This window comes from Roseiarcus fermentans (assembly GCF_003315135.1).
Lineage (GTDB): Bacteria > Pseudomonadota > Alphaproteobacteria > Rhizobiales > Beijerinckiaceae > Roseiarcus > Roseiarcus fermentans.
The window spans coordinates 172,310-220,710 of record NZ_QNRK01000006.1 but is presented as its reverse complement, the minus strand read 5'-3'; the positions used below and the strand labels follow the sequence as shown (position 1 = coordinate 220,710).

Annotated in this window: 42 protein-coding genes and 1 tRNA gene; 24 read left to right on the top strand and 19 right to left on the bottom strand. The window is 68.6% G+C overall.

Annotated features, from left to right (window positions below):
* Window positions 1–119 precede the first annotated feature (119 nt).
* Window positions 120–788, bottom strand: a complete 669-nt coding sequence (locus DFR50_RS07385) for a hypothetical protein (RefSeq protein WP_147262677.1) — start codon at window positions 786–788, stop codon at window positions 120–122.
* Between the two features lie 606 nt (window positions 789–1,394).
* Between DFR50_RS07385 and DFR50_RS31950 the strand changes: the two genes are divergently transcribed.
* From DFR50_RS31950 to DFR50_RS07375, 4 genes are all read left to right on the top strand, one after another.
* A complete protein-coding gene (locus tag DFR50_RS31950) occupies window positions 1,395–1,532 on the top strand; it encodes a hypothetical protein (RefSeq protein WP_170153093.1) in 138 nt (45 codons plus the stop codon).
* Between the two features lie 82 nt (window positions 1,533–1,614).
* On the top strand, window positions 1,615–3,249 hold the full coding sequence (locus DFR50_RS07380) for a thiamine pyrophosphate-binding protein (protein WP_113888551.1): 1,635 nt from the start codon (window positions 1,615–1,617) through the stop codon (window positions 3,247–3,249).
* 150 nt (window positions 3,250–3,399) lie between these two features.
* Window positions 3,400–3,609, top strand: coding sequence for a hypothetical protein (locus tag DFR50_RS31240; RefSeq protein ID WP_147262676.1), 210 nt, complete (start codon window positions 3,400–3,402; stop codon window positions 3,607–3,609).
* A 207-nt stretch (window positions 3,610–3,816) separates the two neighbouring features.
* Window positions 3,817–5,019 (top strand): arabinose transporter, encoded by a 1,203-nt coding sequence (locus tag DFR50_RS07375; RefSeq protein ID WP_113888550.1) that lies wholly within the window; start codon window positions 3,817–3,819, stop codon window positions 5,017–5,019.
* A gap of 34 nt (window positions 5,020–5,053) precedes the next feature.
* Here DFR50_RS07375 and DFR50_RS07370 read toward each other — a convergent pair whose 3' ends face one another.
* The 7 genes from DFR50_RS07370 to DFR50_RS07340 form a co-directional block, all read right to left on the bottom strand.
* The gene (locus tag DFR50_RS07370) at window positions 5,054–6,892 is read right to left on the bottom strand and encodes a tannase/feruloyl esterase family alpha/beta hydrolase (RefSeq protein ID WP_113888549.1); all 1,839 of its coding nucleotides are present in this window, start codon (window positions 6,890–6,892) and stop codon (window positions 5,054–5,056) included.
* A 123-nt stretch (window positions 6,893–7,015) separates the two neighbouring features.
* On the bottom strand, window positions 7,016–8,926 hold the full coding sequence (locus DFR50_RS07365) for a glycoside hydrolase family 127 protein (protein ID WP_113888548.1): 1,911 nt from the start codon (window positions 8,924–8,926) through the stop codon (window positions 7,016–7,018).
* A gap of 92 nt (window positions 8,927–9,018) precedes the next feature.
* A complete protein-coding gene (locus DFR50_RS07360; RefSeq protein ID WP_113888547.1) occupies window positions 9,019–10,080 on the bottom strand; it encodes a LacI family DNA-binding transcriptional regulator in 1,062 nt (353 codons plus the stop codon).
* Window positions 10,077–10,961, bottom strand: a complete 885-nt coding sequence (locus DFR50_RS07355; protein WP_113888546.1) for a carbohydrate ABC transporter permease — start codon at window positions 10,959–10,961, stop codon at window positions 10,077–10,079. Before DFR50_RS07355 ends, DFR50_RS07360 begins: the two co-directional genes overlap by 4 nt.
* Window positions 10,958–11,839: a carbohydrate ABC transporter permease gene (locus DFR50_RS07350; RefSeq protein ID WP_113888545.1), complete on the bottom strand. Its 882-nt coding sequence runs from the start codon at window positions 11,837–11,839 to the stop codon at window positions 10,958–10,960. The genes DFR50_RS07355 and DFR50_RS07350 overlap by 4 nt, the downstream gene beginning before the upstream one ends.
* Window positions 11,840–11,860: 21 nt before the next feature.
* On the bottom strand, window positions 11,861–13,108 hold the full coding sequence (locus tag DFR50_RS07345) for an ABC transporter substrate-binding protein (RefSeq protein ID WP_113888544.1): 1,248 nt from the start codon (window positions 13,106–13,108) through the stop codon (window positions 11,861–11,863).
* A gap of 175 nt (window positions 13,109–13,283) precedes the next feature.
* Window positions 13,284–13,793, bottom strand: coding sequence for an OsmC family protein (locus DFR50_RS07340; RefSeq protein WP_113888543.1), 510 nt, complete (start codon window positions 13,791–13,793; stop codon window positions 13,284–13,286).
* A gap of 119 nt (window positions 13,794–13,912) precedes the next feature.
* On the opposite strand from DFR50_RS07340, the gene coaD reads away from it, so the two are divergent.
* From coaD to DFR50_RS07315, 4 genes are all read left to right on the top strand, one after another.
* The gene (gene coaD, locus DFR50_RS07335; RefSeq protein ID WP_113888542.1) at window positions 13,913–14,419 is read left to right on the top strand and encodes a pantetheine-phosphate adenylyltransferase; all 507 of its coding nucleotides are present in this window, start codon (window positions 13,913–13,915) and stop codon (window positions 14,417–14,419) included.
* Between the two features lie 119 nt (window positions 14,420–14,538).
* The gene (locus DFR50_RS07330) at window positions 14,539–14,886 is read left to right on the top strand and encodes an ArsR/SmtB family transcription factor (RefSeq protein WP_113888541.1); all 348 of its coding nucleotides are present in this window, start codon (window positions 14,539–14,541) and stop codon (window positions 14,884–14,886) included.
* Window positions 14,879–15,808, top strand: a complete 930-nt coding sequence (locus DFR50_RS07325) for an SRPBCC family protein (RefSeq protein WP_113888540.1) — start codon at window positions 14,879–14,881, stop codon at window positions 15,806–15,808. Before DFR50_RS07330 ends, DFR50_RS07325 begins: the two co-directional genes overlap by 8 nt.
* 243 nt (window positions 15,809–16,051) lie before the next feature.
* A tRNA-Leu gene (locus tag DFR50_RS07315) sits at window positions 16,052–16,138 on the top strand.
* 124 nt (window positions 16,139–16,262) lie between these two features.
* On the opposite strand, the gene DFR50_RS07310 is transcribed toward DFR50_RS07315, so the two are convergent.
* Entirely contained in the window at window positions 16,263–16,478 is a 216-nt protein-coding gene (locus DFR50_RS07310) for a hypothetical protein (protein WP_113888538.1), read from the bottom strand.
* Window positions 16,479–16,841: 363 nt separating this feature from the next.
* Between DFR50_RS07310 and DFR50_RS07305 the strand changes: the two genes are divergently transcribed.
* From DFR50_RS07305 to DFR50_RS07295, 3 genes are all read left to right on the top strand, one after another.
* Window positions 16,842–17,645, top strand: coding sequence for a hypothetical protein (locus DFR50_RS07305; protein WP_147262675.1), 804 nt, complete (start codon window positions 16,842–16,844; stop codon window positions 17,643–17,645).
* Between the two features lie 150 nt (window positions 17,646–17,795).
* Window positions 17,796–18,650 (top strand): hypothetical protein, encoded by an 855-nt coding sequence (locus DFR50_RS07300; protein ID WP_113888536.1) that lies wholly within the window; start codon window positions 17,796–17,798, stop codon window positions 18,648–18,650.
* Between the two features lie 378 nt (window positions 18,651–19,028).
* Complete coding sequence (locus DFR50_RS07295) at window positions 19,029–19,535, top strand: GcrA family cell cycle regulator (protein WP_170153092.1); 507 nt, start codon at window positions 19,029–19,031, stop codon at window positions 19,533–19,535.
* A gap of 20 nt (window positions 19,536–19,555) precedes the next feature.
* Here the strand turns inward: DFR50_RS07295 and DFR50_RS07290 are convergent, their stop codons facing one another.
* Window positions 19,556–19,816, bottom strand: a complete 261-nt coding sequence (locus tag DFR50_RS07290; protein ID WP_113888534.1) for a hypothetical protein — start codon at window positions 19,814–19,816, stop codon at window positions 19,556–19,558.
* 340 nt (window positions 19,817–20,156) lie between these two features.
* On the opposite strand from DFR50_RS07290, the gene DFR50_RS07285 reads away from it, so the two are divergent.
* Window positions 20,157–21,227: an AraC family transcriptional regulator gene (locus tag DFR50_RS07285; RefSeq protein WP_113888533.1), complete on the top strand. Its 1,071-nt coding sequence runs from the start codon at window positions 20,157–20,159 to the stop codon at window positions 21,225–21,227.
* A 29-nt stretch (window positions 21,228–21,256) separates the two neighbouring features.
* Here the strand turns inward: DFR50_RS07285 and DFR50_RS07280 are convergent, their stop codons facing one another.
* Window positions 21,257–22,195 carry a polysaccharide deacetylase family protein gene (locus DFR50_RS07280; protein ID WP_113888532.1) on the bottom strand — a complete coding sequence of 313 codons (939 nt, stop codon included), beginning with the start codon at window positions 22,193–22,195 and terminating at the stop codon, window positions 21,257–21,259.
* Between the two features lie 182 nt (window positions 22,196–22,377).
* On the opposite strand from DFR50_RS07280, the gene DFR50_RS07275 reads away from it, so the two are divergent.
* Complete coding sequence (locus tag DFR50_RS07275; protein WP_210208829.1) at window positions 22,378–23,319, top strand: glycoside hydrolase family 25 protein; 942 nt, start codon at window positions 22,378–22,380, stop codon at window positions 23,317–23,319.
* On the opposite strand, the gene DFR50_RS32475 is transcribed toward DFR50_RS07275, so the two are convergent.
* Window positions 23,223–25,919 (bottom strand): hypothetical protein, encoded by a 2,697-nt coding sequence (locus DFR50_RS32475; RefSeq protein ID WP_210208828.1) that lies wholly within the window; start codon window positions 25,917–25,919, stop codon window positions 23,223–23,225. The two genes, DFR50_RS07275 and DFR50_RS32475, sit on opposite strands and share 97 nt — an antisense overlap.
* Before the next feature lie 542 nt (window positions 25,920–26,461).
* Between DFR50_RS32475 and DFR50_RS07255 the strand changes: the two genes are divergently transcribed.
* The 3 genes from DFR50_RS07255 to DFR50_RS07245 all read left to right on the top strand — a co-directional run bounded on the left by DFR50_RS07255 (window position 26,462) and on the right by DFR50_RS07245 (window position 28,776).
* On the top strand, window positions 26,462–27,013 hold the full coding sequence (locus DFR50_RS07255) for a hypothetical protein (RefSeq protein WP_113888530.1): 552 nt from the start codon (window positions 26,462–26,464) through the stop codon (window positions 27,011–27,013).
* 693 nt (window positions 27,014–27,706) lie between these two features.
* Window positions 27,707–28,150 (top strand): globin domain-containing protein, encoded by a 444-nt coding sequence (locus DFR50_RS07250; RefSeq protein WP_170153091.1) that lies wholly within the window; start codon window positions 27,707–27,709, stop codon window positions 28,148–28,150.
* A gap of 74 nt (window positions 28,151–28,224) precedes the next feature.
* Entirely contained in the window at window positions 28,225–28,776 is a 552-nt protein-coding gene (locus DFR50_RS07245; RefSeq protein ID WP_113888528.1) for a hypothetical protein, read from the top strand.
* Between the two features lie 290 nt (window positions 28,777–29,066).
* On the opposite strand, the gene nifA is transcribed toward DFR50_RS07245, so the two are convergent.
* Window positions 29,067–30,851: a nif-specific transcriptional activator NifA gene (gene nifA / locus DFR50_RS07240; protein ID WP_113888527.1), complete on the bottom strand. Its 1,785-nt coding sequence runs from the start codon at window positions 30,849–30,851 to the stop codon at window positions 29,067–29,069.
* A 491-nt stretch (window positions 30,852–31,342) separates the two neighbouring features.
* On the opposite strand from nifA, the gene DFR50_RS07235 reads away from it, so the two are divergent.
* The 7 genes from DFR50_RS07235 (at window position 31,343) to DFR50_RS07200 (ending at window position 40,153) form a co-directional block, all read left to right on the top strand.
* Window positions 31,343–33,316 (top strand): AMP-binding protein, encoded by a 1,974-nt coding sequence (locus DFR50_RS07235; protein WP_245427411.1) that lies wholly within the window; start codon window positions 31,343–31,345, stop codon window positions 33,314–33,316.
* The gene (locus DFR50_RS07230) at window positions 33,313–34,095 is read left to right on the top strand and encodes an ABC transporter ATP-binding protein (protein ID WP_113888525.1); all 783 of its coding nucleotides are present in this window, start codon (window positions 33,313–33,315) and stop codon (window positions 34,093–34,095) included. The genes DFR50_RS07235 and DFR50_RS07230 overlap by 4 nt, the downstream gene beginning before the upstream one ends.
* A gap of 301 nt (window positions 34,096–34,396) precedes the next feature.
* Entirely contained in the window at window positions 34,397–35,353 is a 957-nt protein-coding gene (locus DFR50_RS07225) for a branched-chain amino acid ABC transporter permease (protein ID WP_113888524.1), read from the top strand.
* A gap of 110 nt (window positions 35,354–35,463) precedes the next feature.
* The gene (locus tag DFR50_RS07220) at window positions 35,464–36,540 is read left to right on the top strand and encodes a branched-chain amino acid ABC transporter permease (protein ID WP_113888523.1); all 1,077 of its coding nucleotides are present in this window, start codon (window positions 35,464–35,466) and stop codon (window positions 36,538–36,540) included.
* 40 nt (window positions 36,541–36,580) lie between these two features.
* Complete coding sequence (locus tag DFR50_RS07215; protein ID WP_113888522.1) at window positions 36,581–37,894, top strand: ABC transporter substrate-binding protein; 1,314 nt, start codon at window positions 36,581–36,583, stop codon at window positions 37,892–37,894.
* A gap of 232 nt (window positions 37,895–38,126) precedes the next feature.
* Complete coding sequence (locus tag DFR50_RS07205) at window positions 38,127–38,957, top strand: ABC transporter ATP-binding protein (RefSeq protein ID WP_113888520.1); 831 nt, start codon at window positions 38,127–38,129, stop codon at window positions 38,955–38,957.
* Between the two features lie 11 nt (window positions 38,958–38,968).
* A complete protein-coding gene (locus DFR50_RS07200; RefSeq protein WP_113888519.1) occupies window positions 38,969–40,153 on the top strand; it encodes a phenylacetate--CoA ligase family protein in 1,185 nt (394 codons plus the stop codon).
* Between the two features lie 81 nt (window positions 40,154–40,234).
* On the opposite strand, the gene DFR50_RS07195 is transcribed toward DFR50_RS07200, so the two are convergent.
* The 6 genes from DFR50_RS07195 to DFR50_RS07170 all read right to left on the bottom strand — a co-directional run bounded on the left by DFR50_RS07195 (window position 40,235) and on the right by DFR50_RS07170 (window position 47,576).
* On the bottom strand, window positions 40,235–41,944 hold the full coding sequence (locus DFR50_RS07195; RefSeq protein ID WP_113888518.1) for a thiamine pyrophosphate-dependent enzyme: 1,710 nt from the start codon (window positions 41,942–41,944) through the stop codon (window positions 40,235–40,237).
* Window positions 41,857–43,515, bottom strand: coding sequence for a fatty acyl-CoA synthetase (locus DFR50_RS07190; protein WP_113888517.1), 1,659 nt, complete (start codon window positions 43,513–43,515; stop codon window positions 41,857–41,859). The genes DFR50_RS07195 and DFR50_RS07190 overlap by 88 nt, the downstream gene beginning before the upstream one ends.
* 104 nt (window positions 43,516–43,619) lie before the next feature.
* Window positions 43,620–44,243, bottom strand: coding sequence for an alpha/beta hydrolase (locus DFR50_RS07185; RefSeq protein ID WP_113888516.1), 624 nt, complete (start codon window positions 44,241–44,243; stop codon window positions 43,620–43,622).
* A gap of 49 nt (window positions 44,244–44,292) precedes the next feature.
* A complete protein-coding gene (cydB, locus tag DFR50_RS07180) occupies window positions 44,293–45,306 on the bottom strand; it encodes a cytochrome d ubiquinol oxidase subunit II (RefSeq protein WP_113888515.1) in 1,014 nt (337 codons plus the stop codon).
* A 4-nt stretch (window positions 45,307–45,310) separates the two neighbouring features.
* Window positions 45,311–46,702: a cytochrome ubiquinol oxidase subunit I gene (locus DFR50_RS07175; RefSeq protein ID WP_113888514.1), complete on the bottom strand. Its 1,392-nt coding sequence runs from the start codon at window positions 46,700–46,702 to the stop codon at window positions 45,311–45,313.
* A 295-nt stretch (window positions 46,703–46,997) separates the two neighbouring features.
* Complete coding sequence (locus DFR50_RS07170) at window positions 46,998–47,576, bottom strand: hypothetical protein (protein ID WP_113888513.1); 579 nt, start codon at window positions 47,574–47,576, stop codon at window positions 46,998–47,000.
* A 406-nt stretch (window positions 47,577–47,982) separates the two neighbouring features.
* On the opposite strand from DFR50_RS07170, the gene DFR50_RS07165 reads away from it, so the two are divergent.
* On the top strand, window positions 47,983–48,369 hold the full coding sequence (locus DFR50_RS07165) for a hypothetical protein (protein WP_113888512.1): 387 nt from the start codon (window positions 47,983–47,985) through the stop codon (window positions 48,367–48,369).
* Window positions 48,370–48,401 lie beyond the last annotated feature (32 nt).

Here is a 48,401-nt window from a genome sequence, read left to right as displayed (position 1 = left end):
AAAGTCGTGCAGCGCCGCATTGCCAGTGCGCGGGTCGTCCAGACCGTCCCAGCATTCGATAAAGCGATCCAACACATTCTCCCGAGCCGCGTATCATCCGCCACCCGGTAGAATCCATCTCACTCAAAACGCAAAATCCGGCTCACAAGGGCCGCCGAATTCCAAGTGCGATTCCCCTGCTGCGTGACCACGCCCCCGGAGCTGGTCCCCATGTTGGTTCCCGTTCGCGTACTGCCCGAAGACGGCGTGTCGCTCCACGGTCCGCCCCAATTGCTTGTCTTGCTCTGAGTGATCGAAGCGACATAATTCACGTCGACAAACCAATTCCTGTCGAGAAAATAGGTTGCGCCGACTGTCGCGCTGACGCCCCAAAGCCATTGGCTGAACGAATAGTTGCTGCCCTGGCCGATTCCCGTGATGCTCGTCGGCACGCCGACCACATCGGCAAATCCCGTTATCCGTTCGATTTGGGTCCGCGTCTGCGCCAGCGTCGGGCCTGCTCCAAGATAGACAAAGCTCTTCTCGAACGAATGACCAAGGAACGGAATCAGTGAAAACTGGCTGTTAACGGTCTGTCGATAGCTCTGGACGACATAATTTCCTGTAAAAGGCGTATACACACCGCCCTGCAAGAACCCTCCTGATTGCGGAATCAGCAAGTCATTGTTGGAGGAGCTGATTCCGAGATAAGTGTAGGACATCTTGACGCCGCCCATCCACGGGGTGTCATTGATGTGGGTGAAGTAGCCGCCCTGTATGACCGGCGCCAATGCCGAACTGTTGCTCAATGTGAGCCCCGTACCGCCGGCCGCCGTTCCGACGATTGGCGGCTGAAGGACTCCGAACGCATTGTAGTCAGCCGGGGTGTCCGAAGTTCCTCTACCATATACATTCTGATTGTTGAAGTTGACCGAGTTTGCACTGGCCCCGACACCGAGAAACAGACCGGAATGAGGGACGATGGATACGGCTGGAGGAGCATCAACAAATGTAATTGGTCTATCAGCCGCGAATGCCGGACTTACGCCGACAACGCTAACAAGTATAAGTATGTGTCTGGCGGCGTACATTCGCGGCATATCGGTTACTCCACTGTTTTTCGGCTTGTGAATGACATGACGAATTCTTTATTTCACTGCGACGACGGCGACGGATTGACAAGGAGGATTCGAAATCGTCGCCGATTGTGGTTGCCGATTGGTTGCGGGAGCGACGACGCGGCGATCGCGAACGGCGACTGTCGGGTCGATGAGGCGTCGACGACCGGACTCGGGAGGGCCGGTGATGGAGGTCTCGCCGGGATCCGGGCCACGATCACAAGACCCCCAGCCCGCGCGCGCCGGCGGTTGGTGTTCAGCGGCGGCCAGGTGTAGACTCCGGCCGCGGAGGCGAGCATGAACGGAACTCTGGAGCGTCCCCCGGCGCGGGCGTGGCGACGGCTCGACGTGGAAATCCTCGGCCGAATGTCCGAGGCCGGAATTCTGACCGACCCGCATCGCGTCGAGTTGCCCGCCGCGGCGCTGCCCGCGTGAAGGCGCGCCCGATCGCCCGGCCCGCCCGCGACGCCCGCCCCGCCTTCTCCCCCGTGATCCCTCTCCAGCCCGAGGTTGCACAATGGCTCGCCGCGCCCGCGACGTTCTGCTCGACATTCTTCGCGACGAAGGGATCACCCACGTGTTCGGCAATCCCGGCTCGACCGAGATGCCGCTGATGGACGCGCTGGTCGAGGCGCCCGACATCGTCTACGTCCTCGGCCTGCAGGAGGCGACCGCCGTCGCCATGGCGGACGGCTGGGCGCTGGCCTCGGGTCGGGCGGGCTTCGTCAACCTGCACGCCATGGGGGGCCTGGGCAACGCCATGGGCGTTCTCGTCGCCTCGAAGGCGAGCGAGACGCCGCTCGTGGTCACCGCGGGCCAGCAGGACACGCGGCACCTGATGACCGAGCCCTGGCTCTCCGGCGATCTCGTGGCGCTCGCGACGCCGGTGTGCAAATGGGCGAAGGAGGTGCGGCGCGGCGACGACGTCGGTCAGGCGCTGCGGCGCGCCTTCGCCATCGCCCGCACGCCGCCGCAAGGGCCGGTGTTCCTGTCGCTGCCGATGGACGTTCTCGACGAGCCGGTGAGCGGACGCACGCCGCCGGCCTCCGCGGCGCCGCGGCCCGGCCCTTCGCCCGAGGCGGCGCTGCTCGCCGAACGACTCGCCGGCCTCGACCCGGACCGCGTTCTGATCGTGCTCGGCGACGACCTCCCTGCTTCCGTCAGTCCGGGCCTCGTCGCCTTCGCCGCGGCGGGCGGATTTCCGGTCTGGGGCACGCAACTGACCTCGCGCGCCGCCTTTCCCTCGGACCATCCCTGCTGGGCCGGGGTGCTGAAACCCGACTTCGCGGTCATGCGCGAGCATTTCGAGGCCGCTGAGGCGATCGTGCTGGTCGGTGGCCGGGCGTTCGTCGCCTATCCCTATCGCGCCGCCGAACCGGTGCCGGAGGGCGTCGCGGTGCTGCACGTCGCCGACAACCCGGAAGCCTTCGGCCGCGAGCACGCCGCCGACATGGCCTTGCTCGGCGACATCGGCGCGACGCTGTTCGCCGCGGCGAAGCGGCTCGAGGCGCTCGTCGATCGGGGCGCGGTCGAAGCCAGGCTCGCGCGGAGGCGCGCGCGCATGCGCGCCGCGCACGAGGCGGCGCGTGAAGACATCCTCGCCGACCGCGGGACGCCGCTGACCCCGGACGCCGCGGTGCTGGCGGCGCTCGACGCCCTGCCTGCGGACACGCTGATTTCGAACGATTCGGCCGCCACCTTCGGCAAGGTGCAGGACCTGCTCAGCACCCGGCCCGGCCGCTATTTCTTCTCCCGCGGCGGCGTGCTCGGCTGCAACATGCCGGCCGCCGTCGGGGCCTCGCTCGCCGGCGCCGGCCTCGTCGCCTCGTTCGCCGGCGACGGCGGCGCGATGTACTCGCCCCAGGCGCTGTGGAGCGCCGCGCGCTACCGGGCGAAGGTGGTGTTCTTCGTGTTCAACAACCGCCGCTACGGCGTGCTGCAGAATGTGGCCAGGAGCCTCGGCTACGCCAATGCGGTCGCCGGCCGGTTCGTCGGCATGGACATCGCCGGCCCGGCGATCGACTTCCCCTCGCTCGCGGCCTCGATGGGCGTGCCGTCGGCGCGCGCCGACGACCGCGACGCGATCGCGGCGGCGGTGGCCGAAGCGGTCCGGCGCGAGGGTCCGTCGCTGATCGAGATCGCGATCCGGTGAAGGGGGAGCGCTGAAACTCAGCCCGCATCCCTGCGAAAGCGGGATGACGCCTGGAGGAAGATCCAAACCGCACGCGCTCCCCGTATCAAGTCTGGGCGGGCGTTTGCGAACGAGGACCACAATGACGAACGCGACCCGGCGCCGAATCGTTTGCGCGGTTTTGCTCGTGGGGCGGGCGTTCAGCCGGCGCACGCGATGGGCGGCGGCGGGCCGCCGGGCTGCATGATGCCGCTCACCTATTGCCGGGAGACCGTCTACAACAGAGGCGTCACCGACCCGACGCAATTCGAGGCGGAAGTCAAGAAACGCTTCGCCGACCCCGTCCATTATCCGACCGCTTACGACAAGCCCCGTTGGTAGGGAGCGCAAAAAAAACGGTTGCGGGGCTGATCCTCGCAAGATAGACGCACGAGCGCGTGGACTCGTCCGGTTGGCTCCGGATTGTTCGCCGTAAGCGTTTACGTCAACCAACGCACGCCCCTGTCGCGGGATCGACGGGTCGTGTTGCGGTTTGCAGCGCGATTCCTCCATTTTTGCCGGCAGGGCCTCCTTAGAAAGGGTTGCCCGTTGACGTGCTCTTCCACTCCGACCGCGCCTGTCCACGGGGACCGCGCCTTGCGCCTTGTTGTCTGGCTCACGCTGGCGCTTTTCCTCTCCTTTCTCTGCGTCGCGATGTCGCTTCCGGTGACGTCGGTCTTTGTCTCAACGCGACTTGGCTTCAGCAACGCGCTCGCGGGGCTGGCCGTCGGCGCGCCGTTTGCGTCCACCATTCTGACGCGCGGCCTGGCCGGGCGAATGTCCGATCATCGCGGCGGCAAATACTGCATGGTCCGGGGACTGGTCGTCTACGCGTTCGCAGCGCTTGTCTGCCTCGCAGCGAGTTGGCCGGGCGCGTCGGCCTCATTAGCGTACGGCGTTCTGATGGTCGGACGACTGCTGCTGGGACTTGGCGAAAGCCTGACGTTGGTCGGGCTGCTGTCGTGGGGCTTCGGCATCATGGGCCCGCAGGCCTCGGGCCGGGTGATCGCGCTGGTCGGCATCGGCATGTACGGCGCCTTCGCGGTCGGCGGCCCCGTCGGCCTCGCCCTCTTCGACCAGGCGGGTTTCGCCGGCGTCATGGGCGCAGCTGTGCTCGTCCCGCTGATCGGCCTCCTGATGGCGCTGCCGGTCCCGGCCGTCGTCCCCGCGGGCGGCGAGCGCCCGTCCTTCTGGCGCATCATCGGACGGATCTGGGATCCGGGTCTGGTTGTCGGCCTTCAGGGCGTCGGCTTCGCCGCGATCGGCGCCTTCATGCCGCTCCTGTTCCTGCACCGCGGCTGGTCCCACGCCGGTTTCGGCCTGACCTGCTTCGGCCTCGCCTTCGTGCTGATGCGCGTTGCGTTCGGTCATCTGCCCGACCGGATCGGCGGCGTCCCGGTGGCCCTTGCCTCGATGGCTATCGAGGCGGTCGGGCAATATCTTGTCTGGACAGCGAGCGCTCCGGTCGTCGCGTTTTCCGGCGCGTTTCTGACCGGGCTCGGCTGTTCCCTGATCTTTCCGGCGATGGGCGTGGAAGCGGTCCGGCGCGTCCCGCCGCACCTGCGCGGCACCGCGATCGGCGGCTTCGCCGCGTTCCAGGACCTGGCCTATGGGCTCACCGCGCCGGCGACAGGGCTGCTCGCCGACCGTTTCGGTTACGGCGTCGTGTTCCTGATCGGCGGACTGGCCGCGACCCTCGGATTTGCAACGGTGATCGCCATCGCCCGAAGGGATCGGGCGCAAATCGTCTGAACGCGCTCCCTCTCTTACGCCGGGCCGGCGATCCTCACGGCTTGGCGCAGGCGAAGGACGCCTCGCTCTCCGGATCGCCGCTGGCGTAGCGGGCGTAGGCCGGCCAGGGGCAGAGCGGGCGCGTGCGGCTCGGGCTCCAGGAGGCCGGCGTCTCCTTGTTCGCCGGATTGACGGAGGCGACGATCCGGTCGGGGGCCCTGCCTTTCTCGACCCAGTCGGTCAGCGCGGTCAGCGCGTCGAAATTGTCGAGCGCCACGCCGCCGTCGCAATGGGTCATGCCCGGCACGGCGAAGAGGCGCACGTTGTCGGCCGCCTTGCCGCCCGTGTTGGCGTCGAGCTTCTCCCACCAGCGGATCGTGTCGTTGATCGAGAACACCGGATCGGCCTGACCGTGGGTGACGACCATCTTGCGGTCGAGCGCGCGGAACTGTTCGAGCTTCGGATCGTCGACGCCCGGCGGGGTCATGAAGTCCATCGCCGAGTCCGGATAGGCGTCGGTCCTGGCGAAGATTTTTGGCGCGTCCTTGTCGAAGTCGAAGGCCAGGAGCCCCTTCATCAGCGCGTCGTTGGATCCGCCGATCTCGGTCGGCGGGGTGGTGAAGACATATTGCAGCGAGGCCGCGCCCATGGTGGCGATGATCGGGTAGAAGTTCCACGGCGGAATCGGGCTCTCGATCTTCCACATCCGCCAGTTGCCCGTGCCGACGCCGCCGTCGACCGGCCAGTCGCTGTAGAGCGCGTCGCCCTTGGTATTGTGCGGCCCGGCGAAGCTCATTGTCAGCGCCTCGACCTTGGCCTTGGGCAGGCAGCCGGCGCTCTCGCCGTCCTTGCACGCGAGACTGTCGAAGCGGAACGCCTTCTGGCAGGCCACGAGATTGGCGGTGATCCGGTCCTCGATCCCGTCGAGCTTGTCGCAGGCCGCGGTGATTGTTCGCGAGATCAGCGCCGCGTCGTCCTTGGTGATGGACTTGCGGATGTCGGGATCGGCCTTCACGAAAGCCTGCGCGTCCCAGGCGTGCTGGAGGGCGGCGCGCGGAAGGTCGAAGCCGGGATTGCCGACCAGGAACCCGTCATATTGCTCGGGCATCCGCGCCGCCGCGACCATGCCGTGGCGGCCGCCGTTGGAACAGCCGCCATAGTAGGAAAAGTCCGGCTTCCGGCCGTAATGCGCGGCGAGGATCGCCTTGGCGATCGGGGCGAGCGTCATATCCGCGGCATAGCCGTAATCGCGCCGCGCCTGGGGATCGAGACCGAAGGCGACGCCGGCGGCCAGCCCACGCGCAGCGTTCGCCGGATCGGCGCCGGAATGGCCGCCGTCCGAGGACAGCACCGCGAAGCCGCGCGCCAGCGCCGGAACGGCGCCCGCGGCGACGCCCTCAGCGGCGCCGCCGACCGCGGGCTTCACCTCGCCGTCGGCGCCGCCGTTGCCTTGATCGAGGAAGCGGCCGTTCCAGTCCGCCGGCAGGCGCAGCTCGAAGTCGATGGCGTAATGCCGGCCGTCGGCGCCGGTGCGGTCGTTGACCTTGCCCGTCAGGACGCAGGCGCGCGGCAGGCCGTCGCCGGCCTCCTGCATGGTCGCGCCGGTGATCGCGAGCCCGGGAATGGCGAGGTGTTCGGCGGTGACTTTCGAGCAGGGCTGGCCGTCCGCCGCCAGCGCAGCGCCGGTGAGAGCGAGCAAGGCGAGCGCGGCGACGGCGGGCGAAAGCGGATCGGCGGCGGAACGCTTGGCGGCGGGGCGGACCGCGAGCTCGTCCGGCCGGACCGTGTCCTGGGCGAGCGCCGCGCCTGCGCCCGCCAACGCCGCCGCAACCCCGGCGCCGCCAACCAGCGCCCGCCGGTCCAAACCGTTGGCGCCCGCGCAGGTCGCGCTCATGGCTATCCTCCCCTGTTTCTCGCTCGCGTCCGACGAATACGCGGCGCAGTCTGTTGAGAGGCCATCATGACGCGGACGCGCTGTCAACGGCTATGCGCGCGATGCAGAGGGTCGGCTCGAGCCTCACTCGAGATCTTCGCAGATCCAGACCTGCATCGATCCGGGAGCGCGGTTCGCCCAGAGGTAGTAGGGGATCGCCGTCAGGGTCGCGGGTTCTGCCCGCGGCGGCGTGGCCGTATAGAGCGCGCCTTCGGCATCGCCCGGCGTCAGCCTGCGGGCCGCGGCGGTCAGGGCGACCGCGCCGCCGATCAGGTCCGGGCGCCATTCCGCCGCGAGATCCGCGGCGCGCGGCAGGGTCAGGCTCTGGATCGCTCCGCCCGGGTTATCGGGCTCCTCGACGCAATAGATCAGCGGGCCGCGCCGAAGCGCCACGCGTCCGACGTCCATGCGGACGCTCGGGTGCGCGTAGAGCCGCTCGGGCGGCATCGGCAGTCGCAGGGCCACGACGTCGCCCGCGCTCCAGCGCCGGCGGACGGTCGCGTAGCCGCGCTCGACAAGAAGCGCGGCGTCATCGCCGTTGACCGTCGCCGTCGCCGCGCCCGCCCAGCCCGGCACGCGCAGCTTGAGGTCGAACGCGACCGGCTTTTCCGGGTCGATCGCGATCTCCACGTCGCCGGCCCACGGGTAGTCGCTGGTCTCGCGCAGCGCGACGCTGACGCCGCCGATCGTCGCCGTCGTCTCGAAGCCGCCGTAGAGATGAAAGGCGACGCCCGTCTCGCTCTCCGACAGCGCGTATCCCGCGACAGAGGCGACGAGGCGCGACACGTTCATCGTGCAACAGGGGCAGACATGCCAGGCCCAGCGCCGATGCTGGCCGCGGCTCTCGAGCGGGTTCGCGTAGAAGTAATGAGCGCCCTCGCGCGACAGTCCGGTCAGCGCGCCGTTGAACAGCGCAAGCTCCATCACGTCGGCGTAGCGGCCGTCGAGATCGAGATGGAGCATGCGCTGCGCCCAGAAGACGAGCGCGACGGAGGCGCAGGTTTCGGCGTAGGCGGTCTCGTTGGGCAGGTCGTAGGGCTCGGTGAAGCCCTCGTTCGACGCGTCGGGCCCGAGCCCGCCCGTGACATACATTTGCGCCGTCGTGACGTCGCGCCACAGCGCCTCGCAGGCGCGCTTCAGGCCCTCGTCATGGAGTTCGAAGGCGAGGTCGGCCATCGCCGAGGCCATATACATGCCGCGCACCGCGTGCCCGACCATCCTGGTCTGCTCGCGCACCGGACTATGCGACTGATTGTACTCGTAGGTCTTGGCCCAGTAGTCGGCCGGATCGTCGCCGCGCGCGAGCGCCTCAGCGGTGAAGTAGTGCGGCTCGCGCCCGCGCTCGTCGATGAAGTAGGAGGCGAGCGCGAGTCGCCGCTTGTCGCCGGTGAGGCGATAAAGCTTGACGAGCGCCAGCTCGATCTCCTGATGGCCGCAATAGCCGCGCTTCTGACCCGGCCCCGTCCCGAAGGTCGCGGCGATGTGGTCGACATAGCGCTCCATCAGGTCGAGCAGCTTGCGCTTGCCGGTCGCGCGGACGTAGGCGACCGCGCCTTCGAGCAGGTGGCCGGCGTTGTAGAGTTCGTGATTGTCGCGAAGGTTCGTCCATCGGTTCTCGGGCTCGCGCTCGTTGTACCAGCAGTTGAGATAGCCGTCGGACGACTGCGCCTTCTCCAGGTCGTCGACGATGGCGTCGATCTTGGCCTCGATATCGGGGTCGCGCCGGTGGGCGAGCGCGTAGCTCGCCGCCTCGATCCACTTGCCGACATCCGAATCCCAGAAGACCTGCATGGTGAAGTTGTGGCTGTTGCGGGGAATCGTCAGCGGCGGAACCGGCTTCGGCAGCGCGAGCGACGCGAGAATGCCGACCTCGGCGAGCTTGGCGTGCTGGCTCGGGATCGTGCGCTCGAGCACCGTGTCGAGCCGTTCGCGCCAGAACGGGCCGGTGATCCTCACGTCGGCGAAAGGAATCGGCGCATAGCGCGATGGGCTCATGGTCGTTCTCCTCTTCGTAGTTGCCTCACCTGGCGCCTCGTCCCTGTCGGGCGCGGTCGCTGACCGCGCCTGGCCGGGTCAGCGACCCGGCCCTAGAGAATGGCGCCGCAGGACGCCCGCACCACGAGCGAACACGGCAGCCGGCTGACGCCGCAGAGCTTCGAGCCGGCCATCATCTGAAGGAGCGCATCGCCCGCCGCCGTTCCGAGCGCGTCGAGGTTCATGTCGACGCTGGTGAGCGGCGGCCGGGCGCCAGACGTCATCACCTCCCAGTTGTCGAAGCCGACCACCGCGACGTCGCCAGGGACGGAGAGGCCAATCTCGTTGAGCGCGTCGAGCGCGCCCCGCGCGATCTGATCGTTGCCGCAGAAAAGCGCGTCGGGCGCCGCGGCGGGTCTCGCGAAAAGATCGCGAACCGCCTCGCGCCCCCATTCTTCCGACCAGCGGCCGGACCGGCAGGCGCCAGGCGGCGCGGCGAGGCCGGCGGAAGCCAGCGCCGCGCGAAAACCCTTCTCGCGCAGCCGAACCGCCTCGAAATGCTCCGGACCGGTGATATGAGCGATCCGCTTGCGGCCGAGCCGGGCGAGGTGTTCGACGGCTAGCCTGGCTCCGCCTTCGTCGTCGGGGAGAAGACAGAGCGCATCCGGATTGTCGACCCGCGCGAACACGTAGACCACCGGCAGGCCGCGCGCGGCAGGCTCGATCGGCTCTCTGCGGTCGGCGCGGCGCGCGGTGACGATGAGGCCGTCGACACGCTTGCGCAGCAGTTGATCGATGTGGCGCCGCTCGCGCGCCGGATCGTCGGTGGCGTTGCACATGAAGACGGCGATCCCGCTGTCGAACAGGCGTCTCTCGAGCGCCGCGACGATCGGGAACGTGAACCGGCCGTAGTTGTCGTTTGACAGAATCCCGACGGTCATCGAGCGCGCGCGATGCAGGCTCTGGGCCAGGTTGTTGGGCCGATAGTCGAGCTCCTCGGCGACCTTGAGCACCTTGGCCCGGGTCTTTGCGCTCAGTCGCCCATTGGCGTTGAGCGCCTTGGACGCCGTGCCGATCGAAACGCCGGCCAGCCGCGCGACGTCTCGGATCGTTCGCGCGCCCGGCGCACGAGCCTCCTCGTCGAGCTCCGGGTCGTCGCCGAGCCGATCGTTCATTTCACCCCGCCCGACAGCAGGCCGGAGATGTAGTAGCGCTGCAGCGCCAGGTAGACCGCGAGACAGGGCAGGATCGCGATCATGATGCTGGCCTGCAGGGCGCCCCAGTCGACCGCGCCGTGATGGCCGATCTGCACGCTGACCAGAAGGATCGGCACAGTGAAGGAGGATTCGCGGTTCATGAAGATCAGCGCGGCCAGAAACTCGTTCCAGGAATTGATGAAGGCGAACAGCGCCACCGTGACGATCGCCGGCAGCGCGAGCGGCAAAAAGATATGGATCAGGCGGCTCAAGGACGAACAGCCGTCGAGCATCGCGGCTTCCTCGATCTCGCGCGGGATCGCCTCGAAGCTGTTGCGCATGAGGTAGATCGAAAACGGCAACTGCAAGATGGTGTGGACGATCGCCAGGCCGACGCGGGTATTGACCAGCCCGACCTTGGCGAAGTCGAGATAGAGGGGCGTCAGCAGGGCCTGGTAAGGGATCATGATCGGCGCGAGCAGAAGAAGGAACGCGACCTCCTTGCCGCGCATGTCGAAGCGGGCGAGGCCGTAGCCGGCGGGCGCGGCGAGCGCGATGCAGGCGACGATCGTCATCAGCGCGACGAGGCCGGAATTGGCGACATAGGTCGCAAGCCCGGCCTCGTAGCCGATGACCTTGAAGTAGTTGTCCGCGCTCAGGGCCTGCGGAAGATAATGGGGCGGGATCGCGGAAGCGTCGGCGGGCGTCTTGATCGAGGCGAGGAACGACAGCGCGAGCGGCGCGCCCATGACGGCGATGACTCCGACGCAGGCGGCGGAGGCCAGGAGCGCCGACGGGGCGAGGCGTTTGCGCCGGGCTGGCAAGGCGCGCGCGCCCGTGGCGACGACGGCCGCAGTCATGGCTCCGCCCCCCGCGCCGTCAGCGCGATCTGCACAGCCGAAAGGACGAGAATGATCAGCATCAGCACGATCGACAGCGCGGCGCCATAGCCGAGCCGGAACGAGACGAACGAGCTCTGATAGATCGAGTAGACGGCGGTGAAAGTCTGCCCGCGCGGACCGCCGGACGTCATGATGTAGAACTGGTCGAAGGCGAGCATCGAGCCGATGGCGCTGACCAGCGTCGTCAGCAGAAGCACGCGACGACAGAGCGGCAGGATGATCAACCGCACGCGCGCCCAATAGCCGGCGCCGTCGACCAGGGCGGCCTCCAGAATGTCGGAATGAATCGCCTGGATCCCCGAAACGAACAGCACCATGCCGAAGCCGACGACCTTCCATGTGATCGCGATCACGACGGCCCAGAAGGCGAGGTCGGCGCTGACGAACCATACCATCGGCTCGCGGATCACATGCAAATCGACCAGCAGCCGGTTGAACAGGCCGACTCGCTCGTCGAACAGCCAGAACCACAGGAGGCTCGAACTCGACAGGCCGATGACGACCGGAAGGAAGACAATCGTGCGCGTCAAGCGCTTGAGCGGCGTGTTGTCCGAGACAAGCAGCGCCAGCGCAAAGCCGAGCCCCATCAGGATCGGCGTCAGGACGAGGGTGTATTTGACGGTGAACAACAGCGCGCGCCAGAATCCGGAATCGTGCCAGATCTTCACGTAATTGGCGAAGCCGATGAACCGCCCGCCACCGAGCAGCGAACGGTCCGTCATCGACGTCGCCGCGAGCTGCCCGAGCGGCGCAATCACGAAAAGGGCGACGAACAGGAGCGCGGGCGCCAGAAAGAGCCAGCCCTGCGCCTGTCCTCTTGATCGCGAACGCGCCATGTCGAGGCTCCGGGGTGAGCCTTATTCACCGGCGATCTCTTTCATCTTCTGGCGCGCTTCGGCGATCGCCCCGTCCACGTCGCCGTCGAAGATGGCGCGCTGGAACATGTTGATCCAGGGGCTCGAATCCGAGTTCACCATATCGGCGAAATGATAGACCCACGGCACGTAGCCGATGCCGAGCGCCTTCGCCGTCGTCACGACGCGCGGGTCGGCGGCGAAATACTTGTTGTCGGCGAGCGCGGGACGAGACGGGAGAATGTTGTTCTTGGCCAGCCCCTCGAGCTGCGCCTCGTCGGTCAGCTCCCAGGCGATGAATTTCTTGGCGAGATCGAGATGCTTCGAGCCGGCCGGTATCGCGACGACATCGCCGCCGACGAAGGAAGACGCCTGACCCTCTTTCGCGCCGGGCAGGAAGGTCACGCCGAAATCGAGGTTCGGCGCATTCTTCTTCAGTTCGGAAAGGAGAAAGCCGCCAGTTCCCTGGACGCCGATCTTGCCCGTCATGAACTCGCTGGTGAAATTGGCGCCGTTGTCGGCCTGGGCGTTCTTCGGGATCAGGCCCTCGTTCCACATCGCCTTGAACGCTTCGAGCACGTCCTTGACGCCCTCGCCAGTCAAGGCGTCGTCGTTACCGTTGGCGGGCAGAATTTTCGATCCTGCCGCCACCATCATCGGCGACGAGGTAAAGATGTTGCAGCCGGGGCAGGCCCCGGAAAAATAGAAGCCATAGACGTCGCCGCCGAGCGCGCGCACTTTCTTGGCGTCCTCGTGGATCTCGCCGATCGTGCGCGGCGGCTTTTCAGGATCGAGTCCAGCCTTCTTGAACAGGTCCTTGTTCCAGACCAGGATCGACACGTCCGGCGTGAAGCCCGCGCCGTAGATCTTGCCCTCGTAGGTCGCGATGTCCTTGTAGGCTTGGGCGACGGAGGCGTAGTTGGGATCGGCCTTGAGGTCGGCCGTCAGGTCGACGAGAAAACCCGCCTTCATGAAATCGGGCATGTAGATGAGGTCGAACGACACCAGGTCGGGGACCTCGCGGGCCTGGACGCCGGTCGCGAGCTTGGTCACCATCTGGTTGTCCGGGATGGTGGTGAGCTCGATCTTGTCGGGATGGGTGGCGTTCCACAGATCGACGAGATGGGCGGCCGCATTGGTTCCGCTCGCCCTCACCCACATCGTGGCGGTGTCGGCCGAGGCGACGCCGGACAGCGCCGTCGATCCGATAAGCGCGGCCGCAAGAACGGCCCAGGTTTTCCGAGTGAACATGTGTATTCCCTCCCTGAAATGGTGACTTTTTCGTCCCTTCGCAAAGCTTCCTTCCCGTCATACAGCGTGGGAAAAGCTTTTCCCAGAGTCATACGCGTTCTCCGGGCGATCGACAAGCCCTGCGCGCCGCCGCCGCTCACATGTCTGCGGCGGCGGAGGGCGCGCCCGGCCCCGCTCAGGCTCTTGATATGTTCGCCTCGATCGCCGGCGGGCGCCGGAGCGTCTGCAGCACGACGCAATAGCGCTCAGTGAGTTTGAGCAGGGTGTCGAGCTGGTCCTGCTGCGCGTCGGTGTCGAGTTCGAAAGTCAGGCGGATGTCGGTGAATCCGACGGCCGCGTCCCTGGCGACCCCGAGCGTGCCGCGGAAGTCGAGGTCGCCTTCGGCGAGAACCCGGCCCGAGCGCAGCGGGATCGCCAGCGCCGTCGCCACCGCCTTCAGGGTGACGCCGGCGCAGGCGACCAGCGCCTCGAGCAGCATGTCGCCGGAGCACAGTTCGAGCCCGCTGCCTCCGGTCGCGGGATGAAGCCCCGCCGCCGCCAGCGCGCGGCCGGTCTCGACCTTGCAGGCGATCGCATCGGAGTCGAGTTCGCCCCTCGCCTTCAGGGTGACGCGCGCGGCGTCGGCGTCGGCGCGGTAGGCGTCTTTCAGCGGCGCCTGCAGCGCGCGCAAATCGTCGGCGTTCATGGTCGGTCTCCTCCCTTTGGGAGCGCCACCTTGCCCCGAACCGCGCCGGGCGCGCAAACAACCGCGAGCGCTCCGGGCGCGCTTGTGGCCCGGCCGGCGGCAGGCTACGTCTTGGGCCCATGACCCACATCGGCTTCTTCTCCGGCTCCTTCGACCCGATGACCAACGGGCATCTCGACGTCATCGAGCAGGCCGCCTGGCTCTGCGACCGCCTGGTGGTCGGGGTCGGCTCCAACCCGAACAAGGTCGGCCTGTTCTCCGTGGAGGAACGGCTGGCGCTGATCCGCGAGGCGGCGGGTCCCATTGTGGACGGTTCGAGCTGCGCGCTCGACGTGATCAGCTTTTCCGGGCTGGCGGTGGACGCGGCGCGCGACGCGGGCGCGACCCTGATCGTGCGGGGCCTGCGCGACTCGACCGACTTCAACTACGAAATGCAGATGGCCGGCATGAACCGGGCCATGGCGCCGGATCTGCGCACCATCTTCGTGCCGGCCTCCTCGCCGGTGCGCCCGATCACCGCCACGCTCGTCCGCCAGATCGCCTCGATGGGCGGCGACGCCTCCGCGTTCGCGCCCCCGAGCGTGGTCGCGGCGCTGAAGACGAAGTTCTCCGCCCGACGGGCGTGATTCACCACGAAAGACACGAAGATACCCGAAGCCTTCGTGTCCCTTGGTGTCCTTGGTGGTGAAAAGTTTTTTCGCCCCGGAGCGCTGGCGCCGTGATTGGCGCCGTGATAGTTAAGCATGTGCTTAACAATCAGGACGCGCTCGACCGAGCTTTTCACGCCCTCGCCGATCCGACCCGGCGCACGATCCTCGAACGGCTGGCGCGCGAACCGGTCTCGGTCGGCGCGCTGGCGAAGCCGCTCGCGATGTCGCTCCCGGCGGTGATGCAGCACCTCTCGGTGCTGGAGGCGGCGGGGCTCGTTCGCTCGGAAAAGTCGGGCCGGGTGCGGATGTGCCGGGTCGAGCCCGAAGCGCTGAGCCGCGCCGAACGATGGATCAACGACAGGCGGACCGAATGGGAACACCGCCTCGACCGGCTGGGCGCCTACCTTTCGACCCTGACCGACGAAGGAGAACCCCATGGATGAGACTGCCGCGCCAAGGCCGGCGCCGGTTCGAATATCGCGCACCGTCCACGCCTCGCGCCAGCGGGCCTTCGCCGCCTTCAGCAGCGCGGAGGCCGTGAAACGCTGGTTCGCTCCGGCCGGCTTCACCATTCCCGAAGCCAGGGTCGAACTCGTCGTCGGCGGCCCGTTCGAAGTGCTGATGCGCTCGCCCGCGGGCGAAGAGCACTGGGCGCGCGGCGTCGTCAGGGAAGCGTCGCCGTTCGGCCGGCTGGCGATCGACTTTACGGTCGAGGAGCCGAACGGCCGCGCCCTGTTTCGCGCCTTCACGGAGATCGATTTCTCCGAAACGCCCGGCGGGACGCGGCTCGACGTGACGCAGAGCTACACGGTCCTCGACCCCGAGGCGGCCTGGATGGCGGAAGGCGCTCCCAAGGGCTGGGCGCAGACGCTCGACAATCTGTCCGACGAACTCCTGCGCCTCGAGGCCAGGCGCTCCGTCGCTTACGGCGTCTTCACCGTCGAGCGCACGTACGCCGCGCCGGTCGCGCGCGTCTGGCGGGCGCTGTCCGACCCGGACGCGAAGTCCAGATGGTTCGGCGGGTCGGCCAGCGAGTGGGACGCGCTCGAGCGCAGCATGGACTTCCGCGTCGGCGGAAGCGAGCGCGCGTCGGGCCGCTGGAAGAACGGCGTCGTCTCCGCCTTCGACGCCGTCTACCACGACATCATTCCCGAAGCGCGCATCGTCTACAGCTACGTGATGTGGCTCAACGACGCGAAGATCTCCGTCTCGCTCGCCACGATGGAGCTTTCCGCGCAAGGCCCCGGCCGCGCGACCCTGAAGGTCACGGAACAGGGCGCGTTCCTCGACGGCTACGACGACGACGGCTCGCGCGAGCGCGGCACGGCCTTCCTGCTCGACCGGCTCGGGGCGACGCTGGACTAGCGCGGTCCTCGCGGCCGATTGCGAACGTCGCCGCCGGCGCGGTCGCCGATCGCGCCGGCCGCGCTCGCGGAAGGGCGCGTCTCGGCTCGCCGGGCGGGCGCGGCGGCGGCGTTCCGCGCCGGCATCGTCGCCCCCGACCGCGCCAGTTCGTTGTTTCTCGCGGCGTTGTCGCGCTTGTCACGGCGCAAGCGTTTTGCTAGACGACGCGCCTCCGCTTCGCGCCGCGTGGCGCGGGGCTTCCGTGCGGTCATGGCGGAATTGGTAGACGCGCTAGCTTGAGGTGCTAGTTCTTTAACCGGAGTGGAGGTTCGAGTCCTCTTGACCGCACCATCGTTTCCAAAGCCGCGCGCGTTTGTGAGCGGCTTCCCGGCGAGGCGGCGCTGGCCGAAGCCGTCGGGACGGGGGCCGCGTCGGAAAACGGAAGGTCGATGTCCGAGGCGGGGCCGCGCCGACGTCACAGCTTCCACGGAAACTCGACGGCGTCCGGTTCGCTCGCCCTCTCCATCATCCGGCCGGCGCCGTCCGCTCCCACCCGCTGGCTGAACTTTCCGATTCGATCGCTGATTTCGCGCGCCCTGACCTCGTGGATCGTCCCCCGGGTCGCCATGAACGTCACATGCGCGAGCTGATCGAGAAGATCGATCGCTTCGAGAAGGTCGTCACGCTTCAAGCTGGCCCCCTGTCTGGCCGCCCCCGCCGAGCCGTTTTTGAATTTTATTTCATCCAGACCGGATGTGCCGCACGACCCGTTTGAATTCCGTTAAAGCCGGATGCGCGTCCACTTCCAGCGGCTCCACCGTCCGCTGTCAGGCTTGCCCGATCCTCGAGGCTTCGAAGGCGCCGCCCCTCTCGCCGCCCGTGTCTCGCCTCCCGCGTCGTCGGCGACCGCTGCGGAAACCAGCCCGGCGTAAGGCGAACCCCGGACCCTGCCGGCGGGGCGACCGATGCGGGAATCGCAGCCTCGCGAGCGGAGGCATTCGAAATGGACGCGAACGGACGGGGTCGCGGTTGCGACGACTTGGGCGAAATCGTCTTGGACGTCGTGCTGGACGCGGGCGATCGCGGCGTGAAGACCTTCGACACGCTCCTGGAAAAGACGGCGCGCGAACTGGAGCGGCGGGCGGGGCTCGACACGGCGCCCAACCCGTTTTCGCTCCACCCCGCCACACGGCTGCCGCCGGGCGATTCGGAGCGGGCGCTCGAAACGGGCTGGGATCTCGCCCGCCGGGGGATCGCGACCTTCTGTCCCGACGCGCCGACGTCCGGCTGGCCCGGCCTCAGGCGCAGCCGCGCCCGTCCTGCGCCGGGGCGAGGTCCCGATCCCGATTGCTCGGACCGGAGGCTTGCGAAAACCCTGCCTCTCGAGGCGGGCGGCGTCTCTCATGACGCTCTCGTCTACCTCAGGGAGGCGGCGGCGGCCTTCTACATGGATTGCCTGCTCTCGGCCGCCGTCCTGCTCGCCTTGGCCGCCGAGGGCGAGTTCCTGAGACTGCTCGCCGCCGCGAAAGCCAGCGCGGCCTGGGGCGGGCGTTTCCGGCGCATTGGCGACGGGCAGACGCTCGCAGCGAAAATCGCGCAATTCAGGACCGCGATGGCCGAGATCCGCGCCGGCTTGCCGGAGGCCGCGACCGAGGACCTGGACGCCAACCTGGAAGCGATCCAGTCGGTGATCCGGGCGGCGCGGGACGAATCGGGCAAGCCGCTCGGCGCGCGCCCCCCGTCGCGCGACCAGGTCTACCTCCATCTTACCCTGTTCATCCCCTTCGCCAGGCAGGCCGCGCGTCTGCGTCGGGACTTCAACGAACGCCCCGGGGCGCGGCTGCTTCGGCTTCGCTGACCGACGACGGTTCCCGAGCGGCGCGGAGAGCGCGGCGGAGGGCAGGGCCGCCCCCCGGCGTCGCCCTTCCGGGCGCCGCGCCCGGGTCAGGCCGACGACCAGGGGAGCGGTCATCAACCGGTCTCGTCAATCTCGAAGCGGGAGAGCACCATGACGTCGCTGGCGCACGAGCATAGCTACGAGGAGTTGCGGGAAATCGTCATCGATCTCCTGCTGAACGCGCGCGACAACGGCGTGGACAGGTTCGAGAGGATTCTCGAGCAGGCCGCGCTGGCGTTGTCCCGAAAGGACGGAAGCGACTCCCGACAGCACGGGGTCGACCCGGGGCCTGTCCGACTGCGCCAGGAAGACGGCGAACTCATCCTGGAGATCGTCTGGGACCTGTTCCGTCAGGGCGTCGTGACGTTCGGACTGAACGCCGCCAACCCGGGCTGGCCCTGGCTGCGGCTCAGTCGTTTTGGCGAATGCGCCCTGCAGCACGGCCTCTATCGATTTCACAACAAATTCGAGTTTATGAAGGCGCTTCATTCCGAGGCGATCGATCTCTCCCCCGACGCCGTCGTCTATCTCAGGGAAGCCGTCACCGCCTTCTACGCGGGTTGTCTGCTCTCGGCGTGCGTGTTGCTCGGCGTCGCGGCGGAAGCCGAGTTCCTGCGCTTGCTCGAGACCGCCAGGGACAGCCGGACCCACGGCAAGCACTTCACCCGCGTCGGCGACGGTTCGAACATTCGCGCCAGGGTCATGCGGTTCGGGGAAGCCGTCAAGCCGGTTCTCTCGCTATTGCCCGGGCAGGAGGCGAGCGACGCCATGGAGGCCTTGACCACCCTGCAGTCCATCCTCCGGGTCACGCGAACCGAGCAGGGCCATCCCTCCGGCGCCAGTCCGCCCTCGCGCGACCAGGTGTACGTCTACCTGCAACTCTTCATCCCGTTCGCCGAGCAGTTGACCCGGCTCAGGCGCACATTGGCCGAGGCCGACTACCCGCGCCTCGTCGCCGCGCCATGATCGATGGCGAGGCGACGCCGCAACGAGTCCGCCCGCGGCAGGCGCGGTTGTAGATCGACCTTGATAAAACCTAAAGTTGTGTTAACTTGAGAGGTGCGGCGTTCGAAACGACGCCTCGCGAAGCGGGTGAGCAGCCTTTCGCGTAGATTCGGTCTGAAACCGATCAGGCAAAAATGGGCGTTTTCCTACCAGGCTATTGTCGCGCTGGACTTCGTTTTTATTTCGCAGCTTTTTTTCGAAATGTTTCGAGACAAATCGACTGCATTGCTGAACAGGGTTGAAGACAACTTCTGCGTACGATCCACCTGCGACTATTCCAACAGAGCGTCGGCGTCCGCCATTGCCAGCGGGCGCGCGCGCAGGCGAGGGGGTGCGAGGATGTGGACAGAGCAGACCGTCGAGACGCTCAGGAAATTCGCGCTCGAAGGGCGAAGCGCCGCATGGATCGCGGCGGCGCTCGGCGCGCCTTCGCGCAGCGCTGTGATCGGCAAGGCCAATCGCATCGGGATCAAGCTCAACGGCGCGCGCTCGGGGCTGGGCGGAGAAGACGCCCCGGCGCCGGCGCCGGCGCTCTGCTGGGGCCGGGCGCCGCCCCCGGCCCGCAAGCCGCGGCCGCAGGCGCGCGAAGACTCCGTCCCCCGGCCCCGAGACCGCGTTCCGGCTGTCGCGAGGGAAAAACGGAGGGCCGGTCGATCGGCGTTCGCGCACGCGGTGGTCGAGGAGATGCGCCGGATCGGACTTGCCGAGATCGGCGAAACCGAGTGCCGGTGGCCGCTCGGCGACCCCGGGCAGGATGATTTCGCCTATTGCGGTCTTCCGGTCGCGAGGGGTCGCGCCTATTGCGCGGGACATTGTCGCCTGATCTATCGGGCGCCGAACCCGTGACCGGATTCGGCCGGGACGCCTCACGAGAATCCGCCGACGGTCTGCATTTCGTCGGCGCCGGGCGCCGTCAGGCGGATCATGTCGAGCGCGAGCGCGAGCCAGCCCTGGCTGGTTGCGTACTGCAGCGCTGCGTCGAAATCGGCGAGACGGCCCATGTTCTGGAACAGAAAGGCGGCCCTCGCCTCGCTCAGGCGCAGCGTCTGGCGCGCGCGGATTTTCCGCGCCTTGAAAATCGACAGCAGAGCCCGCGCATAGTCCTCGTCGGCCGGCAGTCTGGCCATCGCTACGCCTCCCGCGCGCGCGAACCCCTCGCCTCGTCACGAGGGTCAACCGTTCCGCAGCAACATGTCGGATTGAGGGCTCACCGCACGGCGACCTTCCACCGCGGCGGCCGCGCCGACGACCCGGAGCGATCCGGCTTGCCCTGTCGTAAGCGGCGCCCGCGCCGCTTTCCTCCCCGGCGAAGCGGAACGGACGGGACGTGGCGGAGCGAGGCCGCCTGGCGGCAGGTTGCAGTCGCCTTCGATCCGTTCCGCCGCAAAATGAATACTTCTTGCCAGTTCGGCGCCGCGCGTTACTCTCCCCCGACACGTTCGACCGGCCGGGGACCATGCGTCGACAATGACAAAGAGGGCGTCGCCGACGTCGATCGGCGTCTCTGCGCGGCGTGTGGTGGCGGCCCTTTCGGCGCGCGGCGTCGACCCGAACGCCGTACTTCGCCGGGCGGGGCTCTGTCTGGAGGATGTGTCGGACACTGACCGACGCCTGTCGGCGCGGGCCGAGAACGCGCTCATCGAATTGGCCGCCGAGGCGACGGACGAGCCTCTGTTCGGTCTCCGGCTCACCGAAGAGTCGGTCTTTCGCGAGACCGGACTGATCTTCTACATGCTGAAGGCGTCGGCGACCCTCGGGTCCGCGATCGCGCTTTACGCGCGCTACATCCCGATCGCGAACGCCGGCCGCGTCTTGGAAGCGGCGCTTCCCGCGGAGGGCCCCGGCACGGTCGTCTTCCACTACGTCGGGGCGCCGAGACCGAGTCTCCGGCACACCGTCGAATATCACATGACAGCGTTCGTCAAATACATGCGCGACGTCGCCGGGCCGCAGGTGAGCCCTTCCTGCGTGACGGTTTCGCACGCCCGAAGCGGACCGATTGATCCTTTCGAGCGTTTTTTTCGCTGCCCGGTCGCGTTCGGCGGCGAGGCGGACCGGCTCGTGTTCGACCGCGCCACGCTGGACACGCCCACGCTCGAAGGCGACCCGGCCTTGCTGGAGCTCCTTTGCGGCTATGCGGACAAGGCGATGACCCGGCTCGGCGGAGCGAAAGAATCGTTCCGCGCAGCCGTCGAGACCGAGGTTCATCGCAAGCTACCGCACGGCGGCGCGTCGATCGACGAGGTCGCGCGCGCGCTCAACATCGGGACCCGGTCGCTGATCCGCCGTCTGTCGGAAGAGGGAACCTCGTTTTCAGAGGTCAGGGACACGTTGCGCCGTTCGCTCGCGCTCGCGTACCTCAAGAACGAGCAGCTCAGTCTGTGCCAGATCGCCTGGCTCCTCGGCTATAGCGAGATCGGCGCTTTCAGCACCGGGTTCCGGCGCTGGTTTGCAACGACCCCCGGCGCGGCGCGTGACGACGCCGACCTCCTGGCGCGGCTCGACCGCCCCGGGCGACCGCCGGCGGCGGCAAGCTGACGGGGGGACCGGCGCGCGGACCCGGCCGGCTAGAGGCCATTATCCGTCGGCGCGGGCTTCACCGGGATCGGGCCGCTCGCGACCGGCTTGCCCGCCGCCCTTTCCAGCCGGGGTTTCAGCGCCCCGACGACGCGCTCGGTCTCCGACGTCCAGCCGGGGGGCGCCGGTTCGGTCGGGCCGCTGCCCGCTCCCCCGCCCGTCATATGCACGATTCTGTAGCCCTCCGCCTTCAGCCGCGCGAGCAGCATCGGCACCATCGCCGCGGTCCAGGGATGGTTGTCGTGCAGGAGCAGCATCCCCTTGTGATGGGTCCTGGCCAGCCGGCCCATCACCAGCTTCAGCTCCTCGTCCGGCGTCATCTTGATCCAGTCGGACGCCCACAGGTCGACGCCGAACACGCCGACGTCGTTGGCGGCGAGCCATGCGTTGAGTTCGGGCGTGTCGGCGAAGCCGGGATAGCGGAAGAACGGCGCCTCGGGCGCGAGGTCGCGCGGCTCGGCGCCGGCGACGTCGCGCCCGTAGGCCGCCTTCTCGACCGCGATCATGCCCCTGAGGATGTCCTGGCGCGCCGCGGCGTCGCCGCCAGGCAGGTAGCGCAGCGTCGGCTGCGGATGCGACCAGGTGTGGAAGGCGACCGTGTGCCCGTCGAGAACCTCGCGCCGGGCCAGCCCGGGCAGCGCTTCGGCGTTGCGGCCGATCTCGAAGAACGTCGCCTTGACGCACTCGGCCGCGAGCGCGTCGAGGATTTTCGGCGTGCTCGCCGCGTCCGGGCCGTCGTCGAAGGTCAGGATCACCTCGTGGTCGCCGAGCGGAATCGTCTGCCGGTAGGTCTTGAGGCCGACCTCGAGGCCCCCCTGCGTTCCGACCTTGACGATGCGCTCGACACCGAGCCTGTCCGGCCCGCATTCGGCCGCCGCGGCGCAGTTTGCAGCGAGTATGAGCGCGGTCAGCGCGCCTGCGATCCGCATTGACAAGTCCTGTCGCTTAAGGGAAAGCCGCTTCTTGCTATCGCGGACCGGCCGGGTCAAGCGCCCGCGCCGCCTGCGAGCAGCGTTTACCGGAGCGTTACCAAGATCGTTCTAGTTTACCCGCTTGAAAGTCGAGGGTTCGCCGGTCGCGGGCGAGACCCGGGCGGATAGGACACGGGTCGATGACGCTGGACGCCAGGACGTTGGTTTCACGAGGAATTGCGGGGGCCGTGCTGGCGCTGGCGGGACTGCTTTCCGGCTGCGGCGGCGGAACCGGGCCGGTCGACGTGGCGGTCCTCGACGGTCCGCAGCCGCATGATTATCCGGTCCACGGCATCGACGTCTCGAAATTCCAGGGCGAGATCGACTGGAACAAGGTCGCCGACAGCGGCGTGAAATTCGCCTGGATCAAGGCGACCGAGGGCGGCGATCACGCCGACGAGCGCTTCCAGGCCAACTGGGAAGGCGCCAAGGCCGCGGGCGTGCCGCGCGGCGCCTACCATTTCGTCTACTGGTGCCGGCCGCCGATGGAGGAGATGAGGTGGTTCGAGCAGAACGCGCCGGCCGATCCGGACGCCCTGCCGCCGGTGCTCGACGTCGAGGCGACCCCGACCTCCAAGACCTGCAAACGCCATCTCACCCAGGCCGAGGCGATCGGCGACATGCAGGTCATGCTCAACGAAATGGAGCGCCACTACGGCAAGCGGCCGGTGATCTACACCACGGTCGACTTCTACCAGGCGATCCTCGCCGACGGCGCGTTCTCCGATTATCCGATCTGGGTGCGCTCGACCAAGTACCACCCGTCGGTGAAATACGGCGGCCGCATCTGGCGGTTCTGGCAATACCAGTCGGACGCCTACGTGCCGGGAATCGGCGTCAAGGTCGACAAGGACGCCTTCTACGGCACGCAGGAGCAATGGGCGAAGTTCCTGCGCGAGCCGAACGTTCGCGCCCTCGATCCGCAGCCCGAGCCGCCGCCGCCGCCGCAGGTCCAGGAAGCCGCCGCCCCGGCGCCCGCGCCGGCCTACGCCGAAGCGCCGCCGTCGCAGCCCGCGCCGGAAATCCTGGCGCCGATGGACGCGCCCCCGGCGCCGATCGAGGCCGCGCAGGGCGACAGATAGCCGGCGGCCCGTTCGCGCGCGGGCGGCCGCTTTCGGGCGCGGAAGCGATTGCCCCAGCCCAGACCGACCGACCCGATCACGATCATGGCCCATGTCGGGGGCTCCGGGATCAGGGTGTAGGTTCCGAGCGGGGCGACCTCATAGGCAAAGCCGAAGCCCTGGTTTAGCTTGCTGCCGGTCAGGACGAGCGAGACGTCGACGAACGCCTGCCCTCCGCCCGCGAGCCGAAGACCGTTCGAGGCGAAGAACGCCTGCGCCTCGCTCAGCCGGGAAAAATCGTACGTGTAGACGTCGCCGCCGACGTCGACCTGCAACGTCAGGCTATCGAAACCGGTCCCTGAAACGTCGTTCGTCAGAAGCGTGAGGTCGAGGCCGGTCAGGTGAAAGACCTGGTCCTTGCTGACGAAGTCGAAATCGCCCGAGACGGAATAGCCGAGGGTCTTGCCGGAGCCGCCGTAGCCCGCCGACATCGCGCCGAAGCCGTCGGCCGATCCGGCGCCCGGCGAGAGACTGATCGCCGACGCGGCCCGGCCGGCGACGATGGGACGGAGATCGACCGGTCCGGACGCGACGCCGGCGACGGCGGCGGATGTCGCGGCGCCGGCCGCCGGGGACTCGCCCTCGGCCGTCGCCGATCCGCCCCACGCCTGAACCGTGCTCAGGGCGGATGCGGCGCCGGAACCGGCGTCGGTCAGCGTCGCTTGCGCCGCGGCGCTTCCTGCGCCGGCGGTCCGCGTGTAGCCACCCGTGGCGCTGGCGGTCGCTTGCCCGGCGCCGCCGTTCGCCGACACGGACGCCGACGCGTCTGCGTCGCCGCCGAGGCCCCAGCTGTGGCCCGAAACCTTGAACCCCGCGTCGCCGGCGACGGCCGTCGCCGTGCCGGCGACCTGCGAGGCCGTCGTCGACGCGGCGTCGAGGATGGCGCTCGCCAGGCCGCCGGCGCCGGCGGCGCCGGTGTTCGTCGAGCCGCCGGCGCCGCCGGTGGCGGTGATCGTGACGGTCAGAGCCGACGATCGTCCGTCATTCACCGCGAGGCTCGAGGACGCGGCTCCGCCCGCGCCGGCGACGCCCGAGGGCGCGCCGCCGAAGGTCGATCCGCCGGCCCCGCCGCCGGCGGTCTGCGTGAGCGACAGCGATCCCGATGTCGTTCCCGTCACGGCGTTCGTGAGGCTCTCCGACGCGCCCGCGCCGCCGGCCGCGCCATAGCCGCCCGCGCCGCCGTCGCCGCCCTGGACGCTGGCCCGATAGGCCGCCTGGCCGTTGATCACGGCGCCGGCCGCCGTCGCCGTCGCCGTCCCGCCCGCGCCGCCGACGCCCGCGCCGGCCGCCGCGCCGCCCGACCCGCCGACCGCGGATGAAAATGCGTAGGTGTAGTAGACGTCGTTCGAACCGGTCGTCGTCGACACGGCGTTCGCCGAAGCGTTTCCGCCTGCGCCGCCCGATCCGTCGTGCGACGCGCCGCCGTTTCCTCCCTGAGCGGTCACATCCGCCGAGGTTCCGTAAAGGGAATTGTCAATCGACGTGTGGACCACGGCGGAAGCCGCCGCCTGCCCGCCGTCCAGCGCCGTGCCCGACTCCACGCCGCCGCCGTTCCCGCCGGTCGCGGCGCTTCCTCCGAAGGCAGAGATGCCGACGCCGGTCAATACGGTCGTCGCCTGTGCCGAGCCGGCCGCTCCCGCCAACGCGGCGCCGCCGTCGGTGGAGCCGCCATTGCCGCCCTGCGCCACGGTCGAGGCGCTGATCCCGCTCTGGGTTCCCCCCGTCACGGTGATCGTCGACGAGGCCGCGCCGCCCGCGCCGGCGTGTCCCGCCGAGGCGCCGCCGGTGGTCGAGCCGCCGGCGCCGCCGGCCGCGGTCTGGCTGAATTGCTCGCCGCCGGTCGTCGACCCGGACACGACATTGTCGAGCGACACCGCCGCGCCCGCGCCCCCGTCGGCGCCCAACGCGCCCGCGCCGCCGTCGCCGCCGGTCAGGGCGGCGACGCCGTCGAGGAAGCCGCCGGAGGACGAAGAGCCCGTCGCCGAGACGCTCCCGCCGCCGCCGGCGCCGCCGGCGCCGCCCTTGAAGGCCGCCGCGCCGCCGGCGCCTCCAATGCCCGTGGCCTGGCTGTAGACGTCGAAGCCGCCCGACACCGAGCTCGTGGCGTGGACCGCGCCGCCGGCGCCCCCGGCGGCGCCCGCCCCGCCCGCGCCCGCGGGTCCGGCGGCGCCGCCGGACCCGCCTACCGAATAAGCGCCCGCATCCGCCCCGTCGATCGGCCCGGCCTGCGCCGACGAGACCGCCGCCCCGCCAGCCCCTCCGGCCCCGGCGTTGCCGCCGGCGGCGCCGGCGCCGCCCATGCCGCCAGCGCCGCCGTAAGCCTCCGCGTAATTGGTGTCGTACCCGCCCTCGGCATTGAGCGCGGTCGCCGGCTCTCCCGCTCCGCCGGAGCCGCCGGACGCGCCCGGCGCCGCTCCGTCCGGCCCCGTCTGGCCGGGCGCGCCGTGGACCTCGACAATATTCTGGGCGCGCGCCGGCCCGACCCACGCCTGCGCAACGGCCATCGCCGCGCAAGCGGCCAGGACGTGGACGGCAGGACATCGCAGGTCGCATGGGGTCATCGCCGTCCTCCCCGAATTCGCCGCGTTGCGGTCAGACGTCGGTCAGAATATGGAGAGATTGTCTCACCTGAAATGCGTCAAAATCGCGTCAAATCGTTCCCAAGTTCTCTCTGAAATGCTAAAAAAGGCATTGTCATTCAAATCATAATTGTGACTGTCAACAAACGACCGGACGATTGACATCGTTCCATTGGCGCTTCGACGGCATCGAGGGAGGCGATTGCTTTCGCAACGGCTCGGTCGATCTCGCGCGTGGGTTCAGGGCGTTCACAATCGACGTCGATCGGCGCGGCGATCCGGGCGCAAACGAGGGCCGGGGGCGGGCTTCGGCGGCAAAGTCCGGATGGGCTCGGCGATCCCGATCGCCGCCGCATGAGCGTAATCCGGCCCGCTTCGCCGCCCGTGATCGCCACACCTTTTGCGTAATCGGCCGGCAATCTCGCAACCCACGGGCGCCGTCACGGTCGGCGTCGATCACGGTTCGGCGCCGCGGGCGAAAGCCCCGCGGCCGTAGCGCCTGTCGAGACATTCGGAGTGAAAGAATGGCGATCGAGAAGCGAACCTATGCGGACGCCGGGCGGGCCAAAGCGGCGATCGACGAGCTGTCTTCCAGCGGTTTCGGCGAGGTGCAGGCCTCGTTCGACCCGGGTCGCGTCACCGTCTCGGTCGACCCGCCGTTCGGCCAGGGGGCCAAGGCGGCGCGCATTCTCGACAGCCATGGGCCGTCGAAGGATCTGGGGGCGCAGGAGGACAGCGGCCCGCTCGGGGCGCGGCCCAGAAGTCAGGACCCGGCCACGCCGCTGTCGAATTGGCTCGGGCTGCCCGTCCTCCTGCACGGCCTGTCGCCGCTGGCGCCGAAAGCCCTGATCGCTGATCCGGCGCCGCTTTCGACCTGGCTCGGCTGGCCGACGCTCGGGGTCGGCCCGGCCCGTCCGGTCGAACCCGCCGCCGCGCGCCCGCCAGGCGACGAAAAGGCCCCCGCGTCGACGCCCGAAGCCGCGGCCGCCCCGCCGACGGTCGCCGAGACGCCCGCCGCGCCGGTCGTCGAGAAGGAGCGGCCGTCCCGGGAAAAGCGACAGCCCGACTCTCCCTGAACGGGCGCCTGCGGGACGGCCCCGAGCCGCCGCGCAGACGGCGAGGCCGGCTGTTCGGAAGAGGCGCGCGGGCCTTCTCGCCACGAGCGGGATGCGCGGCTGTCGAAGTCGGCAGGGAGGCGACGCCGGCCACGCGCCATCGCGCCGGAACACAGGTTCGCAGTGTGCTCAAAATTCATTTGACAGTCATCGTGAAGAGGAGAAGACTGTCATCAAGTCGTCGCGAGGGCTTTGGTCCGGAGAGGCGACGATCCTGAGCCGGGGCTGAAGAGCACGGCAGAAAGTGGGGTGAGCTTGACTCCACCGGGCATGAAGAGCCGACTTCGGCGTCGCTGAAGTCGAGGCGTTTCGGAGCTCCATATGCCAGAGCAAAGAGCGCTTTCAACATCGATGACAATCAGGATCGACGACGAACGCGAAGGCCAAGCGTAAAATCGCCGACAAGAGCATCTGCAGCATCTCAGAAGGGTTCGCAAAGTCGACCCAAGGCCCCGCTCCGCCTGACGGCGTCGGGGCCGTTGCTGTCGCGAGGGGCGCTGATCGGGGGCGGCCGGGAGATTCAACACAAAGGACACCAAGAACCACGAAGGCTTCGTGGCCCTTCGTGTCCTTCGTGGTGAACGCGCACCGTTGACGGACGACGCGATCCGTGCGCTGAAGTCCCGGCCGCACGAAAAGCAGACGAGCGCCCCCTTGAACGCCGAGACCCCCAGCCCCTCCCTCTACCTCCGCATCGGCGGCGCGGCTGCGCTCGAAGGCTTCGTCGCGCGCTTCTATGAAGCGATGGAGAGCGATCCGGCGGTCGCGCGCATCTGGGACCTGCACCCGGCGGACCTCGACGACCTGAAGCGCAGGCTGGTCGCTTTTCTGAGCGGTTTCGTCGGCGGGCCGCCGCTCTATCCCGAGCTTTACGGGCCGCCGTTCATGCGCGCCCGCCATCTGCACGTGCCGATCGCAACCGATGAGCGCGACATGTGGCTCAAATGCGCGGGCGCGGCGCTCGACCAGACCATCGTCGACCCCGTCGCCCGCGCCGAGTTCGGGGCGAAACTCGCGGCCTTCGCCAACCACATGCGCAATCGCAACGACATCGACCCGGGCGCGGACCGGCGCGAATCGGCCGGCGACGGCGCCTGAGGCCGGTCACCGTGCGCAGGCGCCTCGCCCCTCGTCCGGCGCCATGCGGGGCGACGCCCGACGCGCGATCGGCGATGACCATGGCGTTGGCCAGTTCCCCGACCCGACGGAGCGCGCTCGCGATCGCCGCCGCGCTCGCCTGCGCGCTCGCGGCCTGCGACGCGCCGAAACCGGCGGCGGTTCAGCCCGAGGCTCGTCCAGCCGTCAAGATCGCCGCCGTCACCGTCGATACGTCGGCGCTGGCGGCGCTGAACGCGAGCCCGGTCGCGGCCTGGGTCCAGTCCGCCCTGCCCGGCCGGATCGCCCATGCGTTCGAGGCCGAGATGGCGCCCGGCGATCCCGGCGGCGCGACGCTCGCAGTTCGGATCTCCTCGGTCGTCCTCGGCATGGTCGGCGCCGGGGGCGGCGCGATCGACGGGATGACGGGCGAGGCGACTTTGAGCGGCGGCGGCGCGGAGGCGAAGACCGCGAGCCTCACCGCGACGCTCCCCTACACCGCCTCGAAGGCCGACCTGTCGTTGGGCCAGTTGGAGCAGCCAGCGCTCGAGCGCCGCGTCGATGCGCTTGCGCGCGCCTTCGCCGACTGGCTGCCGGTCAAGTTGGCGGCGGGAGCGAGCAGCGAATAGCGAGTATTCTACTTCCGTTCGCAACGCCTGCGGCGGTTGTGCGCGAGGAACGGGACAGGGGACGCCCTGGGAGGGGGCGGGCGGCGCCCCGCCGCGCGGACGCGCGGGCCGCGCGCCCTCCTGTTGAAGACCGCGCCGGCCGCTGCCACGCCCCGCTCGGCAGTCACCTCTCTTCGCTGTAACCGGGGCGGATGCCGGGGCGTCGTTGTCGACGCGGCCGCTCGCCGCGCGCCGAGCGCGGCGACAAGAAACGCCGGCGCCCGGTCACTCTTCGTCTCCTCGCCAGTCGCTCAGAAATGCTTCATCTCGATCCGGTATTTCCTCAAGGCGTAGCCGATCTGGCGCGGGGTGATGTTGAGGATGCGGGCGGCCTTGGCCTGGACCCAGCCGGCGCGCTCCATGGCGTCGAGCAGGCGCTCCTTCTCGGTGAGCCGCGAGGCGATCGCCGGACAGTCGCCGGAATCGGCGTGCTCGCAGGCCCGGGCGGCCGTCTCGTCGGGAAAATCGTCCTCATCGTCGGGCGCCGGAGCCGGCGTCGGCGCAGGCGGCGGAGCGGCGGCGGGCCGCGGCCGCTCGTAGGCGGGGGCCGCGATCGTGCGCCCGCTGGCGAGCTCGGCGATCGGATCGACCGGCCCGTGCCGGCCGCCGGTCCACAGTTGCGACGACAGGCACTCGCCGGCGGTGCAGGACAGGTCCTCCCGGCCGACCACGTCGCCGCGCGCCAGCGTCGCGGCGCGGCGGACGCAGTTTTCCAGCTCGCGGACGTTGCCCGGGAACGAGCAGCGCTTGAGCAGGTCCATGCCGCTCTGGTTGATCGACACCTTGCGCCCGTTCTCGGCGTTGAACCGCTCGACGAAGGAGCGCGCGAGCAGCCCGATGTCGCCCGGCCGCTCGCGCAGAGGCGGCAGCAGGATCGGGATCACGTTGATCCGATAGTAGAGATCGGCGCGGAACTCGCCCTTCGCCACCGCCTGCTCGAGGTTCTTGTTGGTCGCGCAGATCAGGCGCACGTCGACCTTCAGGGTGCGGTTGCCGCCGACGCGCTCGAACTCGCCCTCCTGCAGCACGCGCAGGAGTTTCGCCTGGAAGGAGGCCGAAATCTCGCCGATCTCGTCGAGCAGCAGGGTGCCGCCGTGGGCGAGTTCGAAACGCCCGGCGCGCTGGCCGACGGCGCCGGTGAACGAGCCCTTCTCGTGGCCGAACAGCTCCGATTCGAGCACGCTTTCGGGCAGCGCCGCGCAATTGAGCTTGATGAACGCCTTCGCCTTGCGCGGCGACAGTTCGTGGATGGCGCGGGCGAACAATTCCTTGCCGGTGCCGCTCTCGCCGCGCAGGAGCACGGTCGTGTTGGTCCTGGCGACCACCGCGATCGTCTCCATGACCTTGCGGATCGCCGGGCTCTCGCCGACGATGCCGCTGAGTTTCGGCAGCGGCGCCCGGGTCTCCGCCAGTTGCTCGGCGAGCGCCTTCTCCAGCGTGCGCCGCTCGTCGAGGAACCGCTTGCGCTCGGCCGCCAGCATGCGGTGCAGCCGCACCGTCTGGCCGACGAGGTTGGCCACCATCCTGAGGAAGCTCAGGTCGGCGTCGAAGCCGCCGGCGTTCTCCTCGTCCCAGGCGCGCATGATCGACAGCGTGCCGATCACCTTCTCGTCGGACTTGATCGGAACGCCGAGGAAGGTCGATCTGGCGCCGATGCGGCGCGCGATCAGCCCGGCGGCGCGCGCGAACAGCGGATCGTGGGCGACGTCCTCCGCGACCACCGGGGTCGCCGTCGCCACGAGGCGGTCGATGACGGCGCTCGGCAGGGTCTCGATCGGTTTGCCGTTTGCTTCGCTCGCCCAGCCGGCGGTAGCGATGATCTCAGGCTCGCCGTCGCCGTCGAGGATCACGATCATCCCGAGCCGCATGTCGAGGAAGCTCGTGAGCACGTTGATCACGTTGCCGAGCATCTGGTCGAGGCGCGCCGCCCCGTTCAGGATCTTGGAGATCTCATAGAGCCCCTTGAGGGCGATGTCGGGCGACGGCCTGCGCCGACGGATGAAGTTCGCGGACCCGGATATCGCTCCGGGAGGCATGATGACAGTCACAGCAAGCTCCTTTGTCCGCCCCGTTCCAGACGGAAGAGTCCGATCGCTGTTTGCTGGGAGAAATCTGCCACAGCGTCACGTTTCTGTCGTGCGCAAACATCCGGCGCCGAAACTCGCGTTCTGCTCAATTCGAATTCATCTTGACCAGCGGAAAAATCGGATCTTCCCGCGGCGAACCTGCTCGAATGCTTCGCCGGAGCGGCATCGGACGGCGCCGTGTTGCGGATTTTGGCGCGGAAAGTTCCCCGACCGCGCGCCCAGCGGCCGCCGACCCCACGGGCTCTCGCCAAGACGGCTGCGTTCGGCGCCTCACAATTGTGCAGCGCAACACGGACGAGCGACGCCCCGCGCGAGCGAATCGCCTCGCTACCCCCCCGACGAACGTAGGGCTGTTGAAAACGGGAGCGCGCTGTCGATACTCCGCCGCCAGCCGAGGAAGAGCGACACAAGCGTCGCCGGGCGGGCACGGGAGGAGCGGCTTGGGGTCGGCGCGCGAACGAGGCGTTGCGGGCGATACGTTCGCAAAGCTCCTGCGGGGGCATGCCTCCGCGCGCGGCGGCCGCGCGGCCTTCCGGCACAAGGATCTCGGCCTCTGGCAGACGTGGACCTGGGCGCAAGTCTACGACGAGACGCGCGCGCTGGCGGCTGGGCTCCTCGCGCTCGGGCTCGAGCGCGGCGAGACGCTGGCGATCGTCGGCGCCAACCGACCGAGACTCTACTGGTCGATCACGGCGGCGCAGATGGTCGGCGCGATCCCGGCGCCCTTCTACGCCGACGCCGTCGCCGACGAACTCGCGACGCTGCTCGACCATTCGCGAGCCTCCGTCGTCGTCGCGCAGGATCAGGAACAGGTCGACAAGATTCTGTCGACCCGCGATCGCCTGCCCGGCGTCCGGCGCATTCTCTACGACGAGCCGCGCGGCCTCGACGGCGCCGACGAGCCCGGTCTCGCCCCGCTCGAAGCCGTGATGGCAAAAGGCCGCGCGGCGCTCCGGGACGGCGCAATTGCATCCGACCTCGACCGGCGCATCGACGAAGGCCGGGGCTCGGACCCCTCGGTCATTCTCTATACCTCCGGCACCACGGGGCGCTCGAAGGGCGTGGTGCTGACGGCCGAGCGCTGCATCGCCGCGGCGCGCGACACCGTCGCCTTCGATCGACTCACCGACCGCGACGAGGTGCTGGCCTATCTGCCGCTCGCCTGGGTCGGCGACCACTACCTCAACTACGCGCAAGGCTACGTCGCGGGCTTCTGCATGGCCTGCCCGGAAAGCGCCGACACCGCGGAGAACGACCTGCGCGAGATCGGCCCGACTTTCCACTTCGCCCCGCCCCGTGTGTTCGAAGCGCTGTTGACCCGGGTGCAGATCCGAATGGAGGACGCAGGCGCGGTCAAGAAGTGGCTCTACCGCCGTTTCATGGACGTGGCGAAGCGTTGGGGCGAAGCAATCGCCAACGGCGAAAACGTCCCGGTTTTCGCACGGCTCGCCTACGCCTTCGGCGACCTCGTCATCTACGCGCCGCTCAAGAACGCGCTCGGCTTCTCGCGCATCCGCGTCGCCTATACCGCGGGCGAGGCGATCGGCTCGGATCTGTTCGCCTTCTATCGCTCGATCGGGCTCAACCTGAAGCAGCTCTACGGCCAGACCGAGGCGTTTCTCTACGTCACCGCGCAGGCCGACGGGGCGGTGCGCTCGGACGCGGTCGGGCCGCCCGCGCCGCATGTCGAGCTGCGCATCGCGCCCGACGGCGAAGTGCAGTTCAAGTCGCCGGGGCAGTTCGTCGGCTACTTCCGCGAGCCCGACAAGACCGCCGAGGCGCTGACCGAGGACGGCTGGGTCAGGACGGGCGACGCCGGCTTCTTCGAGCCGGACGGCCAGCTCAAGATCGTCGACCGGGCCAGGGACGTCGGCCGGCTCGCCGGCGGGCAGTTGTTCGCGCCGAAATACATCGAGAACAAGCTGAAGTTCTTCCCCAACATCCGCGAGGCGGTGGCGATCGGCGACGGGCGCGACTTCGTCGCCGCGATGATCAACATCGAGCTCGCCTCGGTCGGAAACTGGGCCGAGCGCAACGCCATCGCCTACGCCTCGTACCAGGAGCTCGCCGCCCATCCGCGTGTCGCCGCGATGATCGAGGCGCATGTCGACGCGGTGAACCTGGCGCTGAGCCGCGAGCCGATGATGGCCGGCGCGCAGATCCGGCGCTTCCTGATCCTGCCCAAGGAGCTCGACGCCGACGACGGCGAGCTGACCCGGACGCAGAAGGTGCGCCGCCGCTTCATCGCCGAGCGCTACGCGCCGCTGATCGACGGCCTCTACGCCGGCGCGACCGAAGCCTCGATCGCGGCCGAGATCACCTACGAGGACGGCCGCAAGGGCAAGCTCAGCGGGACCGCGCGCATCGTCGATGTCCTTCTCCACCCGAAGGGCGCGCAGGCGCGCGCGGCATGATCGAGGCGTATGACGATATCCTGCTCGCCGTCGACGCCGTGTCGCTGTCGTTCGGCGGCGTGCGCGCGATCAGCGACGTGTCGTTCGACATCCGGCGCGGCGAGATCCGCGCCATCATCGGCCCGAACGGCGCCGGCAAGACGTCGATGCTCAACGTGGTCAACGGCTTCTATCACCCGCAAGAGGGCCGGATCACCTACCGGGGGCGCACCCGCGCCCGGATGAAGCCGCACGAGGCGGCGGTGCAGGGAATCGCCCGCACGTTCCAGAACGTCGCCCTGTTCAAGGGGATGACGACGCTCGACAACATCATGACCGGGCGCAGCCTCAAGATGCGGCGCGGCCTCGTCTGGCAGGCGCTGCGCCACGGCCCCGCGCTGGCCGAGGAGATCGCGCACCGGCGCGTGTGCGAGGAGATCATCGACTTCCTCGAGATCGAGCACATCCGGAAAACGCCGGTCGGCGCCCTGCCCTACGGCTTGCAGAAGCGGGTCGAACTCGGCCGGGCGCTGGCGATGGAGCCGACGCTGCTGCTGCTCGACGAGCCGATGGCGGGCATGAACCTCGAGGAGAAGGAGGACATGAGCCGCTTCATCGTCGAGGCCAGGCGCCTGCGCGGGCTGACCGTCGCCCTGATCGAGCACGACATCGGCGTGGTGATGGACCTCTCCGACCGCGTCCTCGTGCTCGAATACGGGCGCAAGATCGCCGACGGCGTCCCCGACGACGTCAAGACGGATCCGAGGGTGATCGCGGCGTATCTGGGCGTGGGGCGTTGAGGATGAATGCGACGAGCATGCCCGAGGTCGGGGTCGCGCTCTCCTTCCACTTCTCGGGGCTGCCGCATTCGCGCAAGGCGCGACGCGACCCCTTCCCCAGCTCTTGCTGGGGAAGGTGGCCCGAAGGGCCGGATGGGGTCCGGAAAGCAGGTCTCGGCCCGAGCAGGTTCGCGGCAAGGGCCGTGCAATCCGACACGCATCGGGCCGGCGGCCCCCACCCCATCCGGCCCTTCGGGCCACCTTCCCCGCTTTGCGGAGAAGGGGCGCGCGCGGCGCGCGCCACCCGACCCGGGCGCTGACCATGGACCTCCTCCACGCCGTCTTCGTCGACCCCGTCGCGCAGATGATCTCGGCCCCCGACCTGCTGGCGCAGACGGTGTGGGAGGGCTTCGTCGCCGGCGTCCTCTATGCGCTGATCGCGCTCGGCTTCGTGCTCATCTACAAGGCCTCGGGCGTGTTCAACTTCGCGCAAGGGATCATGATGGTGTTCGCGGCGCTGACGCTGGTCGGCCTCGCGGAAAAGGGCGTGCCGGCGTGGATCGCCCTCGGCCTGACGATCGCGGTCATGTACGGCCTCGCGGTCGGCGTCGAGCGGCTGGTGTTGCGGCCGCTGGTCAACCAGCCCGACATCATCCTGCTGATGGCGACGCTGGGCGTCACCTATTTTCTCATCGGCTTCGGCGAGCTCGTGTTCGGCGGCAATCCCAAGTCGATGATCACCAAGGAGCTGTTTCTGCCGAGCGGCGCGATCAACCTCGCCCTGTTCGGCGGCAGGGTGCAGTTGCAGAAGCTGGACATCGCGGCGGCCGCGATCGCGATTGTCATGGTCGCGGGCCTCGCCGTGTTCTTCCAGAAGACGCGCATCGGCCGGGCTTTGCGCGCCGTCGCCGACGACCATCAGGCGGCGCTTTCGGTCGGCGTCTCGCTCGACCAGATCTGGGTCATCGTCTGGTTCACCGCCGGCGTCGTCGCGCTCGCCACCGGGATCTTCTGGGGCGCGCGCTCGGACGTGTCGTTCGCGCTGCAGGTGGTGTCGCTGAAGGCGCTGCCGGTGCTGATCCTCGGCGGCCTGACCTCGGTGCCGGGCGCGATCGTCGGCGGGCTGATCATCGGCGTCGGCGAGAAGCTCGGCGAATTCTACTGGGGTCCGCTGCTGGGCGGCGGCATCGAGAGCTGGCTCGCCTACATCATCGCCCTCGTCTTTCTGTTGTTCCGCCCCCAGGGCCTGTTCGGGGAGAAGATCATTGAGCGGATCTGAGCCAATACCCATCCGTCATTGCGAGCGAAGCGAAGCAATCCACCCGCTGCGCGGACCGCTGGATTGCTTCGGCTTCGCCTCGCAATGACGGCATAGGCAGGAGAATCCTCGTGTTCTACCGCGAAGCCGGCCAGTACAAGACGACCTATGCCGCGGACATGGCGATCTTCCCGATCCGCCAGGACCGCTTCGGCGTCGCGCTGATCCTTTTCGTCGCCTTCGTCATCATTCCGGCGTTCGGCGGCCCGTTCTTCCTGAACACCATGATGATCCCGTTCCTGATCCTGTCGCTCGCCGGGATCGGGCTCAACCTGCTCACCGGCTACACCGACCTCCTGTCGCTCGGCACGGGCGCCTTCATGGGGGTCGGGGCCTACGCCTGCTACAAGCTCGAGACCGCGTTCCCGCAGGTGAACATCCTCGTCTGGATCGTCACGAGCGGCTTCGTCTCGGCGGCGGTCGGCGTCGCGTTCGGCCTGCCGAGCCTGCGCATCAAGGGCTTCTACCTGGCGGTGGCGACGCTGGCGGCGCAGTTCTTCCTCGAATGGTGTTTTTCCCGCGTGCCGTGGCTGGTCAACGACAATGATTCCGGCGCGATCGAAGTCCCGAACGCGACGCTGTTCGGCGTTTTCGTCACCGGCCCGAACGCGACGCCGACGACCCGCTACCTCGTGGCGCTCACCATCGTCGCGGCGCTCGCCTGGATCGCCTCCAACATCGTGCACGGCCGGATCGGGCGGATGTGGATGGCGGTGCGCGACATGGACATTGCGGCGCAGCTGATCGGCATCCGCCTGCTCAACGCAAAGCTCCTCGCCTTCGCGGTGTCGTCGTTCATCGTCGGCGTCGCCGGCGCGCTGATGGTGTTCCTGTGGCTCGGCGCCGCCGAACCCGCGGCGTTCAACATCGACCTGTCGTTCGAGATCTTGTTCATCGTCATCATCGGCGGCCTCGGCTCGATCGTGGGCGCCTTCTTCGGCGCGACGGTCATGCACCTGATGCCGATCGCGCTCCGGGCGCTGCCGCCGATGGTCGGCCTGCCGATCGAGGCCGCCCGGGTCGATCAGCTGACGACCATGATCACCGGAATCCTGATCGTCGTCTTCCTGATCGCCGAGCCGCACGGGCTCGCGCGGTTGTGGCGAACGGCGAAGCAGAAGCTGCGCGTCTGGCCGTTCCCATACTGATGAGCGCGCACAAAACCATGACAAAGCGGAGGAGACGCGAATGAAGAGAAGCCTGTTGAAGAGCCTCGTCGGCGGGATCGCCCTCGGCCTCGCCCTGCCGGCGGGCGCGGCGCTGGCCGACGACTCGATCTACGTCCCGCTGTTCACCTATCGAACCGGCCCGTTCGCGGGCTCGGGAACGCCGATCGCCGACGGCATGCACGACTATCTCGCCATGCTCAACGCGCGCGACGGCGGCATCGGCGGCGTCAAGCTCGTCGTCGACGAATGCGAGACCGGTTACGACACAAAGAAGGGCCTCGAGTGCTACGACTCGGTGAAGCCGAAGAACCCGGTGCTGGTCAATCCGTGGTCGACCGGCATCACCCTGTCGCTAATCCCGAAGGCCGCGGTCGACAAGATTCCGATCCTGTCGATGGCCTACGGACTCTCGGCCTCGGCCAAGGGCGACGTCTTCCCCTGGGTGTTCAACCCGCCCGCGACCTATTGGGACGGTCTCAGCGAGATCCTGAAGAGCGCCGGCGGCGGCTCGATCGAAGGGCTCAAAGGCAAGACCGTCGGCTACCTCTATTTCGACGCCGGCTTCGGCAAGGAGCCGATCCCGCTGTTCCAGACGCTGGCCAAGGAGATCGGGTTCAGCCTGAAGCTCTATCCGGTGGCCGCCGCCGACATGCAGAACCAGTCGTCGAAGTGGCTCGACATCCGCCGCGACAAGCCCGACCTTTTGGTCATGTACGGCTGGGGCGCGATGAATCCGACGGCGATCAAGGAAGCGGTCAAGGCCGAGTTCCCGATGGACAAGTTCATCTCGATCTGGTGGCCGAACGACGCGGACGTGGCCGCGGCCGGCGACGGCGCCAAGGGCTTCCGGGAGCTCAACTGGCACGCGACCGGCGCGAATTTCCCGGCGCTGGCCGACATCCAGAAGCTGGTGATCGGGACCGGCCAGAGCCAGACGCCGAAGGACGAAGTCGGCTCGGTGCTCTACAACCGCGGCGTCTACAATTCGGTGCTGATCGCCGAGGCGATCGCGCGGGCGCAAGCAATCACCGGCAAGAAGGCGGTCACCGGCGAAGACGTGCGCCGCGGGCTGGAAAATCTCGACCTCGACGCGGCGCGGTTCAAGGCGCTCGGCCTTGAAAACTTCGCCGGGCCGTTGAAGACCACCTGCCTCGACCATAACAGCCATTCGGCGACCTTCGTCCAGCAATGGGACGGCGCGAAATGGGTGAAGGCCAGCGACCCGATCGGCCCCGACACGGCGAGAGTCCGGCCGCTGCTCGACGAGGCGGCGGCGAACTACGCCCAGAAGAACGCCTGGCCGGTTCGCAGCGAGGTCTGCGACAACAAGTGAGCGCCCACGACCGGACCTCGGATTCTACCCTTCCCCAACGAATGTTGGGGAAGGTGCGCTTCATCGACGCTGGGCGGATTGCTCAACCATCGCCGTCTGCTTGTCGCCAATGGAGGCCTGCTTTCCGCACCCCATCCGGCCCTGACGGGCCACCTTCCCCAGCAAGCTGGGGAAGGGAAGGCGCCCGCGAACCGCCCTCGCTGGCGCGCACCCACGAAGGGCGCCCTTCGCCGTGACCAAGACCGCACCGTTCCCCTCCCCCACCCCGATCCTCGAGGTGCAGAACATCGAGGTGATCTACAATTCCATCGCGCTCGTCCTGAAGGGCGTGTCGCTCACCGTGCCGCAAGGCGGCATCGTGGCGCTGCTCGGCGCCAACGGCGCCGGCAAGACCACGACGCTGAAGGCGATCTCGAACCTCCTGCGGGCCGAGCGCGGCGAGGTGACCAAGGGCGCGATTCTGTTCGAGGGCGAGCGGGTCGAGCGGCTGTCGGCCAACGATCTCGTGCGCCGCGGCGCCATCCAGGTGATGGAGGGCCGGCACTGTTTCGCCCACCTGACGATCGAGGAGAACCTGCTCACCGGCGCCTTCACCCGCCGCGATGGCCGCACGGCGATCCGGCGCGACCTCGAGGCGATCTACGCGCTCTTCCCGCGCCTGAAGGAGCGCCGGCAAACCCAGGCCGGATATGCGTCGGGCGGCGAGCAGCAGATGTGCGCCATCGGCCGGGCGATGATGTCGAAGCCGAAGCTCATTCTGCTCGACGAGCCGTCGATGGGGCTCGCGCCGCAGGTGGTCGAGGAGATTTTCGCCATCGTGAGGAGGCTCAACGAGCGCGAGGGCGTCTCCTTCCTGCTCGCCGAACAGAACACCAACATCGCGCTGCGCTACGCCAGCTTCGGCTATATACTCGAGACCGGCCGGGTGGTGCTCGACGGCGCGGCCGAGGCGCTCCGGACCAACGAGGACGTGCGCGAGTTCTATCTCGGCGTCGCCGGCGAGAACCGGCGCTCGTTCAAGACGGTGAAGAGCTACAAGCGCCGCAAGCGCTGGCTGGCGTGAGAGGATTGCCCATGAGCGACGTCGCCCGTTTCGAGCGCTTGCGCGACCGGCTCGGCGCGTTGCACGGCAGGAGTCCCGCGCTCGCCCGCCAGATCGGCGACGTCGACATTTCTTCGCTGCGCGCGCCGGCCGACCTGGCGGCGATTCCGGTGCTGCGCAAATCCGCGCTCGCCGACATGCAGCGCGCCGCGCCGCCGTTCGGCGCGCTGGCCGCCGCGCCGACCGACGCCTTCCTGCGCCTGTTCGCTTCGCCCGGCGGCATCTACGAGCCGGAGCAGGCGGGCGCCGACCCGTGGGGCGCGGCGAGAGCCTTCGCCGCCGCCGGCGTCGCGCGCGGCGACATCGTCGTCAACTGCTTCTCCTATCACCTGACGCCGGGCGGAAGAATCCTCGAAAGCGGCGCCATGGCGCTCGGCTGCCCGGTCATCCCGGCCGGGCCCGGCAACACCGAGCAACTGATCGCCGCGATCGCGCATCTCAGGCCGAGCGTCTACGCCGGGCCGCCCGACTTCCTCAAGATCGTGCTCGACAAGGCGCGGACGCTGAGGGCGGACGTCTCGTCGCTGACAAAGGCGCTCGTCTCCAGCGCGGCGCTGCCGCCGACGCTGCGCGCCGAGCTGGAAGGCGCCGGAATTCGCACCCGGCAGGCTTACGCCACCGCCGATCTCGGCGCGATCGCCTGGGAGACCGACGACACGAACGGAAACCTGATGCCGGGCCTCGCCGTCAACGACGACCTGATCGTGGAAATCGTGACGCCGGGGACCGACGACCCCGCCCCGGCCGGCAAGGTCGGCGAGGTGGTGGCGACGCGGCTCGTCGGCGACTATTCGCTGCTGCGCTTCGCGACCGGCGACCTCTCGCAATGGGCGGCGCCCGGACGGCTCAGGGGCTGGATGGGGCGCGCCGACCAGTCGACCAAGGTCAGGGGCCTGTTCGTCCATCCGGGCCAGGTGGTCGAGGCGGGAAAGCGCCACGCCGGACTCGGCGCGGTCCGCCTCGTCGTGACGAGGACGGGCGAACAGGACGCGATGACCCTGCATGCCGAGACGCCTGCCGCCAGCGACGCGCTCGCCGCCGCCGTCGCGGCGACGCTGCAGGCGCTGACCAAGCTGCGCGGCGAAGTGCGGCTGGTCGCGCCCGGCGCGCTGCCGAACGACGGGAAGATTATTTCCGACGAGCGGCCGGTGGAGTGAGGGGCGGAGACTGAGGCGAGACCCCGGAGCGACAGGCGCACGACTCGCGCCGCCGCCAGCGCCCGCCTCCCGCCCCCTCGCTCACACCGCGTCGGTCGCGAGCTCCCACACGTCCTTGCCGCGGCCGGCGAGCACGGCCTTGACGGAATAGAGCGCCATGCCGAACACCTGATCGGCCTCGAATTTCGGCGGCATCACGAGCTCCATCGGGTCCGTGACGACGTCGATCAGCGCCGGGCCAGGGGCGGCGATCCAGGCGCTGACCGCCGCCTCCAGGTCCTCGGCCTTCTCCACCCGCTGCGCCTGAAAACCGATCGCCCCGGCGACCCGGGCGAAGTCCGGGTTGTCGAGGTTCGTATAGGCGTCGAGCAGTCCGTCGCCCTTCATCTCCAGCTCGACGAAGCCGAGCTTGCCGTTGTTGACCACGGCGATCTTGATCGGGATTTTCTCCTGGACGGCCGTAATCAGGTCGCCCAGCAGCATCGTCAGGCCGCCGTCGCCGCTGAGCGAGATCACCTGCCGGTCCGGCGCCGCCTTCTTGGCGCCGAGCGCCTGCGGCATCGCGTTGGCCATCGTCCCGTGCGTCAGACTGATGATGGTGCGCCGCTTGCCGGTGGCGCGGGTGTGGCGCAGGACCCAGACGGTCGCGGTGCCGCCGTCGGCGGTGAAGATGGCGTCGTCGGCGGCGTGCCGGTCGATCAGGCGGGCGAGGTATTGCGGGTGGATCTTCCCGCCGCGCCCGATCGTCTCGCGCTCGTCGAGCGCCTGCATCGCCCTGGCGTGCCGATCGAGGCACTCGTCGAGGAAGGCCCTGTCCTGCCGCGCCGCGATTCGGGAGAGGAGGGCGTCGAGCGTCGCCTTCACGTCGCCGACGACGCCGACCTCGACCGGATGGCGGCGGCCGATGTGGGTCGGGTCGATGTCGACTTGCACGATCCGGGCCTGATCGGGATAGAACTGGCGCCAGGCGAAGTCGCAGCCGAGCAGCAGCAGCGTGTCGCACGTCGCCACGGTGTGACAGCCGCCCGCGTTGCCGAGCAGGCCGGTCATGCCGACGTTGAACGGGTTGTCGTATTCGACGAAGTCCTTGGCCCGCGAGGTGTGCGCGACCGGGGCCTTGAGACGGTCGGCCAGCGCGACGAGCGCGTCGTGGGCGTCCTCGCATCCCGAGCCGCCGTAGATCGCGACACGCTTCCCGCCATTCAGAATCTCGGCGATGCGGTCGAGTTCGTCATCGGACGGGCGGATGACCGGACGCGAGACGTGAACGGCGAAGCCGGGCTCGTCCGGCGCCTCGGCCTGCGACACGTCGACCGGCAGGATCAGCACCGCCACGCCGCGCTTCATCAGCGCCGCCTGCGCCGCCATCGCGGTCTTGCGCCGCGCCTGCGCGGGCGTGCGGATTTCCTCGCAGAAGACGCTGCACTGTTTGTAGATCGGCATGAAATCGACCTCCTGGGGAAAGTCGAAGCCGAGTTCGTCGCGCGTGACCTGGCTCGCGATCAGCACGACCGGCGCCCGGTTGCGGTGCGACTCGAACAGTCCGTTTACGAAATGCAGGCTGCCCGGTCCGCACGATCCCGCGCAGGCGACAAGATCGCCGGTGATCATCGAATCGGCGCCGGCCGCGAATCCACCGACCTCTTCGTGCCGCACGTGCACCCATTCGATCGGGCTGCGGCGGATGGCGTCGGTGACGTAATTCAGCGTGTCGCCCGGCACGCCCCAGCAGCGCTTGACGCCCGCCTCCTGCAGAATCTCGACGATGACATCCGCGACCCGCTTGCCCATTCCGCCTCTCCTGCTCTCGATCTCGAACGCCGCTCCGACGGCGCTCGCTTACCCGAACTCTGCGAGATGCTCCTCGCGCAACTGTTGAGACTCTTCCCGCTCGGGTTCTTCGGCAGCGTCTGCGCGATCACCACGCGCTTGGGGACCGTGAAGCCGGCAGGCGCCTTGTGCGCGTGCTCGAGCACGCGATCGGGATCGAGCGCGGCGCCGTCCTTCGGCGCGACCACCGCCACCACCGCCTCGACCCAGCGCGGATGCGGCACGTCGATCACCGCGACCTCGGACACGCCGCCGAGCCGGTAGATCGCCTCCTCGACCTCGCGGCTCGCGACGTTCTCGCCGCCAGTCTTGATCATGTCCTTCTTGCGGTCGACGACGCTGATGTAGCCCTCCTCGTCGATGGTCGCGAGATCGCCGGAGTGGAACCAGCCGCCGCGAAAGGCCTCGGCGGTGCGCGCTTCGTCGTTGTCATAGCCGGTCATCAGATCGGGCGAGCGGTAGACGATCTCGCCGATCTCGCCGGGCTTCACGTCGTGCAGGGAGTCGTCGACCACGCGGGTCGCGACGTTGAGCGCGGGCCGTCCGCAGGAGCCGGGCTTGCGCAGCTGGTCCTCGGGTCCCAGCAGGGTCGCGAGCGGGGCGATCTCGGTCTGGCCGTAGAGGTTGCACAGGCGGACGTTCGGCATCCGCCGCGCCATCTCGCGCATCACCTCGACCGGCATGATCGAGGCGGCGTAGTAGCCTTTCGTCAGGCTCGACAGGTCCGCCGCGTCGAAGCCCGGCGCACGCAACATCGAGATCCAGACCGTCGGCGGCGCGAAGAACGAGGTCGCGCGCTCGGTCTCGATCAGTCGGACGATGGTGTCGGGGACGGGCTTCGCCGTGACGATGTTGACCCCGCCGGCGTGGATCGAGGGCCCGAGGAACACGTCGAGTTGCGCGCAATGGTAGAGCGGCAGCGCGTGCACGGTCACGTCGTCGCCGCAGATGGCGGCGTCGACCATGCAGCTCACGTATTGCCAGAGGATCGCGTCGTGGGTGAGCCGCACGCCCTTGGGCCGCGAGTCGGCGCCGCTGGTGTAGACGATCTGCGCCACGTCGAAGCTGTCGGGCCCGTCGCCGGGCGGTTCGCCGCCCGCCTCGATCAGGGCGAGCGCATTGGTCATGCCTTCGGCGGGCGCCGTTCCGTCCTCGGACGGTAGCCACAGCAATTCGGCGACTGTCGGCGCGGCCGCGGCCGCCTTCGCCGCCACCTCGGCCATGCCACCGTCGCAGGCGAGCAGGCGCGCGCCGGAATGGTTCAGGACGAAGGCGACGTCGTCCGGCTGCAGCATGAAGTTGATCGGAACCATCACCGCGCCGAGGCGCATCAGCGCATAACGCACCGCGACGCGGTCGCCCCGCCCGATGCCGCGGCCCGCGAGCCCCGCCGCCAGCCGCTCGCAACGCGCGTGGAGTTCGCGGTAGCTCCAGCGGATCGCGCCGCAGGCCAGTCCGAGCCGCTCCGGAGCGCGCCACGCGCTGCGCCGAAGCGTGTCGGCGAGCGTCTGCCGCCGGAGAGCCGGATCCATGGCGCCTCCCCCCAAAAAAACCGCGCCCCTTCGCGGGCGCGTTCCTCTGCGACCGTAGGGCGCCCGGATGGCGGCGACAATAGGGGAGCGGCCGGCCCGCCCGGTCACGCGGCCGTCGGCGCCAGCGCGCGCGACAGGAACGCGCGGGCGGTCTGCAGACCTTTCGGCGACACCGAGTGCCCGAGGCCGGGAAAGACGTGCGCCTCGACCGGAAGGCCGGCGGCGCCGAGGATGCGCTCGGCGCGGACCGTCTCGGCGGCCGGAATCACGTCGTCGCCCTCGCCGTGGAGCAGGAGCGTGGGGACGCGCGCGGGATTCGGCCCGACTGGCCCGACCAGCCGTCCGGACGCGGCCACGACCGCGCCGACCGGCCAGCGGCCATCGACCAGCGCGTCGAGCGACAGGATCGCGCCCTGCGAGAAGCCGAACAGGGCGACCCGGCCGAGGCGGTCGCCGAAGCCCGCCCGCGCGATCTCATGGGCGACGACGCGGTCGAACCCCGCCCGCGCCGCCGCGACCCGCGCCGCCCGATTGTCGGCGTCGACGCCGACGATCGAAAACCATTGCCGGCCCATGCCGCCGCCGTCGAAGGAAAAGGGCGCGTCGGGCGCCACGAAGCGGGCGCCGGGCAGGAAGCCGGCGAGCGCCTCGCCGATCGGGATCATGTCGGCGCCGTCGGAGCCGACGCCGTGCAACAGGATGACCAGGCTGTCGGGCGCGGAAGGCATGCGGGTAGAGCTCCTTGGCGACTGTCCCCCGGGGCGGGAGAAGCCCTCGTCAGTGATAGCCGATGTCCGCCCGCACCTTGCCGCGGAACACCCAGTACGACCAGGCGGTGTAGAGGAGGACGACCGGCAGGAGAATCAGCACCCCGACCAGCAGGAAGGCCTGCGTCGATTCGGACGAGGCGGCCTGCCAAATCGTGTACTTGTACGGCACGATCATCGGGAACAGGCTGATCGCGAGGCCGAGATAGGACATTGCGAACAGGACGACCGCCCAAAGAAACGGCGCGGCCTCCGAACGGTCGTTGAGCGCCCGCCACTCGGCGAGCGCCACGAGCGCGGTCACGACCGGCACCGGCGCGAGATACGCCATGTTCGGCCACGTGAACCAGCGCGCCAGGATGTGGGGATCCATGGTCGGCGTCCACACGCTGACCGCGACGACGGCGATCAGCACGCCGACGAAGGCGTAGCGGCCGAGCCGGCGCGCCATGTCCTGAAGCGGTCCGGTCGTCTTGAGCACCAGCCACCCCGCGCCGAGCAGCGCGTAGCCGAACATCAGGGCGACGCCGGTGAGCAGCGAGAACGGCGTGAAGCAGTCGAACGAACCGCCGGAGAAATGGCGGCCGTCGACCGCGAACCCCTGGACGAAGGCGCCCAGCACCACCCCTTGCGCGAACGTGGCCAGCGCCGAGCCCCAGCAGAAAGCGTGATCCCAGAAGCCGCGATGCTCGGCGTCGCGAAAGCGGAACTCGAACGCGACGCCGCGGAACACCAGCGCGAGCAGCATCAGGATGATCGGGAAATACAGCGCCGGCAGGATGATGGCGAAGGCGAGCGGAAAGGCGGCCATCAGCGCGACGCCGCCGAGGATCAGCCAGGTCTCGTTGCCGTCCCAGACGGGAGCGATCGAGTTCATCGCCAGGTTGCGCGAGCGGAGGTCGGGCGCGAAGCCGTAGAGAATGCCGACGCCGAGGTCGAAGCCGTCGAGCAGCACGTAGAGAAAGACGCCGACGGCGAGCACCGCCGTCCAAATCGGGACGAGGTCGAGAACAAGGGCGCTCATCGGGTCAGCCCTCCGATCCGGCTTGCGGCATGGCCCGGACCGGGCCCTCGGGCCGGCCGCTGGCGATGATGCCCGGCATATCCGCCGCGACCGGCCCGTCCCTGAAGACGCGCATCATCATGGCGATGCCGGCCGAGAACATCACGACGTAAACGACGGTGTAGCCGAGCAGCGAAATCCCGACGTCCACGCCGGTTAGCGACGGCGACACCGAATCGGCGGTGCGCAGCTGGCCGTAGACCGTCCACGGCTGCCGGCCGACCTCGGTCGTCACCCACCCGGCGATCACGGCGACGAAGCCGACCGGGGCGGCGAGCGTGCAGAGCCGATGGTACCAGTCCGCGTCGTAGAGCCGGTCCCTGATCCTCAGCCACCAGCTCAGGACCACCACCAGCATCATCACCCCCCAGCACAGCAGCATGATGCGGAAGCCGAAGAAGGGAAAGGCGACCGGGGGGCGATCCTGAGGCGGAAAGTCTTTCAGGCCGTGCACCTCGCCGTTCACGTCATGGGTGAGGATCACGCTGCCGAGGTCGGGAATCGACACCTCGTACAGGTTCTTCTCGGCCGCGTCGTCGGGGATGGCGAACACCACCCAGGGCAGCCGCCGGCCGCCCTCCCAGATCGCCTCGATGCCGGCGAGCTTGGCCGGCTGGTATTTTACCGTGTCGAGGCCGTGCTGGTCGCCGATCATCGCTTGAAGCGGCACGAGGACGGTGAGCAGCCACAGCGTCATCGACAGCATGACGCGCGCTTCCTCGTAGAAGCGCCGGCGCAAGAGCCACCAGGACGCGACGCCGACGACGACGAAGCCGGTGGTGATGTAGACCGCAGTCACCACGTGGGCGAGCCGGTAGGGGAACGACGGGTTGAAGACGATCTCGAGCCAGTCCCTCGGCTCGAACCGCCCGTCGACCATCGCGTAGCCCGCCGGCGTCTGCATCCAGCTGTTGTTGGACAGGATCCAGAAGGTCGAGGCGAGCGTTCCCAGCGCCACCATCAGCGCGGAAAAGAAATGCGCCCAGGGCGGCAGAAGCTTTCGCCCGAACAGCAGCACCCCGAGGAAGCCGGCCTCGAGAAAGAAGGCGGTCAGGCCCTCGTAGCCGAGCAGCGGCGCGACGATGTCGGCGACGGCGTCGGAGTAGCGGCTCCAGTTGGTGCCGAACTGAAACGGCATGGTGACGCCCGACACCACGCCCATGCCGAATGAGATCGCGAAGATCTTGGTCCAGAACACCGAAACACGCAGGTAGACGGGATTCTTGGTGACGAGGTGCAGCCCCTCCATCAGGGCGATGAAGGAAGCGAGGCCGACGGTGAAGGCCGGCATCAGGAAATGCCACGCCACGACCCAGGCGAACTGGAGCCGCGACAGGATCAGCGGATCGAGATGCAAGAAACCAACCCCCTTCGCAGACAACCGCGTCGTCGCCGAGTGCACCTTAAGGGGGGATGACGACAAGTCCAATACGTTCTGCAGCCGGCGGAGCGCCGGGGCCGCGGCCCCCACCGTCGGAGGGTCGGATGCGGCCCCAAGGCTCGGCGCGGGGAGCAAGGCCGAAGCCGGGCCTGACGCCCGCGTCCGTGCGCAGGCTGTCACCGATTGCGCAACTCCCGCCGGCCGATCCGACCGACGCACGAAAAAAGGCCGCCCCGAAGAGCGGCCCCGGACGTTCGCCTTGCGGCGCGTCTTACGCGATCACGCCCGCCGGGCGGCTCCTGCGGTAGCCTACGAAGGCGAGCGCGGCGAAGCCTGCTCCCATCATCGCCCAGGTCGAGAGCTCGGGGACGACGGAAACGCTGAGCGCGGTGGCGTTCGCTTGAGTGGCGTTGACGTAGTTGCCGAACACCCCATCGGCTCCGGTTCCCGCCGGATCCGCCTCTCCGACAAGCGGGTCGAAGAAGAAGCCGGTATTCGGTGAGTAGCCGAGGCCGGCGAGAATTCCGCTGTAAGCTCCTGCGTAGCCAGAGATCGAAGCCGGTACAAAGGTCATGGATGCCGTGTCGTAGCCGAAGTACACGTAGTCGGAAGGATCGGTCAGCCCCTGAACGAACGAGAGGTCGTAGGTCGACCCTAGCACGCTCAACGAGAAGCCTTCGAGGTCGCCATAGCCCAATACGCCGCTCTTGGACGAATCGTAGGTGAACCACCCCGACGCCACCGTGTTGCTCGCGTCATCGAATGTGAACGTTTCTCGGACCGTCGCAGCGTTCGCCGCCGCTCCCGAGACCGCCAAAAGCGCGGCAGCCGTCACCATAATCGTCTTCATCAAAGCCTCCACAGTCTCTCGTCCCCCCAACGCGGGCGCCGCGGCAAATGTCGACGGCGTGCGCTCACGACGATTACATAACTTCCCCAACGTTACGTAACAAGCATGTTGATTGCCATTTTGCGACAATTTTGCGGATTTCCGAGTATCCCGCCGCATTTCAACGGCTGCGCACTGGCCCTGGGCTGGCGTCGCCGCAGCCTCGAGCTGGGCGGAGAGCGAAAGCGGACGGGCGAATGCGACCGCCGCCCGAGCGGCCCCGGAGACCGCGGCGTCCCCGCCGAAGCCGCCGCGCAAACGCAATTAAGCCCTATTGCCGGTTCAGCATGCTTTTTAAAGCACGAGAACAACGAACTTTCCCGAAGTGGAAGATGCTGGGCGGGCGCATGAGCACGGAGTGAGCGTCATGTGCGACTATTCGTTGGAAATGTATGGCTCCCGCCCCGCGCGCGAGGGCGAACTGTACGTCTCAACCCGTTTCCCCAGCGGTTCGGTCGGTTTCGCCGCCCCCGGCGATCCGAGGGTTCCGGTTTGCGTTCAGTGCGACACCAGGGTGGTGCTGACCGACGTTCCGGCGGCTATGCAGAAGACCTACGGCATCGGCCCCGAGGTCGAGACCGTGTTCGCCCAGCGTGAAACCGGCCTCTATCGCGACGGCCTGCGCCTGAAGGACGGGCGCTTCCTGTCGCTTCAGGACCTGCCGCCCGGCGTCGGCGCCTATGTCCCGAGCCTGCTCGAGCGCGGCCTGTCGAAGCGCGTCGAGAAGGGCGTCCGCCTCCCCGAGATCGTCTGACGCCACATCGGGCGTTTTCCTCCCGGCCTCGC

What these genes read in the sequence shown, in the direction of transcription:
- DFR50_RS07285 (WP_113888533.1), top strand. Translation starts at nt 20,157, where the DNA reads ATGACAAAGAGGGCGTCGCCGACGTCGATCGGCGTCTCTGCGCGGCGT.
- DFR50_RS31950 (WP_170153093.1), top strand. Translation starts at nt 1,395, where the DNA reads ATGAACGGAACTCTGGAGCGTCCCCCGGCGCGGGCGTGGCGACGGCTC.
- DFR50_RS07215 (WP_113888522.1), top strand. Translation starts at nt 36,581, where the DNA reads ATGAAGAGAAGCCTGTTGAAGAGCCTCGTCGGCGGGATCGCCCTCGGC.
- DFR50_RS07200 (WP_113888519.1), top strand. Translation starts at nt 38,969, where the DNA reads ATGAGCGACGTCGCCCGTTTCGAGCGCTTGCGCGACCGGCTCGGCGCG.
- DFR50_RS07225 (WP_113888524.1), top strand. Translation starts at nt 34,397, where the DNA reads ATGGACCTCCTCCACGCCGTCTTCGTCGACCCCGTCGCGCAGATGATC.
- DFR50_RS07360 (WP_113888547.1), bottom strand. Translation starts at nt 10,080, where the DNA reads ATGAACGATCGGCTCGGCGACGACCCGGAGCTCGACGAGGAGGCTCGT.
- DFR50_RS07365 (WP_113888548.1), bottom strand. Translation starts at nt 8,926, where the DNA reads ATGAGCCCATCGCGCTATGCGCCGATTCCTTTCGCCGACGTGAGGATC.
- DFR50_RS07280 (WP_113888532.1), bottom strand. Translation starts at nt 22,195, where the DNA reads ATGCGGATCGCAGGCGCGCTGACCGCGCTCATACTCGCTGCAAACTGC.
- DFR50_RS07350 (WP_113888545.1), bottom strand. Translation starts at nt 11,839, where the DNA reads ATGGCGCGTTCGCGATCAAGAGGACAGGCGCAGGGCTGGCTCTTTCTG.
- coaD (WP_113888542.1), top strand. Translation starts at nt 13,913, where the DNA reads ATGACCCACATCGGCTTCTTCTCCGGCTCCTTCGACCCGATGACCAAC.
- DFR50_RS07195 (WP_113888518.1), bottom strand. Translation starts at nt 41,944, where the DNA reads ATGGGCAAGCGGGTCGCGGATGTCATCGTCGAGATTCTGCAGGAGGCG.
- DFR50_RS07295 (WP_170153092.1), top strand. Translation starts at nt 19,029, where the DNA reads ATGTGGACAGAGCAGACCGTCGAGACGCTCAGGAAATTCGCGCTCGAA.
- DFR50_RS07245 (WP_113888528.1), top strand. Translation starts at nt 28,225, where the DNA reads ATGACCATGGCGTTGGCCAGTTCCCCGACCCGACGGAGCGCGCTCGCG.
- nifA (WP_113888527.1), bottom strand. Translation starts at nt 30,851, where the DNA reads ATGCCTCCCGGAGCGATATCCGGGTCCGCGAACTTCATCCGTCGGCGC.
- DFR50_RS07170 (WP_113888513.1), bottom strand. Translation starts at nt 47,576, where the DNA reads ATGAAGACGATTATGGTGACGGCTGCCGCGCTTTTGGCGGTCTCGGGA.
- DFR50_RS07380 (WP_113888551.1), top strand. Translation starts at nt 1,615, where the DNA reads ATGGCTCGCCGCGCCCGCGACGTTCTGCTCGACATTCTTCGCGACGAA.
- DFR50_RS07165 (WP_113888512.1), top strand. Translation starts at nt 47,983, where the DNA reads ATGTGCGACTATTCGTTGGAAATGTATGGCTCCCGCCCCGCGCGCGAG.
- DFR50_RS07340 (WP_113888543.1), bottom strand. Translation starts at nt 13,793, where the DNA reads ATGAACGCCGACGATTTGCGCGCGCTGCAGGCGCCGCTGAAAGACGCC.
- DFR50_RS07185 (WP_113888516.1), bottom strand. Translation starts at nt 44,243, where the DNA reads ATGCCTTCCGCGCCCGACAGCCTGGTCATCCTGTTGCACGGCGTCGGC.
- DFR50_RS07230 (WP_113888525.1), top strand. Translation starts at nt 33,313, where the DNA reads ATGATCGAGGCGTATGACGATATCCTGCTCGCCGTCGACGCCGTGTCG.
- DFR50_RS07300 (WP_113888536.1), top strand. Translation starts at nt 17,796, where the DNA reads ATGACGTCGCTGGCGCACGAGCATAGCTACGAGGAGTTGCGGGAAATC.
- DFR50_RS07325 (WP_113888540.1), top strand. Translation starts at nt 14,879, where the DNA reads ATGGATGAGACTGCCGCGCCAAGGCCGGCGCCGGTTCGAATATCGCGC.
- DFR50_RS07355 (WP_113888546.1), bottom strand. Translation starts at nt 10,961, where the DNA reads ATGACTGCGGCCGTCGTCGCCACGGGCGCGCGCGCCTTGCCAGCCCGG.
- cydB (WP_113888515.1), bottom strand. Translation starts at nt 45,306, where the DNA reads ATGAGCGCCCTTGTTCTCGACCTCGTCCCGATTTGGACGGCGGTGCTC.
- DFR50_RS07275 (WP_210208829.1), top strand. Translation starts at nt 22,378, where the DNA reads ATGACGCTGGACGCCAGGACGTTGGTTTCACGAGGAATTGCGGGGGCC.
- DFR50_RS07190 (WP_113888517.1), bottom strand. Translation starts at nt 43,515, where the DNA reads ATGGATCCGGCTCTCCGGCGGCAGACGCTCGCCGACACGCTTCGGCGC.
- DFR50_RS32475 (WP_210208828.1), bottom strand. Translation starts at nt 25,919, where the DNA reads ATGACCCCATGCGACCTGCGATGTCCTGCCGTCCACGTCCTGGCCGCT.
- DFR50_RS07345 (WP_113888544.1), bottom strand. Translation starts at nt 13,108, where the DNA reads ATGTTCACTCGGAAAACCTGGGCCGTTCTTGCGGCCGCGCTTATCGGA.
- DFR50_RS07370 (WP_113888549.1), bottom strand. Translation starts at nt 6,892, where the DNA reads ATGAGCGCGACCTGCGCGGGCGCCAACGGTTTGGACCGGCGGGCGCTG.
- DFR50_RS07255 (WP_113888530.1), top strand. Translation starts at nt 26,462, where the DNA reads ATGGCGATCGAGAAGCGAACCTATGCGGACGCCGGGCGGGCCAAAGCG.
- DFR50_RS07290 (WP_113888534.1), bottom strand. Translation starts at nt 19,816, where the DNA reads ATGGCCAGACTGCCGGCCGACGAGGACTATGCGCGGGCTCTGCTGTCG.